We start from the raw sequence: 56,565 nt of genomic DNA on the forward strand, positions 1-56,565 counted from the left end.
AACACCTACTCGAACGGAGCCCCCCGGTGGACCTCGCCGTCCTCATCCCCGTCCTCCTCGTCGTCGCCCTTTCCTTCTTCTTCGACTTCACCAACGGCTTCCACGACACCGCCAACGCCATGGCGACCTCGGTCGCCACCGGCGCACTCAAGCCCAAGGTCGCCGTCCTCATCTCCGCCGTGCTCAACCTCGTCGGAGCATTCCTCTCCACCGCTGTGGCCAAGACCGTGTCCGAGGGCATCCTCGCCCAGGACGACCAGGGCATGCCCAACATCACCGTCCCGATGATCTTCGCGGGGCTCATGGGAGCGGTGCTGTGGAACCTCCTCACCTGGTGGCTCGGCCTGCCGTCCAGCTCGACGCACGCACTGTTCGGCGGGCTCATCGGTGCCGCCGTGATCGGCGCCGGCTTCACCGCCGTCGAATGGGGTGGGGTCCTCTCCAAGATCGTCCTGCCGACACTCCTGTCGCCGTTCATCGCCGGATCGGTCGCCCTCCTCGCCACCTACCTCGTCTACCGCGTCACGCGAATGGCCAGGGTCGCCGGTTCGACCACCGCCTTCCGGCACGGGCAGACGGTCTCCGCCTCGCTCGTTTCCCTCGCGCACGGGACGAACGACGCGCAGAAGACGATGGGCGTCATCACCCTGACGCTCATCGTCGCGGGATATCAGGAGACAGGGACCGCGCCCCCGTTCTGGGTCATCCTCGGCGCGGGTCTCGCGATCGCGCTCGGCACCTATCTCGGCGGGTGGCGGATCATGCGGACGGTCGGCAAGCGCATCACCGATGTGAAGCCCCCTCAAGGCTTCGCGGCCGAGACGAGTGCGGCATCCACCATTCTCATCTCCTCCACTCTGGGCTTCCCGCTCTCGACCACCCAGGTGACCTCCGGCGCCGTCGTCGGCTCGGGGCTCGGCAAGCGCCTCGCCTCCGTGCACTGGAACGTCGTCGCCCGGATCGCGTTCGCGTGGATCGTGACCCTCCCCGCCGCGGCCCTGGTCGGCGGACTCGCCGCGTGGGCGGCCGGCGCCGGCACACTCGGTCTCGTCGCGGTGCTGGTCCTGGGGCTCGGCGCGTGCGCGGGGCTCTTCCTGCTGGCCCGCCGCAAGCCGGTGTCGGCCGAGAACGTCAACGATGAGTCCTTGGATGCCGACGGCCCCGGCCGCTCGGATGAGAGCAAGCAGGAGGCACGCGCATGAACGGCATCCGACACGCGGCGTCGGCGTCCGGGGGATGGCTCGGCGTCGACTGGGGTTCGATCGGGCTCGTGTTCGTCGTCGGCCTCATCGCGACCCTGGTCATCGTGGGGCTCTACACCGCGGGCATTCGCCTGCTGGCGGTGGGGGCACCCGATATCCAAGTTGTGGCCGACGGCGACCCCGAGGGAGCCGACGCGGTCGTGACCGAGCGCACCCGCCCCCGCCCGGTGGCGGCGACGATCGGCGGATTCGCGTGCTTCGCCGGCTTCGCCGCCGCGGTGCTCTACGGCATCTACCTGGTCATCCCCGCATTCCACGGGCACTGACCGCCGGCGCGGGTCAGACCGGCCAGATGTACGGCAGGTCGTCGGGGATGTCCCCGAAACGGGGCCGGTAGAACTCGGCATCCTTTCGGACGAGGTTCGACCGGTGCGCGAGGTGAAACGCTTCGTCACCGAGCCACGGCGGCAGGTCCAGGGCGTCCTGGGCCTGACCGTCGACCTCGGGCGCGAAGGCGAGGATCTTCTGCCGCACGGTGTCGGCGCGCCCCTGCGCAATCCACGCGTCGGTCATGACGAGGCCGTACGAGACGAGCGCCGGCAGGTGTCCGTCCCACATCTTCGCCGCCGGGTGGTGGCGCCAGCCGTGATCCGGGACGGTGAGCGCTCGCAGCAGTTGGAACGTCTCGACGCGCTGCTTGCCGAGACGACGCCCGTCGAGAGCTTCCGCGGAATCGATGAACGACGGGTACGGCAGGAACGTCTGCACGGGGTCAGTCGGCGCTGGTGACCGACTGCACCTGCCCGTCGGAGGCGAGGTTCACCAGGAGAACGTCGTCGGTGGAGTCGGGATCGAGCGCGTACTCGAGGACGGCGAAAGGATCGCTGCCCCCGTGCTCGTCCGCCAGGATCGTCATGCTCATCAGCTGCAACGACTTGATGACGTCGATGTGGGTGTCACCGGAGGGATCGCTCAGCAGATCGTCGAGCTCCTCGCCGAGAGTCGCCTGCTGCTGGAGGATGTACTCCGTCACCTCACTGGTGCGGTCGTCGAGTTCGTTGACCATGGCGTTGCGCGCCGCGAGGTCGATCGTCTCCAGCGACGAGATCATCGCCGCGGCGACGTCGAGCGCGTCGATCGACACGTCGTCCTGGTCGGGAGCGGTCAGGTCGACGGTGACGCTCTGATCGCCGAACTCGACGTTCTCCGACCAGAAGATCGACCCGTCGGGTCCCGACTCGAGGAGTCCGAAGAAGTCGTGCTCGATCGCCATTCCCCCATGAAACCAGCCAGACCCGCCTCGCGAAAGGCGACCCGCCAGAAGGGCGAAGTGCGGTAAGGGGGTCAGTCGACGAGCGAAGCCGCGAACACATGGGGCGTGAAGCCGGTGAGGTCGTTGATCCCCTCGCCCTGTCCGAGCAGCTTGACCGGGATGCCGGTGCGTTCCTGCACCGCCAGGACGAAACCGCCCCTGGCCGAACCGTCGAGCTTCGTCAGCACGAGACCCGTCACACCCGCGCTGTCGAGGAAGGCTTGCGCCTGCATCAGGCCGTTCTGGCCGGTGGTGGCATCCAACACCAGGAGCACCTCGCTGATCGGTGCCTGCTTCTCGATGACGCGCTTGATCTTGCCGAGCTCGTCCATCAGGCCGCCCTTGGTGTGCAGACGCCCGGCGGTGTCGACCAGGACGATCTCGGTGCCCGTCTCCTTCGCGTGGGCGACAGTCTGGAAGGCGACGGATGCCGGATCCTGGCCCTCGTGCTGCGGTCGGACGATCGTGGCTCCCCCGCGCTCGGCCCACGTCGCGAGCTGATCGACGGCCGCGGCGCGAAAGGTGTCCGCCGCGCCGACGACGACAGTCCGGCCGTAGCGCTGGAGGAACTTGGCGAACTTGCCGATCGTCGTCGTCTTGCCCACGCCGTTGACGCCGACCACGAGAACGACGGCCGGACGCTCGGTCAAGCGCAGGGTGGTGTCGAACTTCGCGAAATGCTCTTCGAGGGTCTCGCGCAGCATGCGCTGGAGGTCGCGCGGATCCGTGGTCCGATAGCGATCGACCTTCTCCCGCAGCTCGTCGATCAGCCGCTCGGTGACGTCCGGACCGAAGTCGGCGGTCAGCAGAGCCGTCTCGAGGTCGTCCCACGTGGTCTCGTCGATGGTGGGTTTGACGAACAGTCCGCGCAGCGCGCGACCGAGCGACCAGGAGTTCTCAGCCATTCCTTCAGCTTACGGGGGCCGGTTCCGCCCCCGCGCGGGCGCGATCGCCGACCCGCTGTCCGACGACGGCTGACACACCGTCCTGACGCATCGACACGCCGTACAGCGCATCGGCGATCTCCATGGTGCGCTTCTGGTGGGTGATGACGATGAGCTGGCTGCTCTCGCGCAGCTTCTCGAAGACGCCCAGTAGCCGGCCGAGGTTCGCGTCGTCGAGGGCCGCTTCGACCTCATCGAGGATGTAGAAGGGGCTTGGACGAGCCGTGAAGATCGCGGTGAGGAACGCGACCGCCGCGAGCGACCGCTCGCCGCCCGACAGCAGCGAGAGCCGTTCGATCTTCTTCCCGACCGGGCGAACGGCGACCTCGATGCCCGTGGTCAGCGGGTTGTCCGGGTCGGTGAGAGAAATACTTCCCGCGCCGCCCGGGAAGAGGATCGGGAAGATCTCGCCGAACGCCGCGCGAGTGTCCTCGAAAGCGGCCGTGAAGATCGTCTGCATGCGCTCGCCGAGCTCGGCGATGATCGTCTGCAGATCCGCGCGGGTCTGCTGCAGGTCCGCGAGCTGCTCGGTCAGGAACGCATGGCGCTGTTCGAGCGCCGCGAACTCCTCGAGCGCGAGCGGATTCACCCGCCCCAGCTGACCCAGCTTCCGCTCGGCATCCTGCAGTCGGCGTTTCTGCGCGGCGCGGTCGAACACTTCGGCTTCCACGCCCTCGGCGGCAGGGATGAGCTGATCAGGACCATATTCCGAAACGAGAATGTCTTCGTTGAGCGACAGCTCGGACTGCACGCGTTCGAGCAGGCTCGTGACGTGGAGCCGCTTCTCGTGCATCTGCAGTTCGAGGACGTGGACGCTCTCGGTGAGGCGCGCGAGGCGCTCGCGAACCGCCGTCTCCTCACTGCGCGCCCGGGTCAGGTCGGCCGTCACCGCGGAGCGGGCCGATTCTGCGGAGGCAAGCTCGACGCGCGCCTGGCTGACCGACCGGTCGATCGAGTCGAGCAGCGGCGGAAGGGCTCCCGCCACCTCCGCGGCGATCTCGCGCTGTGCGCGGCGGATCACGGCGCGGCGCGCCGCGGCGTCCGCGGCGGCGCGCTCGCGTTCGCGCTGCTGCTCCAGTTGCACGATGCGGGCTTCCCCGGCCCGCACCCGTTCCCGCAGGGTCTCGATGTCGAGCCGCGCGCGCATCTCGCCCTCGCGGGCCGTCTCGAGATCGGCGAGCATCCCCTCACGGGCCGAGGCGTCGAGGAGCGGCCGAGGCACCTCGAGAGCCCGCGCGAGGGTCTCGTCGGCGACGCGCGCTTTCTCCTCCGCATCCGCGACCGCGGCCTGCGCCTGCGCGAGGCCGACCTCCACCCGCTCGCACTCCGCGACCGCCGCCTCGTGACGGACCGTGACGCGGTTGAGCTTCTCGGCGTGCGCGGCGAGGGCGGCGTCGTGGGCGCGGAGGGTCGTGAGCGCCTCCTTCGTGCGCGCGCGAGCCTCGGTGAGTCTTTGCTGCGCTTCGGACAGGGCCTCCCGCAGCGAGTCGGCGATGACGGTGACCTCGGCGAGCCGATCCGTCGCGGCATCCCGCTCGGCGGCCAGTTCGAGACGCGAGCGACCGCCCCCGGAGCCAGCACGCAGAGTACGGGCGGTCAGGACCGCCCCGTCCCGCGTGACCACGACGCTGCCCACCGGCGCCGCCTCCGGCGCCGGGCGCGCCGCCTCGGCGGCGGCGAGGTCGTCGACGATCACGACCCCCGACAGGATGCCGAGAACCCCCGCGGGAGCGGTGACGACGTCTACGGCACGCACGCCGGCGTCGACCTCGAAGCCGGCGGATCCGTCGGGGGCATCGGCGACCGCGATCTCGACCACGCCGAGGTCGCCGTCGCGCGCGGCGCGGGCCGCGGCGAACGCCGCGGCACCATCGTCGACGAGCAACCCTTCCGCGAGGGAACCGAGCGCCGCGGCGATGGCCGGCTCGTACCCCGCCGTGACCTTGACGGCGTCGCCGACGAGCCCGCGGATGCCGGCGGCTCCGCTCGCGGCGAGGTCCGCGGCGGCGTTGCGGACGTCGAGGGCGCGTCCGAGCGCGGTCGTCTGGGCCGTGAGGGCGTCCCTCTCGCGCTCGGCGGCGTGCAGCCGCTCGCGAAGACCCGTCACCTCGGTCTCGGTGTCGTTGGTCTCGCGTTGTGCCCGCTCGTAGGCGGACGCATGCTCCGCGGCCGACTCCTCCGGCGTCACGTCGGGGTCGAGCGCCGAGCGAGCCTCTTCGGCCTCCGCGAGTCGTTCGCGTGCGGCATCCAGAGCGCGCTGCTGACGGTCGACGGCACCGCGCACGGCGGCCAGGCCCGAAGCCGCCGCCTCCGCGGATCCGCGCAGCGCCGTGAGCTTCATGTCGTGCTCGGAGACGAGCGCGCTCTGCGCGGCGATGTCGGCGTCGAGCGCGTCGAGCTCCGCGCGCGCGCGAGTCACCGTCCGGGCCGCGTCGGCCGCGGCATCCTGAGCATCGCCGAGCCCGTCCGCGATGTCGTCGATCTCGGCGCGCACGTCGTCGATCATCGCCTGGGTGACGGTGGGAGCGGCCGCGGATGCCTCGCCGTCATCATCCGCGAGCAGCGTGAGTCGCTGACCGGCGAGGGAGTACAGCCCGCGCAGGCGCTCCTGCACCTGTTCGAGGGAGAACGTCACGCTCCGCGCGCGGTCGACGGCTTCGGAACGCTGCTCCTCCTCGAGTCGCTCGACCTTGGCACGGATGCCGTCCGCCTGGTCCTGAAGCATCAATCGTTCGGTGTGCCGCTCGCTCTCAGCCGCTGCCGCGTCAGCGAGTTCGCGTCGGAGCTGCACGAGTTCGTCGGCGAACAGGCGCGCTTTCGCGTCGCGGACGACGGCGGCGATCGTGGCCGCCTCCCGCGCGATCTCGGCCTGCTTGCCGAGCGGCTTCAACTGCCGGCGCAGCTCACCCGCGAGGTCGCTCAAGCGCGTGAGGTTGGTCTCCATCGCCTCGAGCTTGCGCACCGTCTTCTCTTTTCGGCGGCGGTGCTTGAGGATTCCGGCGGCTTCCTCGATGAAGCCGCGCCGCTCCTCGGCGGAGGCCTGCAGCACGGTGTCGAGGCGCCCCTGCCCGATGATCACGTGCATCTCCCGGCCGAGGCCGGAGTCGCTGAGCAGTTCCTGCACGTCGAGCAAACGGCAGGTCTGACCGTTGATCGCGTACTCGCTCGCCCCGTTGCGGAACAGCGTGCGACTGATCGTGACCTCGCTGTACTCGATCGGCAACGCCCCGTCGGCATTGTCGATCGTGAGTTGCACCTCCGCGCGACCGAGGGGTCCGCGCGTGGACGTGCCGGCGAAGATGACGTCTTCCATCTTGCCGCCGCGAAGAGTCTTCGCGCCCTGCTCCCCCATGACCCAGGCGAGCGCGTCCACGACGTTGGACTTGCCCGAGCCGTTCGGACCGACGATGCACGTGACCCCGGGCTCCAACGCGAACGTCGTCGACTGCGCGAAGGACTTGAATCCCTTCAGCGTGACGCTCTTGAGGTGCATGCGGATGCGCCTTCCCGACCCGGTGGACTTCCGCCTCACGCTACCCGACAGCCTGCGGAATTCCGCGGTGGCAGGCCGATGGAACCCCGGCTCGACGCGCCCGGCGGTCCGTCGTTTCTGGATCTCCGCTTGACATTTGCTGAACGCCTTCGCTAGCGTCGGGGGTCGCAACCGACGTCGAAAGGAGGTCACCCCATGATTCGCAACACCACCGGCTCTCTCGCCACCGGCTTCACCGCCGCCCCCGTGCTGTCTGCACCGCTGCGCGGAGTGACCACCGCCGTCGGCATGCCTGTCCGTCAGGCGTGACGTCGCCGCGTTGAGACGTTCGATCGTCTCCGCTCCCGCCTTGGCATCCGCTCATCGGATGCCATGCGCCCGGGTCTTCTGAGACCCCTCACCGCCTCCCGTCGGCCCTCGCCGACCGTGGCCTCTCTGCTCGTTCTTCCTCATCGGAGCCTCCGCATGAACTCATCGCTCACGCGCGCGCCGCAGCACACGGTATCCGCGCTCTCGCTCCCCGTCGTCGAGAGCTCGGCCCAGCGCCGTCTCGGTCCGATCGACCGACTCTCTCTCCGCCTCGGCCTCTGGTTGCTCGTGCGCGCCGCCGCGCGCGCCGATCAGGCCGTCCAGCGCGCAGCCCAAGCGGCCTCGGCAGCCGACCAGGCTCGCCGGAACGCCCATGAGCGGGCGCTCCGCGAGGCCGATTGGCAGCGCAAGGCGCTCCACCTGCGTCCGCCGCTGTGAACGGGCGGGGCCGCTCACCCCGGCCCCGCCCGCCTTCTCCCCCGACTCTCTCCCTCGAAAGATCCCTCATGACCACCCTTCCGGCCGGCCTCGAGCTGCGCCCCCTTCACATTCCAGCATCCATCGATGCCGCCGACGCCGCGGACTTCCTCGAGATGTCGCGCGTGCGGAACCTCGTGTACGCCGAGATCGCCGGCCACGACGATCACGCCATGCCCGCCGACGAACTGCTGCCCGTCTACCGTCCGACCGCTTCTCAGATCCGCCTCGTGTGGATCGCGGTCTGGAAGGGCGAGGTCGTCGGCCGCGTCGGCCTCGATCTCCCGCAGGAGGACGGCGCCCGCACCGGCTTCTGGCTCATCGAACTTCTCCGCCGCGCGTGGGGTCGGGGCATCGGCCGCGCGGCGCACGACCTCATCGAGCGGACCGCCCGCGAGCACGGCCGGACGATCCTGCAGTCGTGGGCAGAACACCCCGCGGCCGACGGTCCCCAGCTCGACGCGCCGACGGGCTTCGGTCGCATCCCCCTCGATCGCGCCGCGCGCTTCTACCTCGCGGCCGGGTACTCCCTGGAGCAGATCGTGCGACAGAGCCGGCTCGACCTCGAGGGTGCCGAGCCACACCTCACCCGTCTGCTGGCGGATGCGGAGGCCGCGGCATCCGGCTATCGCGTCATCCAGTGGACGCTCCCCACGCCGCCCGAGTTCGTCGACGGCTTCGCCTACATGAAGTCACGCATGATCACCGACGCGCCCTCGGCGGGCCTCGATCATGACGAAGAGGTGTGGGATGCCGCCCGCGTCGCGGACTGGGAACGGGTGTACACCGACTCCGACCGCCACTTGCTCGTCACCGTCGCGCAACACGTCGACTCGGGCGAGCTGGCCGCTTTCAACGAACTCGTCATCGGAAAGGACCGGACGGCGGTGACCAATCAGGAGGACACCCTCGTCGTCGCGGCCCATCGAGGGCACCGACTCGGAATGATCGTGAAGTGCGCCGGGCTGCTCGCCTGGCGCGCGGCCGTGCCCGAATCACCGCGCGTGATGACGTGGAATGCCGAGGAGAACCGGCCGATGCTGTCGATCAACGAGACGATCGGCTTCGTGCCGATGTCGTACGAAGGGGCGTGGCAGAAGATCCTCGACTGAGCCGGGGTGCCGGCGCCGGTCGCCGGCACCCCGGGACTTCGATCTCAGATCCCGTGGCCGAGCATTCCGCGCTCGCGCATGTCGTCGAGCGTCTCGATGATGGTGGTCTCGGCCGGACGTGGTGCGAAGCCGAGCTCCGCCTTCGCCCGCTCGTTGTGAATGACGAGAGGGGGCAGCTCGTCGCCGGGCACTTCCTCGGTCGGAGCCGCCGCGGCGAGCTCACCCAGGTGTGCACGCAGAAGGGATGCCACTCCCAGCCACGAGATCGTCGGTCCGTCGGCGAGCAGGAGGTACCGTTTGCCGGCGGCATCCGGGGTCGTCATCGCCGACAGGTGCGCCGCGGAGACGTCGCGGACGTCGGCGATGCCGAAACGCTGGCGCGGGGCGAGAGGCATTCGGCCGCCGAGCATCGCGAGGAATGCCTGCAACGATGACCGCGGGTCGGCGGTCAGCGTGGGTCCGGCGACCCAGGTCGGGTTGAGGACGACGAGCTCGAGTCCGTTCCCCTCCCGCTCGACGAACTCCCACGCGGCGCGCTCGGCGACGGCCTTCGAACGTGGGTACGCGGGGAGTTCGGGAGCCGCGGGATCCGTCCAGTCGCGCTCGTCGAACTCGCGGACGCCCTTGGCGTTCACGGGCTTGGGCGAGTAGCCGACGGCCGCGAACGACGAGGTCAGCACGACACGCTCGACGCCGGCGTCCCGTGCCGCGCGAAGGACACGCAACGCGCCGTCGCGGGCGGGAGTGACCACGAGGTCGGCGTCCTCGGTGGCGTGGGTCATCGGGGATGCGAGGTGGTAGACGCCCGCGACGCCCGAGACCGCGGCATCCCATCCGACGTCGTCGGTGAGGGAGGCGACGGTGAGGTCGAGGCCGGCGTCGTCGACCCCGGCCCGTCGTACGGCCTCGCGGAGCGCAGGTTCGGCGTCGAGGGAACGGACGGCGGCGCGAACGGTGGCGCCCTGACGGAGAAGATCGGCGACGACCCGGGTTCCGAGATAGCCGGAGGCCCCGGTGACCAGCACGGTGTGGTGAGAAGTGTTCATACCGAGAGTCGACCAGGCCTCAAGCGCATGAAGTCAAGCGCGGATGAGCATCTCCAGCTCGGGGTAGATCTCGTGAACGCGCACCTGCGCTTCGGCCTCCGCCTCGGCGTCCCCCCGATCGCGCGCGTCCCACAGCGCGGACTTGCGGCGCAGGTACTCCAGGTGCACGTTCAGCGTCGCGATCTCGAGCTCCACGCGTTCGGCGTGACGGAGAAGGATGTCGCGCTGCTGCGCGGCAGCGGCGTTGCCCCGCGCACGATTCGCCTGATACGTGCGCATGTCCTCGATCCCCACGCCCATCGCCCGGAGACACGCGAGCACCTGCAGGTCGTCGAGGTCCTTCTCCCCATACCGGCGGTGACCGCTGCTCGGGTCGCGGGAGATGGGGCCGATGAGCCCGACTTCTTCGTAGTACCGGAGGGTGGGTTCGCTGAGCCCGGTGCGGCGAGCGGCCTGCTGGATGGTGAGCGCTGACATACCCCCAGCTGAGCACACTTCCAGCGCTTGAGGTCAAGCACCCGCGGCTTCTCAAAACGCCGAGACGTCATTACGCCGACGTCTCCCTTGCAGCCTGCGGGCGGGTTGTCGGCGGGATGCCGTCTCGCCGCCAGGTCGCGAGGCCAGGTGGCGCGGCCACGTGGCGCGACCAGGCACGGTCAGCGCAGCCGCTGACACCTCGGGCAGAAGTGGCTCGAGCGGTTCATGAACGACACTCGCACGATCGGTCGGCCGCAGCGCGGACACGGCTGACCCGTGCGGCCGTAGGCGTTGAGCGAGTGCGCGAAGTACCCGGCCTGCCCGTTGACGTTGACGTACTGGGCGTCGAAGCTCGTGCCGCCCTCGGCGAGTGCCTTCTCCAGCACCGCGCGGACCTCGGCCAGCAGCCGGTTCACCGAACGGGTCGGAAGATCGGATGCCACGGTCTCGGGGTGGATGCGCGCAGCCCAGAGCGATTCGTCGGCGTAGATGTTGCCGATGCCGCTCGCCACGGTCTGGTCGAGGAGCACACGCTTGATGCCCGACGACGTGCGCGCCAGCCGAGCGCGGAACCGTGCGTCGTCGAACGCCGGGTCGAGCGGATCGCGGGCGATGTGTGCGACCTGGGTCGGAACGAGCGGCAGGGACGATCCGCGGCCGCCGGCCGCGCCATCCTGTGTGACCACGAGCTCGTCGAGCGCGAGCGAGCCGAACGTGCGCTGATCGGCGAACACGACCGACAGCGGACCGTGTACCGGATGCTCGAGCTCGATGCGGATCCGCTCGTGCCGCTCCTCCGGCGCGCCGGGCACGCGCAAGAGCATCTGCCCGCTCATGCCGAGATGCGTGACGATGGCCTCGTCCGCGCCCACCGGCATCCACAGGAACTTGCCGCGCCGCACCGCCGAATCGATCCGCCGGCCGGTGAGCTCGGCCTCGAAGTGCTCCGGCGTGCCGGAATGCCGGGTGAGCGCACGCGCATCGCGCACGTCCACCGAAGCGATCAGCGCGCCGGCGACCGCGGGTTCGAGGCCCGCTCGCACGACCTCGACCTCGGGCAGCTCAGGCACGGGCGTTGAGCTCCCGCCACGCGTCGAGTGCGGCGGCCATCTCGGCCTGCTTCTTGCTCGACCCGGTGCCGTGCGTGACGACGTCGCCGACGGTGACGGTCGCGGTGAAGCGCCGGTCGTGGTCGGGACCGGCGGCCTCGATCGCGTACACCGGTGCGGCGAGAGAGTGACGAGCGGCGATCTCCTGCAGGCTCGTCTTCGGATCCATCGCCGCCCCGTATCGATCAGGGTCGGTCAGCAGCGGCTCGACGAGACGCAGCACGAGGCCGGTGGCGGCATCCGGGCCGGCGGAGAGGTACGTCGCCCCGATCACGGCTTCCATGGTGTCGGCCAGGATCGAGTCCTTGTCACGCCCACCGGTGAGGATCTCGCCTCGACCGAGCCGCACGTGATCACCCAGACCGATTCTCCTCGCGACCTCGGCGAGGGCCACGGTCGACACCACGCTCGCGCGGCGCTTGGCGAGACTGCCCTCGTCGAGATCCGGATGCCGGGTGTAGAGGCGCACGGTGACCGCCTGGCCGAGCACCGAGTCGCCGAGGAACTCGAGCCGCTCGTTGTGCGGGATGGCGCCGTTCTCGTAGGCGAACGAGCGATGTGTCAGCGCAAGAGAAAGAAGCTCGGGGTCGATGTCGACCCCGAGCTTCTCGATGAGCGCAGCGTTACGCGTCACCGGACGTTGATCAGACGTCGGCGACCTTGCGGCCCTTGTACTCGAGGAAGAGCTCGGTGCCCTGCGAGTCGGTGACGACCTTCGCCTGGTGGGGGCGGCTGTAGACGACCTTGCCGTTCTCGATGGTCTTGACCAGCGCGGGGGCTTCGGCCTTCCACTGCGCGCGACGCGAGCGGGTGTTGGAGCGGGAGACCTTCCGCTTCGGGGGGTTACCTGCCATGGCTAGCTCTTCTCTGTCTTGGGGGCGGCGCGGAGCGCATCGCCGTCGTCTGGGGTGTAGTGCTGGAGCGCGGCCCACCGGGGATCGGCGGGCGTCTGCTCCGTGTCGCCGGCGCTCTCCGTCAGCTTCTCACCCGTGACCGGGTCGAGCCCGAGGCAATCCGGCTGACACACCGGCTGGAACGGAAGCGAGAGGACGATGGCATCCCGGACCAGATTTTCAAGATCCACGTGGTCGTCTTGAACTTCGAAGTCGTTCGCTTCATCCCCAGGATACGCGAAAAGTTCCTGGAACTCGACTTCGACAGGCTCGGTGATGTCGGTGAGGCAACGTCCGCACACGCCCGTGGCGGTGGTGTCGACCGTTCCCGAGACGAGGATGCCCTCGTGAACCGACTCCAGGCGGACGTCGATCTCGAGGATCTCGGCGGCGGCGATGGACACGAGACCCTCGCCCCATTTCTCCGGGGCGGGGATGTCGAGCTCGTGCTCGCGCATCTCGCCCGGGTGGCGCTCGATGTCGCGGACGGGGAGCTGGAAGGGTCCGGGGCGGTGGGTTCTCACGGTCGTCCATGCTACCCGGGTGCCCCTGGGCAGGGGCCGTGCGGCGCGAGACGTCAGAGGCCGCGCGCGCCGGTGTCGAGGAACCGCGCGACGGGCGCGGGAACGTAGGGCGAGACGTCGCCGCCGAGAGCGGCGACCTGACGAACGAGCGAGCTCGAGACGAGCGCGTGCGACGGGTCCGGAAGCAGGAACACCGTCTCGACGTGGGCGAGGTCGCGGTTCACGATCGCCATCGGGGTCTCGTACGCGACGTCGACCTGCGACCGGATGCCTTTGACCAGCACCTGCGCGCCCACATCGGTGGCGTAGTCGACGAGAAGACCCATACTCCACGCGGCGACGATGACGTCGCCCTCGATGCCCTCTTCCTGGATCGACTGCTCGAGCAACGCCTGGCGCTGGGCGATCGGGAGCATCGCCTCCTTGCCCGGGTTGTGGACGACGAGCACGTGGAGCTGGTCGAACAGACCGGCCGCGCGGCGGATCACGTCGAGGTGACCCCGCGTCGGCGGGTCGAAGGAACCGGGTACGACGGCGATCCGCGGACTCATTCCGCCAGCCTACCGATCACGACTTGGCCAGGGCTGCGCGCTCCTCGACACCGACGCGTCGCTCGAGAGCGGCGGCGAGTCCGGGATGGCGCACGAGCGCGGGGTCGTCGGCGAGCACCGTCTCGGCGGCGGCGCGGGCTTCGACGATGAGATCGGCGTCCGTGACCACCCGCAGAAGCCGCAGCGACGACCGCACGCCCGACTGTGCTCCCCCGAGCACGTCCCCCTCACCGCGGAGCTCGAGATCGACCTCGGCGAGCTCGAACCCGTCGAGCGTGCGAGCCACGGCCTCGACGCGAGAGCGTGACGACGTCCCCGGTGCGGCCTCGGTCACGAGCAGGCACAGGCCCGGAAGTCCGCCGCGGCCCACGCGACCGCGCAGCTGGTGGAGCTGCGAGACGCCGAATCGGTCGGCCTCGAGGATCACCATGGTCGAAGCGTTCGGGACGTCGACGCCCACCTCGATCACCGTCGTCGCCACGAGCACGTCGATGTCGCCGCGCGCGAACGCCTGCATCACGGCATCCTTCTCATCGGCGTGCATCTTGCCGTGCAGGATCTCGACGCGGATGTCGGCGAACGCCGGCAGCGTGTCGAGCAGAGCCCGCACCTGCACGACGCCCCACCGGGTGCGCGTGTCGGCTCCGTCGGCCGGTTCGTCACCGACCTCGTCGGAGGTCAGCTTCTCGGCGTCGATCGCGGCGCACACGACGAACACCTGGTGCGTCTTCGCCACCTCCTCGGCGACGCGGTCCCACACCCGAGCGAACCACCCCGGCTTCTCGGCGAGCGGCGCGACGAACGTCTGGATGCCGGCCCGCCCCGCGGGCATCGTGCGGATGGTCGAGACATCGAGGTCGCCGAACACCGTCATCGCGACGGTGCGAGGGATCGGCGTCGCGGTGAGGACCAGGGTGTGCGGCGACTCGCCCTTCGCGCGGAGCGCCTCGCGCTGGTCGACACCGAAGCGGTGCTGCTCGTCGACGACGACGAATCCGAGATCGGCGAACGTGGTGGTCGAGCTGAGCAGCGCATGCGTGCCGACGACGATCCGCGCCTGACCGGATGCCACGCGGAGCGCCGCGCGACGACGCTCGGCGGCCGGGAGCTGCCCGGTGAGCAGAGTCGGCATGAGCTCGGGCGCGAGCTGCGGGCCGAGCATCTTGGCGATCGACCGCACGTGCTGGGCGGCCAGCACCTCGGTTGGCGCGATCAGGGCGGACTGCCCGCCGGACTCGGCGACCTGGAGCATCGCGCGCAGCGCCACCAGCGTCTTCCCCGAACCCACCTCGCCCTGCACCAGACGGTTCATGGGCCAGTCGCCGACGAGATCATCGGCGATGCGGGCACCCACGCTCTCCTGATCGGGAGTCAGCGCGAACGGCAGGCCCGCGTCGAAACGCTCCAGGAGGCCGCCCGGGGCCGCGGGCCGCTTCGTCGCCGACAGCGCGCGGACGAACTGCCGCTGCTGCAACAGCGCCGTCTGCAGCACGAACGCCTCCTGCATGCGCAGGGTCGCCACCGCGGGAGGGATCTCGTCATCGTGGTACGGGCGGTGGATGTGCTCGAGCGCCATCCCGGCACCGACGAGTCCATGGCGTTCACGCAGCTCCTCGGGGAGCGGGTCGTCGATGGCACCGAGACCGTCGAGGACGAGGGCGATCGTCTTCTGCACGAGCGGGCTGGGCACGGTGCTCGTGGCCGGATAGATCGGGATGGGCCGCTTGGAGTTCACCTCGGCCTCGGCGCGGGCCTCTTCGAGATCGTCGAACAGCGAGTAGTCGGGGTGCGTCAACTGCGTCTGCCCCCGGTACTCCCCCACCTTGCCCGAGAAGATGCCGCGCCGACCCGGCGTGAGGTCTTTGAGCCGCCACGACTGGTTGAAGAACGTCAGGGACATCCGCCCGTCGCCATCGCTGATGATGACCTCGAGCAGTGATCCGCGACGGTTCTGCATCCGCCGCTCCGTCGCACTCACGACCTCGGCCACGATGGTGACCGGCTCGCCGATCGGCAGCGTCGAGATCGGGGTGAGCTCACCGCGCTTGGCATACCGGCGCGGGTAGTGCTCGAGCAACTCGCCGACGGTCTTCATGCCGAACGCGCGCTCGAAGGCGGTGGCGGTCTTCCCGCCGACGGCTCCGTCGAGTCGGGACGACAGCGTGAGACCGGGCATGCTCCGAGTCTAGGCACGGCCCCGGACACGCGGTTTGTAGGGTGAGACGGTGACACGCATCATCTCCGGCCGCGCCGGCGGCACGGTCCTCGACGTCCCCCCGAAGGGCACGCGTCCCACGAGCGACCGTGTGCGCGAATCGCTCTTCGGCGCCCTCGACTCCGCCGACCTCGTCGACGGGGCGCGCGTCCTCGACCTCTACGCAGGCTCGGGCGCGCTCGGGCTCGAGAGCCTCAGCCGCGGCGCCGTGTCCGCCGACCTCGTCGAGCTCTCCGCTCCGGCGGCGACCCTCATCCGCAAGAACGCGGAGCGGGTGCGCGCCGCCGGCGTCACGGGCACCGCCCGGGTGCACCGCGCGAACGCGGCGACGTACGTCGAGGCCTCCGTGGCCGAGTGGGACCTCGTGTTCCTCGATCCGCCCTACGACGTCTCGGATGACGAGGTCGCGCGGATCCTCGCCGGGCTCGCTCCCCGGCTCAGCCTGGATGCCACGATCATCGTCGAGCGGGCGAAGCGCTCCGCCGCGCCGGATTGGGCGGCCGCCGGGCTGGAGGCCGATCGGGACCGCACGTACGGCGACACGACGCTGTGGTGGGGCCGCCCGCTCGCCTGAGCGCCGCGGTCAGCCGCGACCCGCGTCCCAGTCCCGGTAGGGGTCCCAGCCCGTCCGTCCCGTCCACGGTCGACCATCCACCGTGATCGCGACCTCGCCGCGCTCGGCGACCGTGCCGACACGGCGACCGAGACCGACCGTCCCCCCGGGGAAGGTCACGAGAAAGCCGTGATCCTCTCCCCCGGCCAGCGTCGACACGGGGTCGTCGCCGAGAGCGTCGGAGTCGAAGGCGATCGTCACGCCGGACGCGTCGGCGAGGCGCTCGGCATCCAGGGCCAGTCCGTCCGAGACGTCCATCATCGCGGTGGCGCCCGCGTCAGCAGCGGCCAGCGCGGCGCCGATAGGGGGCCGCGGGCGCAACTGACGATCGAGGGCTTCCGCGTCCTCGCGACTCAGCGCCGCCCGTGCCTCCGGCGTCACCGGGATCGGCGCTCCCGCCGTGTCGACGAAGCGGGAGAAGAGAACGTCCAGACCGCGTGCCGCGACGCCGAGGTCGCCGATGACGTGCACCGCGTCCCCCGGCCGGGCACCCGAGCGCAGGACCGGATCGCGGCCGTCGAGGCTTCCCAGGGCCGTCACCGCGATCGTCAGCGTGTCCGAGACGGTGAGGTCGCCGCCCTCCACCGCACACCCCGGTGCCAGCTCGGCACAAGCCCGCGCGAGACCGTCGGCGAGACCGTGGACGAACGACAGCGGAGTGTCATCCGGCATCGCCAGCGCCACGAGGAGCGCGATGGGCCGGGCGCCCATGGCGGCGACATCGGAGAGGTTGACCGCGGCGGACTTGTACCCGAGATCGACCGCCGATGACCACGCGAGGCGGAAATCCGGGCCATGCACCAGCGTGTCCGTGGTGGCGACCACGCGTCCGTCGGGAACCGCGAGCACCGCCGCATCATCGCCCGGCCCTACCGGGGCGGAGGAAACGGGGAGTCGTTCCAGGATGCCGCGGAGCACCTGCCCCTCGGACAGCTCCCCCACGGTGGTCTCGGCGTCTGTCACCCTCCCACGCTATTAGCCTGGAGGGGTGCCCCGCTCCCGTCGTTCCCTCGCGCTGATCGCCGTCCTCGCTCTGCTGCCGGGTCTCGCGGCGTGCAGCACGACGGTGTCGATGGAGGCCGCCAAGGGCGCGAACGACCCCGCGTGCGCCCAGGTCGTCTCGCGCCTGCCCAAGACCATCTCGGGCCAGGAACGGCGATGGACCGACGCTCAGGCGACCGGCGCGTGGGGCGATCCGGCCGCCATCCTGCTCACCTGCGGGCTGGAAGCGCCCGGGCCCTCGACGCTCCCCTGCCGGCCGTTCGACGGCGTCGATTGGCTCGTCGACGAATCGCAGGCCGACCAGAATCGCTACACGCTGACGACGTTCGGGCGCCAGCCCGCCGTGCAGGTCTACCTCGACTACGCCGCGGCCAGCAGCGCCGACGTGGCCCAGGCCTTGGCGCCGCTGATCCGCGAGTACCTGCCCGCGACCGGTGCCGTCTGCTCGTCGCCGTCGGACGCGACCCCCGCGCTGACCCCGACGCCCTGACGACGCCCGCGCCCGCGCGACATCTCAGTCGCGCGCGAGCGCCGCGTCGAGGACGTCGCTGATCAGGTCGGGATACGACAGCCCGGAGGCGATCCAGCACGTCGGGAACATCGAGATCGGGGTGAACCCCGGCATCGTGTTCACCTCGTTCACGTAGAACTCGGTGCCCGTGTAGAAGAAGTCGACGCGCGCTAGGCCCTCGCCGCCGAGCGCCTCGAACGCCTGCGCCGCGATGCGCTGCATCTCGGCGAGCTCGCCGTCCTGCAACTCGGCGGGGCACACGAGGTCCACCCCGGGGACGTTCAGGTACTTGGCCTCGAAATCGTAGAACTCGCGACCGGTGACGACGATCTCACCGGCGACGCTCACCCGCACCGGACCGCCGTCGCGGCCGGGGAGGACGCCGCACTCCAGCTCACGTCCGACGATGGCCTGTTCGACCAGCACCAGACGATCCTCGGCGAAAGCCGTGTCGAGGGCGGCATCCAGGTCTTCCCAGCGGGAGACCTTCGTCACACCGACGCTCGATCCCGCCTCGTTGGGCTTGACGAACACGGGCAGGTCGAGGGATCGAATGCGTCGCTCCCACAGGGCTCGATCCCGCGCCAGGTCGGCGCGCGTCACGGCCACCCACGGCACGACGGGCACACCGGCCGAACGCAGCACGCGCTTCGTGACGTTCTTGTTCATACCGATCGCCGACATCAGGACGCCCCCACCGGCGTATGGGATACCCAGCAGCTCGAGGAGTCCCTGGATCGTGCCGTCCTCCCCGAACCGCCCGTGCAGGATCGGAAGCACGACATCGATGTCACCCAGAGACCGCTCACCGTCGGCATCCGTCACCGTCCACTCGCGCGAGAGGACAGAGTCGGGCAGTCGCACCCGCGTGCCGTTGTCGACCACCTCGGGCAGCGCCTCGGGACGCAGCGCGAACTTGTCGGGATCGTCCTCTTCGAGCACGAAAGCGCCGTCGCGGGTGATCCCGACCGGAATCACCCGGAACCGCTCACGGTCGATCGCCCGCAGCACCCCGCCCGCCGTGGCGGAACTGATCGAATGCTCGCTGGAGCGCCCGCCGAAGAGCACCACCACCGCCGGTTTGGTCATTCTGCGTCCTCTCGCCCTGCGGCTGGTCGTCGTCGGTCGTGAGATGGGGCGCGATGTCGCGCGGATTCATTGTGCCGTCGAGCACCATCTTCACCTGCCGCACGATCGGCATGTCGACGCCGACCTCGCGCGCCAGCTGCAGGACGGGGGCGACGGATGCCAAGCCCTCCGCGGTCTGCTGCATCTGCTTCACCACGTCCTGGTAGCTGTACCCCTGCCCGAGCAGGCGCCCCGCCGTGTTGTTGCGGCTGAGGGGCGACTGACACGTGGCGATGAGGTCGCCGAGACCGGCCAGACCCTGCAGCGTCTCGGGCTGGGCCCCCTGCGCGACGGCGAAGTCGGTCATCTCGACCAGACCGCGCGTGATGATCGACGCTTTCGTGTTCTCGCCGTAGCCGACCCCGTCGACGATGCCGATCGCCACCGCGATGAGATTCTTGAGCACGCCTCCGAACTCGGTGCCGATGACATCGGTGTTCACGAACGACCGGAAGTAGCGGTTGCGGGCGCGACGGGCGACCGCCTCGGCGGTCTCGGGGCTGAGCGAGCTGATGACGGCCGCGGTCGGTTGCTCTCGGGCGATTTCGAGAGCGAGATTGGGACCGGATGCCACGGCGATCCGCGCGGGGTCGCACGACAGCACCTGCTCGATGACCTGGCTCATGCGAAGCCCCGAGGCCTTTTCGACGCCCTTCATGAGCGACACGATCGGCGCATCGGTGTGGTCGACGAGAGGCTTGACCGCCGCGAGGTTGTCGCGCAGGGCTTGGCTCGGGATCGAGAGGTAGATCTGCTCGGCACCGTCGAGTGCCTCGGCGAGACTCGTCGTCGCGGTCATCGTGCGCGGCAGGTTGATACCCGAGAGGTACCGGCTGTTGCGCTTGGACTCGGTGATTTCGGCCGCGAGTTCGGGACGCCGAGCCCACATGACCACGGAGGCGCCGCCGTCGGCGAGGATCTTGCCGAACGTCGTGCCCCAGCTGCCGGCCCCGACGACGGCGACCTTCGGCGCGGGCGCCTCGCTCTTACGACTCAAGGCGGCCCGTCTCGTTCTGTCCGTGCTGCGACGGGTTCCAGCGCTCGGCCGGCGCGGGGAGACCCCGCAGGCCGGACAGCATCTCGGCGATCCGGGCCATGAGGGCGTCGGTCGCTCGCGTGAGAGTCGCCGGCTGGGTGGCGGTCGCGCGGTACTCGGCGACGTCCATCGCCGGGCCGAATTCCACAATCACGTGCGAGCGGCGCGGGAACCGGAGCTTGCCGTAGCGGGGAAGGATCTGCTGCACGCCCCACTGTGCCATCGGGATGAGCGGCAGATCGCCACCGAGCGCGAGACGAACCGCGCCCGACTTGCCGCGCATCGGCCACAGCTCGGGATCGCGGGTCAGCGTGCCCTCGGGGTACACGATGATGCCGCGGCCGTCGCGGGCGATGTCCTGCGCGGCCTTGATGGACTGGTTCGCGCTCGCGGACGTCCGGGGCACCGGCACCATGCCCGTCGCGCGGAGCGCCGAGCCCAGCACGGGAACCTTGAACAGACTCTCCTTCGCCAGGAAGCGCGGCGCGCGGCCGGCGCGCCAGACCGCCACGGCGACGATGAGCGGGTCGAACTCGGAGTTGTGGTTGGGCGCGAGGACGTAGGCGCCCTCGTGCGGCAGGTTCTCGACTCCGCGCAGCTCGATACGGGCGAACAGCCCCACGAGGGGGACGACGACGGCGGCGAGGGGCCAGAAGGCGCTCGGTCGGCTCTTCTCCGGGGACGCCGTCACGGCTCAGCCCACGACGTCGAAGTCGGCGTCGAGAGCGGTGAGCTTCTCGAGGAACTTCTCGTATCCGCGGCGGATGATGCCGATGTTGCGCACCGTCGACTCGCCCTCGGCCGCCAGCGCGGCGATCACGTAGCTGTATCCGCCCCGGAGGTCGGGCACCTCGACGTCGGCACCGTGCAACGGCGTCGGGCCGTTGATGACGGCGGCCTGCTCGAGATCGCGGCGCGGAACGCGGCGGTCAGGGCTCGCGATGCCCTGGGGGTGCACGACGATGTCGGCGCCCATCTTGTTCAGCGCCTGGGTAAAGCCGAGGCGGTTCTCGTAGACCGTCTCGTGCACGGTCGAGGTGCCGTGGGCCTGCGTCAGCGCCACGATCAGCGGCTGCTGCCAGTCGGTCATGAAGCCGGGGTGCACGTCGGTCTCGACCATGACGGGCTTGAGGTCGCCCCCGCGGCGGAAGAGGATGCCGTCCTCGCGGACGTCGAACCAGCCGCCGGCCTTGCGGAAGACGTTGAGGAACGTCAGCATGTCCTGCTGGCGGGCGCCCTTGGCGAAGATCTCACCGTCCGTGGCGAGGGCGGCGCACGCCCACGAAGCTGCCTCGTTGCGGTCGAAGATCGCGCGGTGGTCGTACCCGACCAGGCGGTCGACGCCCTCGATGAAGATCACGCGGTTGGGCTCGTACGAGATGATCGCGCCCATCTTCTGCAGCACCGCGATGAGGTCCATGATCTCGGGCTCGATCGCGGCGTTGCGGAGTTCCGTCACGCCCTTGGCGCGGACCGCGGTCAGCAGCACCTGCTCCGTCGCACCGACGCTCGGGTACGGCAGCGTGATGTTGGCGCCGTGCAGACCGTTCGGCGCCGTGATGCGGATGCCCTCGTAGCTCTTGTCGACCACCGCACCGAAGGCGCGCAGCGCGTCCATGTGGAAGTTGATCGGTCGATCACCGATGCGGCATCCACCGAGGTCGGGGATGAGCGCTTCGCCGAGCAGATGCAGCAGCGGACCGCAGAACAGGATCGGGATGCGCGACGCGCCGGCGTGCGCGTCGATCTCCTCGAAGTGCGCGGCCACCGCGCCCGAGGGGTCGAGGTGGAGCGTGCCCTCCTCGTCGCCTTCGGTGACGGTCACGCCGTGCACCTCGAGGAGCGAACGCACGACCTTGACGTCGCTGATGCTCGGCACGTCGCGGAGGGTGCTCGTGGTGTCGCCGAGGAGCGCCGCCACCATCGCCTTGGTCACGAGGTTCTTGGCCCCCTTGACCTCGACCGTGCCCCGCAAGGGACGCCCCCCGCGGATGGCGAGGGTTTCGGCCTGATCCCAGCCCGGCTGCGCGGTGACGGGGTCTCCGGAGTCGGTGACGAGTGTGCTCATAGGGGGGTAGACCTCACTTCGTGGACGAGGGGCGGCGGAACGGCCCGATCGGGCCGACCGGGCTTAGCGGACCGGGAGGGTCCGCGGCCGCCATGCCTCGCGGCGCGCCTCGAACTGCGCGATCTTGTCTTCGTTGCGCAGGCTGAGCCCGATGTCGTCGAGCCCTTCGAGAAGCCGCCACCTAGTGTAATCGTCGATGTCGAACGAGACTCGGAGGTCGCCGAGTGTGGCGGTTCGCGCCTCCAGATCGACGGTCATCTCGACGCCGGGCTGCGCCTCCACGGCCCGCCAGATGCGCTCGACGTCCTCTTCGCTGACGACCCCCGTGACCAGGCCCTGCTTGCCCGAGTTGCCGCGGAAGATGTCCGCGAACTTCGGGCTCAGAACCACGCGGAAGCCGTAGTCGCGCAGAGCCCAGACAGCGTGCTCGCGGCTCGAGCCGGTACCGAAATCCGGGCCCGCGACGAGGATGGATGCCGAGCGGAAGGCATCCTGGTTCAGGACGAACTCGGGGTCCTGCCGCCAGTTGGCGAACAGCGCATCTTCGAAGCCCGTCTTGGTGACGCGCTTGAGGTACACGGCGGGGATGATCTGGTCGGTGTCGACGGCCGAGCGCTTCAGCGGGGCCACCACACCGGTGTGGATCGAGAACTTCTCCATGTCAGGCCTCCGCCCCGGTCGTGACGGTCTCCGCGGGCAGCGGCTCCAGGTCGGCGGGGCTCGAGAGCGTGCCTCGAACCGCCGTTGCGGCGGCGACGAGCGGCGACACCAGGTGCGTGCGTCCGCCCTTGCCCTGGCGCCCCTCGAAGTTGCGGTTCGACGTCGAGGCGCAGCGCTCGCCGGGGGCGAGCTGGTCGGGGTTCATCCCGAGGCACATCGAGCAGCCCGCGAAACGCCACTCGGCACCGAACTCGGTGAAGACCTTGTCGAGCCCCTCGGCCTCGGCCTCCAGACGAACGCGCGCCGACCCGGGCACCACCATGACGCGCACGTTCTCGGCCTTCGAACGGCCGCGGATGACCGACGCGAAGGCACGGAGGTCTTCGATCCGACTGTTGGTGCACGAGCCCATGAAGACGGCATCCACGGGGATGTCCTTCATCGGCGTGCCGGCCTGCAGATCCATGTACTCCAGAGCCCGCTCGGCGGCCGCGCGCTCGTTCGGGTCGCTGATCTCGGCGGGCGTCGGCACCACGTCGGAGAGCGACACGCCCTGACCGGGGTTGGTCCCCCATGTGACGAACGGCTCGAGCTCGTTCGCATCGAGGAAGACCTCGGCGTCGTAGACGGCGCCCTCGTCGCTGGGGAGCGTGCGCCAGTAGGCGACGGCGTCGTCCCAGTCCTGTCCCTGGGGAGCGTGGGGCTTGTCCTTGACGTACGCGAAGGTCGTCTCGTCGGGGGCGATCATGCCCGCGCGGGCGCCGGCCTCGATGGACATGTTGCACATCGTCATGCGCCCCTCCATCGACAGAGAGCGGATCGCGCTGCCGCGGAACTCCAGCACGTAACCCTGGCCGCCGTTCGCACCGATCTTGGCGATGATCGCGAGGATGATGTCCTTCGCCGTGACGCCCGGCTTGAGGTCGCCCTCGACGGTAATGGCCATGGTCTTGAACGGCTTGAGCGGCAGCGTCTGCGTCGCCAGCACGTGCTCGACCTCGCTCGTGCCGATCCCGAACGCCATCGCGCCGAACGCGCCGTGCGTCGAGGTGTGGCTGTCGCCGCAGACGACGGTGATGCCCGGCATGGTGAGACCCAGTTGCGGTCCCACGACGTGGACGATCCCCTGCTCCTTGTCGCCCAATGAGTGGATGCGCACGCCGAACTCCTCGGCGTTGCGGCGCAACGTTTCGATCTGGGTGCGGCTGGTGAGATCGGCGATCGGCTTGTCGATGTCGAGCGTCGGGGTGTTGTGGTCCTCCGTCGCGATCGTCAGGTCGAGGCGGCGCACCGGGCGACCCTCGGCACGCAGACCGTCGAACGCCTGGGGGCTGGTGACCTCGTGAACGAGGTGGAGGTCGATGTAGATGAGGTCGGGCTGGCCGTTCTCGCCCTTGACCACCAGATGGTCGTCCCAGACCTTCTCGGCCAGGGTGCGCGGACGATCCGGAATGTGGATGCCGTCGATCGATGTCGTGCTCATGAGACTTGCGTTTCTCCTCGAATGGGATGTGAGGCCCCGCGACGAACTCCGCGACGAGAAAGGCCTAGAACAAGGTCTCGTCGCGGCCGCTAAGGAGGAGGCCGAAGATCCGCACCTCGTCACGATACCACCGGGCAAACGCGCGCTCTCCGCGTAACACGGCGCCGCACGTTTGGGCGCGGAGCGCCTCCGCGTGCGAGCCTGTCGCCACGCCGCAGGAAGGAGAGTGCCGAATGGGCACGCAGGATGACACCGGGTTCTCGACCCGTCAGGTGCACGTGGGGGCATCTGTCGCGCCGGCTTCGCCTCGAGCCACGCCGATCTACCTGACCGCGGGCTTCACGTTCTCCGACCTCGACGAATCCGCCGCGCACTTCGCCACCGGCAGCGGCTTCGGCTACACCCGGACCGGCAACCCCACCGTGCAGGCCGTCGAGGAGCGCATCGCCTCCCTCGAGGGCGGCGACCAGGCGATCCTCGTCTCGAGCGGCCAGGCCGCCGTCACCGTGGCACTCCTGGGACTCCTGGATGCCGGTGACCACATCGTCGTGTCCGAGCACATCTACGAGGGCACGCGCGGGCTGCTGCTCGACAACTTCTCGCGCCTCGGCATCCAACCGACGTTCGTCGACACCTCCGACCTCGATGCCTGGCGCGCAGCGATCACGCCGCGAACGAAGGCTCTGTTCTCCGAGACCCTCTCCAACGCCCGCAATGACGTGCTCGACGTCGCCGCCGTCGCGGCCATCGGTGCGGAGCACGGGATCCCGCTCGTCGTCGACAGCACGTTCACGACGCCCTACCTCCTCCGTCCGATCGAACACGGCGCCGCCATCGTCGTGCATTCGGCGAGCAAGTTCCTCGCTGGCCAGGGCGCCGTCCTGGGCGGGGTGATCGTCGATGACGGGCGCTTCGACGCCGCGGCATCCGGTCATCTGTTCCCTCACCTCGTCGGCACCGACCGGCTCGGCGGAGCGAGCTACGCCGAGAAGTACGGACGCCGTGCGCGAGGGCAGTACCTGCGCGAGAGCGTCGCTCCGCGTTTCGGCCCGTCGCCGTCGCCGCTGAACGCCTTCCTCATCGGTCAGGGCGTCGAGACGCTCAGCCTGCGCGTCGAGCGCCAGTCCGCGAACGCCCTCGCGGTCGCCCAGTGGCTCCAGGCCCAGCCCGAGGTCGAGCGAGTCGACTACGTCGGTCTCCCCTCCCACCCGCACCACGCGCTCGGGCGGCGTTACCTCACCCGCGGCAGCGGCTCGGTGTTCACCGTCACGCTGCGCGGGGGGCTCGAAGCCGCGCGGCATGTCGTCCAGTCGGTCCGCCTCATCACGCACATGACGCACCTCGGCGACGTGCGAACGCTCGTGCTGCACCCGCAGAGCACGAGCCACTCGGCGCGCACCGTCGCCGAACGCGAGCGCGCCGGGGTCTTCCCCGGCACGATCCGTCTCTCGATCGGCATCGAGGACATCGACGACATCATCGCCGACCTCGCCCAGGCGATCGAAGGCACGGCATCCCTCGCCCTCGACGAGGAACTGACGGATGCCGTCGATCAGCACGAGGTCGTCGTCCTGTGAGCCGGCTGCAGCACTTCGGCTGGTTCCTCGCGCGCGGGTTCGGCCCGCACGGCTGGGGGCACCCGTACCTGCGGTGGAACCACCGGTGGACCGAGCCGGGGCTCTACCAGGACTCCGCCCGCACGCTCGAGCAGGCGGGCTTCGACCTGCTCATCATCGAGGACGCCCCCTCGCTCGGAAGCGCCGAGACCATCGACCTGCGGGTGCGTCACGCCTTCGGTGGCCCCAAGCACGACCCGTTGCTTCTGGCGCCGTACCTCTTCGCCGCCACGCAGCACCTCGGCGTGGTTCCCACGGTGAATCCGGCGGCCTCCCTGCCGTACACCGCGGCGCGCCAGTTCGCGACGCTGCAGCACCTCAGCGGGCACCGGCTGGGTCTGAACGTCGTGACCGATACGGGCAGTGCCCGGCATTTCTCGACGGCACCCCAACTCGGCCACGATGCGGCCTACGACCGCGCGGAAGAGTGGATCGACGGGCTGCGCGACCTCTGGCGCAGCTGGGGCGACGGTGCCCTCGTCGAGGACGAGGCATCCGGCGTGTACGCCGACGGCACCCGACTGGCCCCCACCCGGCATCGCGGCGAATACTTCGGTTTCGACGGTCCTCTCAACGCCGTTCCGTTCACGGACGGCGAGCCCGCGATCGTCTCCCCCGGCGGCTCCGGCCGCGGACTCGCGTTCGCGGGGCGAAATTCCGACGTGCAGCTCGCCCTCGCCCCTCTCGACGAGCAGAGCATCCGCGCGTATCGGGCACGCATCCACGCCGCAGCCGAAGCGGCCGGCCGCGCCCCGAGCGACATCAAGATCCTCTTCGCGATCCAGCCCGTGCTCGTCTCCTCGGCGGAGGAGGCCGACCGCCTCGTCGCGGCATCCGCGCATCCGGACGCCGCCGCCCTGCTCGCCATCGCCCGCAAGCAGTCGAGCGATCTCGAGACCGACCTCACCGGTCTCGACCTCGACGCCCCACTGGACCGGGGCATCTTCGGCGAGCACGTCTCGGAGGGCAGCATCCGCCGACTCGTCGGGAAACACGCACCCGACGCACCGTTGCGCTCGATCCTGGCCGCGCACGCGCGCCTCGGGCGTCTGAACGACGGCTCGGGCTTCGTGGGCACAGCGGACGAGTTCGCCGACCGGATCGAAGAGCTCGGCGACTGGGGCAACGACGGCATCCTGCTGTGGGGCGACCTGCACCCGGTCACCGTGCACCGGTTGCTCGACGATCTCGTCCCGATCCTTCGGCGCCGCGGCATCCTGCGCGAGGAGTACGTGCGGGGTGGGCTGGGCGCCAACCTGCGCGCGTTCTGACCGGTCTCAGTCGCGGTCGGGCTGCTCCACCGTGGGAGGAGTGCCTTTCTCGTCGGCGACCCGCGCAGCGGCGTCGTGCGGTTCTGCTGCGGCGGGCTCGCGCCGCGACGCGATCAGGCTCGCGATCGTCGCTACCGCCATCGACAGCACGATCACCACGAGCGAAACCCACGTCGAGATCTCCGGCGCCCACTCGACCGACTCCCCGCCGTTGAGGAAGGGGAGCTCGTTCACGTGCAGCGCGTGGAGGATGAGCTTCACGCCGATGAACGCGAGGATGAACGCGATGCCGTAATGCAGGAATCGCAGACGCTCGAGCAGGTCGCCCAGGAGGAAGTACAGCTGCCGCAGGCCCATGAGCGCGAAGAGGTTGGCGGTGAACACGATGAACGGGCTCTGGGTGATGCCGAAGATCGCGGGGATCGAGTCGATCGCGAAGAGCAGGTCGGTCACGCCGATCGCGGCGAAGACGATGATCATCGGCGTGAACACGCGCTTGCCGTCGATGCGCGTGAAGATCTTCTTCCCGTCGTAGGCGTCGCTGATGGGCAGAACGCGACGCAGCATGCGGACGATCAGGTTCTCGCGCTGCGTGTCGTCCTCGTGATCGTCGCCGGGGAACGTCTGGCGGATCGCGGTGTAGATCAGGAACGCGCCGAACAGGTAGAAGATCGGGCTGAAGTTCTCGATGATCGTCGCGCCGACGAGGATGAACGCGCCGCGCAGGACGAGCGCGATGATGATGCCCACCATCAGGACTTCCTGCTGATACCGCCGCGGCACCGCGAACTGGCCCATGATCAGCACGAACACGAACAGGTTGTCGATCGACAGGCTGTACTCGGTGAGCCAGCCCGCCACGAACTGCCCAGCGACCTCTCCCCCGGCCACGATCGCCAGCACACCCGAGAACGCCAGCGCCAGCACCACGTAGAACACGACCCACAGCGTCGATTCCCTCGGCGAAGGGATGTGCGGACGCGCCAGGATGATGAGCAGGTCCGCGGCGAGGATCAGGACGAGCACCACGAGTGTGACCGTCTGGAACACCGGGTCCAGCTGCAACTCCATGACGGGCCTTTCGTTCGGGGAAACGCTGAAGTCTATCGAGCCGCTATGCCGCGCGGCATCCCGACCGAGTCTTCCTGAGACGATCGCGCGCGAGCGGACACCTCTGAGTGAGAGAGTGCTCGCACGGGTGCCGGATCGAGGGAACGGATGCCATGACCGACGACGTCATCGACGACAGGGCGCTCGTCGCGCGCGCCGCCGGCGGGTCGGAGGACGCCTTCCGGTCGCTGTACCGCGCCTACGTGCGGCCGGTGTATTGGATCGCGTTCGGACTCGTCCACGACGAGAGCGACGCGGAAGACGTCGTCCAGGAGACGTTCGTCGTCGCCTGGCGGAAGATCCCCCAGCTGCGGTTGGAGGGCGCATCCCTGTTGCCGTGGCTCGCGACAGTGTGCCGTCTTCAGGCGCAGAACCGCCTCCGGTCGCGCCGGCGGCACGGCGAGAACGCCGAGCTCGACGAACGGATCCCCGCCCTCGTCGACGTCGAGAAGCAGGTCGTCGAAGCCGAGACGGTGACGGCGATTCTCGCGGCCGTCGAGCGCCTCGGCGATCTCGACCGCGAGATCTTCCGACTGTGCGCCGCCGAGGGCTACGGCTACCAGGCCGCCGCGGAGTCGCTCGGCGTCTCGCACGGCACCGTGCGCAACCGCCTCTCCCGCATCCGTTCCCGGGTGCGCGCCACCGCGATGGAGACGGAGACCCCATGACCACGCCCACTCTTCCCCCGCTCCGCTCCGACCGTGTGGATGCCATGGAGTCCGTCGTATTCGCCCGGATCGCCGACGAGCGCGCCGCACGTCGACGACGGCGTCGCAACGTCTGGACGGGCGTCGGGGCCGCGGCTGCCGTCGTCATCGTCGCCGCGGTCGTCGGACCCGCGCTCACCACCTCGGCCGGCACCTCGGGCTCGTCCATCTCGGGTGTGAGCGAAGCCGGCGGCGCCGTGGATCCCGGCCTGGGGATCGTCGACGGCTCGACCAACGAGGGGGCACGAGGCGAGAGCGCGCCGCTGGCTCCCGGTGACACCGCGGGAGGCGCCGTGAGCGACGCCGCAGCATCCGCGGGTTCGACGGCGGATGCCGGCCGCGACATCGTCGCCACCGGTTCCAGCACCGTCGAGGTCGACGATGTTCGCGCCGCCATCGCGCAGATCACGGACGCCGCGGCCGCCGCGGGCGGGTACGTGGAGTCGTCCCAGGTGGGCAGCGGCGGGATGCCGATCATCCCACTGGAGGGGAACGTCTCGCAGCCCGCGGCGTCGTCGGGCTGGATCACGGTCCGCATCCCGGCCGAGGCGCTGTCGTCCGTGATGGACGGGCTGTCCGCCGTCGGCGACGTGACGGCGAACAGCGTCAACCGCTCCGACGTGACCGAGCAGACGGTGGACCTTCGGGCGCGCGTCGCCGCCGGAGAGGCATCCGTTGCACGTCTGACCGAACTGATGGCGCAGGCCGCGTCGGTGTCCGACCTCATCGCCGCCGAGTCGGCGCTGTCCGAGCGCCAGGCGCAGCTCGACTCCGACCGGGCGGTGCTGAAATCGATCGAGTCGCAGGTGGCGATGTCGTCGCTCAGCGTCCAGCTGAACGAACGCACGACCACCGTGACCGCCGATCCCGCGGGCTTCGGCGACGGCCTGGTCGCCGGCTGGAACGGCCTCGTCGCCACGCTCAACGGCGTCGTGATCGGCCTCGGGTTCCTGCTCCCCTGGATCGCGGTGGCCGCGGTGGCCGTTCTGATCGTGTGGGGCGTCCGGCGCATCGTGCGGAAGCGTCGGGGGTCGCACGAGGCGTAGGCGAGCCCGGCCCCGGCTCCGCGCGAGCCGGGGCCTCCGGGCGGTCGGGCACATGGGCTCGTCGTCCAGCTCCGGCACGAAAAAAATGCCCCGACCATTCGGTCGAGGCATTTTTCGTTGGTGACCCCAGCGGGATTCGAACCCGCGTTACCGCCGTGAGAGGGCGGCGTACTAGGCCGCTATACGATGGGGCCGTTTTCGCAACCGTTCAAGTATGCACTACGCATGCCGCGCACGACAAATCGCCCCGCGGACGACTCGCATCCCGGGCGTGTCCGGCCCACGGTACCGCGCGAGCGGTTCCGGGGGAAGGGCGCGGACGGATCCGATGCGCGACGTTCACCCTGTGGCATCCCGATGGCTCACCGTCCAGCGGTTGCAGGCTCCCGCGCCGGAGAGTTGACTCGAACGCATGCAGGTCACCAAACACGAACACGCCGCTCTCGTTCTCACCGAGGCCGGCCACACCCTCGTCATCGACCCCGGCGTCTTCACGTCGCCGCTCGAAGACCTCACCGGGCTCGTCGGAGTCGTCATCACGCACGAACATCCCGACCACTGGACCCCCGAGCACCTCACACGGCTGCAGAAGGCCCACCCGGGCGTGCCGATCTACGGCCCCGAAGGCGTGCAGAAGGCGGCGGCGGGGTTCGACGTCATCCCCGTCCACCCCGGCGACACACTCGACCTCGGCCCGTTCCACCTCGAGTTCTTCGGCGGGAAGCACGCGGAGATCCACTCGTCGTTGCCGATCGTCGACAACGTCGGTGTCTTGGTGAACGACGCGTTCTACTACCCAGGTGACTCGTACACGGTGCCGAAGGGGGCGCACGTCCAGCTGCTCGCCGCCCCGGTGGGCGCACCGTGGCTGAAGATCGCGGAGGCCATCGACTACGTGCTCGCCGTCAAGCCGGCGCGTGCCTTCGCCACCCACGACATGACCCTCTCCGTGGCGGGGAAGCAGATGGGCGACGCCCGCCTCACCTGGGCCGTCGAGCAGAACGGCGGCACGTTCGTCGACCTCGGACCCGGGGATTCGACCGAGATCTGAGCGACTCACCGGGCCGAACTCCGGAGTTTTTGCGGCATCGCCCTGTCGGGCCACTCGTGGCAGACCGGCACCCGCATTTTCTCCGGAGTTCGGCACCTGCACACAACTGCACACCGAAACGCCGGATGCCACGAGCCCTGGGGCCCGTGGCATCCGGCGTTCTGTGACGCGAGTTCTTACTGCGCGTCGAGGTCGGTCTCGAGGAGCGCGACGAGCTCGTCGAGCGCCTGCTCGGCACCCTCGCCCTCGGCCTTCAGCGTCACGACGGTGCCGTGGCCGGCACCGAGCCCCATGAGAGAGAGGATGCTGCCCGCGTTGAGGTCTGGTCCGCCGGCGGCCGAGATGGTGACGGGCACCTTCTTCTCCTGCACGGCCTGCACGAAGAGCTTCGCGGGGCGGGCGTGGAGACCCGAGCTGCTGGCGATGGTGGCCTGACGTTCTGCCATGGTGATTCCTTTCGAACCGACGGGGTCTTAGGCGGCGACGGAGGCAGCAGGAGCGGCCTCGGTGACGGCGGCGTCCTTGGTGCTGCGACCGATGCCCTTGAGGGCGACGACGATCAGCGCCGTCACGACGGTACCTGCCGCAATCGCGAGGGCAAAACCCCAGAAGGGGTTGATGGCGAAGAAGACGAAGATGCCACCGTGCGGAGCGAACGACTGCACGCTCAGCCACATGCTGAGGCCACCCGTGATGGCACCACCCACCATCGAGGCCGGGATGACGCGCAGCGGGTCGGCCGCGGCGAACGGGATCGCCCCCTCCGAGATGAACGATGCACCCAGGAGCCAGGCGGCGGCGCCGTTCTCGCGCTCGACGGGGGTGAACCGCGGGCGGGCGAGGACGGTGGATGCCAACGCCATCGCGAGCGGGGGGACCATGCCGGCGGCCATGACCGCCGCCATGATCAGGTACGGCGTGGTGTTCGTCTGCGTCGCGGCTGCGAGGCCCGTGGTGGCGAAGACGTAGGCGACCTTGTTGACGGGTCCACCGAGGTCGAAGCACATCATGAGGCCGAGGATGACACCCAGGAGGATGGCACCGGCGCCGCTCGCGGCGAGGGAGGTGAGGCCCTCGGTCAGCCGCTCCATGAGCCACGCGATGGGGCGCCCGAGGAACAGGATCATCAGGCCCGAGGCGAAGATCGACCCGAGGAACGGCACGATCACCACCGGCATGAGGCCGCGGAGCCAACGCGGCGCGTCGAACCGGCCGAGCCACCAGGCGATGAATCCGGCGAGCAGACCGCCGATGATTCCGCCGATGAAGCCGGCGTTCATGAGCACCGCCACAGCGCCGGCGACGAAGCCGGGGGCGATGCCGGGACGGTCGGCGATCGCGTACGCGATGAAGCCGGCGAGCACGGCGACGATGAAGCCCATCGAGGTCGCGCCGATCATGAAGGCGACCGAGCCGAGGTACTGGCCCACCGGCCCGAGCGGCGAGGTGATGCCGTCGGTCGGGAGGTCCCACAGCGAGTTCTGGATGATGACGTTGGCCGCGTTCTGCGTGACCTGATAGCCCCCGAGCAGGAAGCCCAGCGCGATCAGGAGGCCGCCACCCGCGACGAACGGGATCATGTAGCTGACACCGGTCAGCAGCCACCGTTGGATACGGCGGCCCACCGACTGCTGACCCGCAGGGGCGCTGGCGGAAGCACCGGCCGCCGATCCCGCGACGCGCGGCGCATCGGGGTTGTCGACCGCGGCGACGGCTTCGGCGATGAGCTGCTTCGGCTGCTCGATGCCTCGCTTGACGCCGGCGCGGATGACTGGCTTGCCGGCGAAACGCTGCGGCTCGCGGACGTCGACATCGACGGCGAAGATCACGGCGTCGGCGTCGTCGATGACGCTCTGCGGAAGGGCCTTGTAGCCGCTGGACCCCTGGGGCTCGACGACGAGCTCGACTCCGTCGGTCTCCAGACCGGCGGTGGTCAGTGCGTCTGCCGCCATGAACGTGTGGGCGATTCCCGTCGCGCAGGCGGTCACGGCGACGATCTTCGTGGTCTTCGTGGCGGTGGCGGTGCGAGCCTCGGCGCGGGTCGTCGCGGGCGCGGCGGCAGCGGGGGCTTCGGCGGGGACGGATGCCGGGGTGATGGCATCCGTGATGATGCGCACGGCGTCGGCCGGGCTCGCCGCGTCCCGGAGACCGCCGGTGAAGTCGGGCTTCATAAGGCTGCGGGCGAGCTGTGACAGCACCGCGAGGTGCGCCTCGTCCGCACCCTCGGGAGCAGCGATGAGGAAGACGATGTCGGCGGGTCCGTCGGGCGCGCCGAAGTCGACACCGGGGGTCAGCCGAGCGAACGCCAGCGTCGGCTCGGTGACGGAGGCGCTGCGGGCGTGCGGGATGCCGATCCCGCCGGGGAGGCCGGTCTCGTCCTTCTGTTCCCGCGCCCATGCGTCGTCGAAGAGTTCCTGCGCGCTCGTTGCGCGGCCCTGCGCGACGACGCGCTCGGCCAGAGCACGGATGACCGACTGCTTGTCGGCTCCCAGGGGCGCGTCGAGGCTGACGAGCTCCGGTGTGATGATGTCGGACATTGTCTGGTGACCTTTCGTGGTCAGGATTCTGCGGTGAGGGTGGAGAAAACGGTCACGGCGATCGGCCCCGCGGGCAGATCGGCCGGCGTCGGGGCCTGCGTCCCCGGCAGGGTCGCCGCAGCTGCGCCGTACGCGATGCTGCGGGCGAGTCGGTCGGGAGCCGGAGCCCCCTCGAGGTCGGCGAGCAGGTAGCCGGCGAGCGAACTGTCGCCCGCCCCGACCGTGCTCGCGACGCGGATCTTGGGGGCGCGACCGCGCCACGCGCCGTCGGCGGTGAACAGCAGCGCTCCGTCCGCCCCGAGGGTCACGAGGGCGGATGCCACGCGCCCGGGAACAAGCGCGGCCGCGCGCCGCGCCGCCTCCACGACCACGTCGCCGTCGTCCGAGGCATCCTCGCCGACGAGCTCCGCGAGCTCCTCGTGGTTGGGCTTGATGAGGTCGGGGCGTGCCGACTCGACGACGGCGCCCAGAGCGGCGCCCGAGGCGTCGACCGCGATGCGGGGAGCACGCGCGCCCCAGCGACGCCGAACGGCGGCGATGATGTCGGCGTAGAAGGTCGGGGGCACACCGGGCGGCAGCGAGCCCGCGAGGACGAGCCATGTCGCATTCTCGGCCGCCGCGACCACACCTTCGGTGAGGGCTGCGGCCTCGGCGGCGGAGAGCTCGGCGCCGGGCAGGTTCAGCTTCGTCGTCTCTCCGCGCGGGTCGGTGATCGTGAGGTTGGCGCGCACGCGCCCCGCGACGGGCACGATCGCGAGGGCGACCCCCGCGTCGTCGAGGAGCAGCCGGTAGGGATCGTGGTCGTTCACCGGCACCACCGCGCGGGCCGCGGCACCGGCCGCCGACACGACTCGGGCGACGTTGACGCCCTTGCCCCCGGCATCCTCGCGTGAGGACTCGGCACGCTGCACTTCGCCGGGGAGCAGCGGACCGGCCAGCTGCACGGCACGGTCGGCCGACGGGTTGGCGGTGAGGGTGACGATCATGCGACACGCACCTCGGCGTCGGCGTCGGCGAGAGCCTGCGCCAGGGCATCGGGCGGGGTGGCGTCGGTGACGAGCACGTCGATCTCGTCGAGGCGGGCGAAGCGCACCAGCAGCTCCTCACCGAACTTCGCGGTGTCGGCGACGACGACGACTCGGCGCGCGGCCCGGATGATCGCGCTCTTCACCGCCGCCTCTTCGGGGTCGGGAGTGCTGAGACCGAATCCCGCGCTGAGGCCGTTGGTACCCACGAAGGCGATGTCGGGGCGCAGCTCCCCGATCGAGCGCACGGTGTGCGCGCCCACCGCAGCTGCGGTCACACCTCGGACTCTGCCGCCGATCGTCGTCAGCGCGATGCGTTCGTCTCCCGCGAGCAGGTGTGCGGCCTCCAGCGAGTGCGTGACGATCTCGACCTCGTGCGAGCTCTCCCCCAGGACGCCGGGCAGCTCGGCAGCGACAGCCGCGGGAGTCGTTCCCGCGTCGATGAAGATCGACCCTCGGAATCCGGGTGCGAGAAGACGCGCCGCCTCCGCGCCGATCGCCCGCTTGGCGTCACCCCGACGCAGGCGACGCTCGGACAGCGAGACCTCGGTGGTGCTCGCGCGATCAATGCCGACGGCACCGCCGTGGACGCGGCGAAGAGAACCGGTGCGTTCGAGGCGATCCAGGTCTCGTCGAACGGTCTCGGTGGTGACGTCGAAACGACGGGCGAGGTCGACGACGCTGACGCGTCCGATTTCGCGCAATTCGCGTTCGATGAGCTGCTGGCGCTCCATTGCGTACACGGGATCCCCTTCGAAGATTCCCACACACTACAACATGAAACAACACGAAGCAACGGTCAATGGAGCGCGAGCGCCGACGACGCACAGGCCTTCCCACACCGCGAGAGCGCGCAGACCGCGGCACGAGACGAGCTCGCACTGCGGTCTGCGGGAAATCGAGGCGGGTCAGGGAAGCGCGATCGAGGGATCCAGGAATCGGCTCGTGGCCAGCTGCTCCGCCGACAGCCCGTCGCGGATGGTCACGCCCTTCGCCGTCAGGATCGGCGTCACGATCGCCTGCACCTTCGCCACGCGCTCGGCGTCGAACGAGCCGAACGTGCCGTCGGCACCGTTGGCCGCGAGATCAAGCTCACGCTGCTGCACGGTCGAGTTCTCCGCCTCCTCGAGGGGGTAGACCCACCCGTTGTCGTACTCCTCCACCGCCTCCGCGATCATCGTGTTGGCCCGCGTCGGGTCCGCGAAGTAGTCGACGCTCGCCTGCTGGACCACGGGAACGAGCTTCGCGAGGCAGTCCGCCTGCCCCTCGATGTCGGCGCTCCTCGCCGCGAGGGCGACCGCGTAGATCGGGTAGCCGGTGTCCGCGACGAGCTGGTAGTCCAGGGGGCGACCCCACTCGGGGATGGCGTTCTCGTACACCCACGGCTCCACGGTCGCGAAGCCCTGCTGGGCCGCCGTGCCGTTCGCGGCCACGAAGGCCGCCGGCGTGCCGTCATACGACCCGTCGAGTTGATCGGTGCGCAGCAGGCCGGAACCGGTGAGGTAGTCCATGTACGTCGTGCCGTCGAAGTAGCGCACGGTCGCCGACGTCCGACCGAGGTCGGCGATGGAGTGCACGTCGGGGTAGGTCTCCGGGTCCCACATGATGGCCCACGGCGCCTTCTCGAACGTCGACATGACAGCGGTCGTCGGCAGGGCGTCGGATGCCGCGATCGCATCGTCGGTGTTCACCCAACCGAGAAGGATGTCGGGATCGGTGTACATCTGGGCAGGTACCCCCGAGAAGCCGATCGCGGGGCCGCCGGCGCGGATCTCGACGTCGACACCGGTCCACTCCCCCTGAGACATCAAGGGGCCGGAGACGCTCTTCTTCCCCGCGTCGATGCGCGCATCCGAGCCGAGGAGGGTGAACAGCCCACCCTGCTCCGCCTGCGGGTTCCAATCGGTCTGGATCACGACGGTCGCCGGACATACCGAGGAGAGATCGACGCCTCCGATCGGCATGTCGGAGGCGGATGTCGCAGTCGACGCACCACCGGAGGCGGCGCAGCCTGTGAGGGCGACGGCGATGACGGCGCCGGCGGAAAGGGCGGACAAGGGACGAGGGAGCCGGGTCATGAGAGTTCTCCTTGGATCGGGTGGGGCTCAGAGCGAATCGATGTCGGTGACAGGGTCACCGGTCAGGGTGAAGCGGTCGGTCGTGGTGGTGTAGAAGCTCGCGCCGAAGCGGGCGACGGGGGCGTAGTCCGTCAGTCGCACCCGCATCCGTGATCGGTCGACGAGACCGGGACGAGTGCGCAGGCGTTGAACGCGTCCGAAGTAGATCTCTCGGCTCGGGATCTCCATGCGCGACCACAGCACGCACTCGAGGGCGACCGGGGCTTCGGCGATCACCGGTGGAGAGACGGATGCCGCGGGCACGGTCACGATGCCCCGGTGGGCGAGCTCGTCGACGCCGGGCGGGTGCCGCACGCTCGTGGCATCCATCGCCTCCGTCAGCGGGCGGTCGACCAGATGGACGATGAACTCCCCCGTCGCGTCGATATTCACCGCCGTGTCCTTGCGTTCACCTCCGGGCAGTCGGTCGATGCTGACCATGAGCAGCGGCGGGTCCTCGCCGACCATCGCGAACATCGAGAACGGTGCGGCGTTGGGGACGCCGGTCGGCCCGAGGGTCGTGACCCAGGCGATGGGTCGCGGGACGATGAGCGACGCCATGAGCTTGTACCGCTCGTACGGGGTGAGCATGTCGAGATCGTCGACCTCATGCATGGCTCTGCACCCACCAGCTGAGGAGGATGTCGCGCAGCGCCGCCTCATCGTCGTCGCCGTACAAATCGCGGCGAGCGTGGGTCCTCAGGAGCGCTGCGTCGGAGTCGGAGAGATCGATCTCGATGTCTTCGACGGTGACCGGCGTCCGCGGGAACCGCGGTTCGTATGCAAGGTCGCGCTCGAGGCGCCGCTCCGTGCGGATCCGGGGCTGGGCGAAGTCGGCCGGCGTGCGCTGCGAACGGTGCACCCACAGGGGTGGGACGCGAGCCAGGTCATCCGCGGCGGCGTCGGAGACGGTCACGTCCAGGGGTCGTAGCGAGTAGTTGCTCGTGCGGAAGATGTCGTTCCCGCAGACGTTCGGAACCGCGAGAACGTCCATCAGGGCGAGGATCTCCACGAACGCCCCAGACGGCGTGTGCTGGTGGACCACCTCGATGGAGCCGTCCTCGTTCACGCGTGTCGCCATGAACAGGTTGAACGAGTCGTGCACGTCGTCGGGGGTCAGTCCGTATTCGCGCTGCGCTTCGGCCTGCATGTCGGCGCAGTTCGTGTGGTCCTCGAAGCCGAACAGGGACTCGTACATCGCCGCACTGCACCGCGGGAACAAGGTGTCGTTCAGCCCCGCCGGGTCGGAGAGGAGGAACATCATGGCCCGCTCACGGGGCGGTGCCGACCACAGGAACGCGCCCTCGCCCGGGTGGATGCCGTGCAGGGTGCGCGTGCGTCCGACGTGCATCGCTTCGCGGTAGTCGTGCAGGGCGAACACGTTGAGGTCCGCGCATTGGTCGCCATCGACCTGCGACACGCGCAGGATCTGTCCGGCGCGGACCTCGAAGGCCTTTCCCGTCCCCGGCAGCAGGCGATGCTCCTGCCGCAGCACTCGCTCATCCCCCGGTGTGAAAGCCAGTTCGTCGCGCCAGGCGCGTTCGGCGGGCGCTGGTCCGGGCAGGGGGCGGGAGATGACGAAGCCGGCTGTCTCGCGCAGGGCAAGACGCACGAGGTCAGGGACATCCCGCGCCTCACCGGCGAGAATGGATCGATCGAGCAACTCCCGTTGCTGCGAGGTGAGGGTGACGTACATCGCCTCCGCCTTTCTGTATACAAAATCAGTTGTATTCCGTATACGGGTCGCGGACATTTCGCGGACGGGTCGATCACGTTTCACAGTGCATGGTGGATGAACACGCACAGCGATCGACGCCTCGTATACAGTTGCGGCATGACTGTGGAGACAGGATCCGCCTCCGAATTACCCGCTGATCGTGCGGAACGCGCCTACTCCTCGCTCCGGGCCGCCATCATCGAGGGCGCTCTCACTCCGGGCACGAAGCTCGGCGAAGAGACACTGGCCGCTCACTACGGCGTCAGCCGGACCCTCGTGCGTACGGTGCTCGCGCGCCTCGTGCGCGACGGGCTGGTCGCCTCTCCCCACGGGCGATCGGCGGAGGTGGCGCATCCCACCCTCGACGAGGCCCGTGATGCGTTCGTCGTGCGGCGTGCGCTGGAACGCGAAGCCGTGCTCCGCGTCGGCGCGCGATGGGACGACGGCATCCATGATCGACTCCGTGTCCACGTTCAGGCGGAACGTGAGGCTTGGGCCGACCGACGCAGCGCTGCGTCCGCGCGATTCGGTGGAGAGTTCCACATCCTGCTGGCGCGCGAGAGCGGCAACGGGCTGCTCGAGCGCTACATGTCCGAGGTGATCTCGCGAACCGCTCTGATCCTGAGGATCTACGGTCGCGACATCGACCAGGGAGCCTCGATCGACGAGCATGACGAACTCATCGCGCTCCTCGCCGCGGGGCACGTCGACCGTGCCGCCGACCACGTGACCCACCACCTGGACGAGGTCGAGCGCAAGACCCTGCGCGCCGACCCGCCGGCAGGCGACCCGCTGCTCGCCGTTCTGTCGCGCTACTGAGAGATACGGGCGCCTCTGCCGCCCGGGTCGCTCACGGAGCGACGACCGAAAGCGTGAACGCGATCTCCCGGCCGTCCGGACCGGTGAGCTTTGCCTGCGTCGAGCCGATCTTGCGCGCCTCGAACCCGGGGCGGAAGGTCGCGCCTTCGTCGGAGCCTCCCGCCGAGAACTCCGCGATCGCCGGGTCCGTCGTCGTTCCGGTCCACTGGTCCTCGGTGCCGTCATCGACCGCGATCACGAGCGCGGTGCCGACGACGACGGCCACATCGGTGCCGTCGAGCTCGCCGGGTGACACGATCGTGGGCGGCAACGCCTGCAAGCCTCCCGCGGTACTCGGGGTGGGCGACGATGACACACCCGCGGGCTGAGCCCCGTCGCCGGAGGCCGTGCAGCCGGCGGTGGCCAGCACAACCGCGACGAGCGCTGCCAGGGCGAGGGACGAGCGAGCCACGGGGACCTTCTCTCGGGTCAAGGCAAGAGGCGGATGCCGATTCGGATGCTATCGCGCACCATTCTCCCGCGCCGTCAGGCGCGGCCGCGAGATGCCGCACGGCACCCTGTGCCCTATTGACGCGTCCCGGTCGCGGGACCCCTCGCATCCCGGATGCCGATGACCTCCCGTTGCAGCCGGAGTGCGCGCGACGACTCGGGTCGGCGAACATGGTGCGGTGACGCGAACACAGCAGAGCAGCGCCCATTGGGGCACGTTCGAGGTCGAGGTGTCGGATGACGGGCGTACCGTCCTGGACACGCGACCCTACGCAGACGACCCGGATGCCGCGCCCGCGATCCGCGGAGTCGCGGAGGGGCTCCGTCACCCGTCGCGAGTCACCCGGCCGGCGATTCGTCGCCGGTGGCTCGAGAACGGCCCCGGCCCGGATCCTCGCCGCGGCGACCCCGACGACGAGTACGTCGAGGTGGAGTGGGACGAGGCTCTCGACCTCCTCGCCGCAGAGCTGGGGCGGGTGCGATCGACGCACGGCAACCGTGCCATCTTCGGGGGCTCCTACGGATGGGGAAGCGCGGGACGCCTCCATCACGCGCAGAGCCAGTTGCACCGGTTCCTCAACGCCATCGGCGGATACACCCGATCGATCAACGACTACAGCCGGGGCGCCAGCCTCGTGCTGCTCCCCCACCTCATCGGGCCGATCGGCATGCGCGAACTGCGCAACCGGCCGCCGTCCTGGGGGCACATCGCCGAGCACACCGACCTCCTGCTCGCTTTCGGAGGTCTTCGGCAGTCGAACACGTGGGTGGTGCCGGGCGGCCACGATCGCCACGTGGCCTCCCGGCTGGCACGCTCCGCCGCGGCTGACACGCGAATCGTCACCGTCTCGGCCCAGCGCGACGACGCCCTCGCCGAACTCGGCGCCGAGTGGGTCGGCATCCGCCCGGGAGCCGACACCGCTCTGCTGCTCGCCCTGACGCACACGCTGGTGGCAGAGGGACTCGCGGATGACGCGTTCCTCGCGACCCACACCGTGGGCGCCGATCGCGTGCGGGCCTACCTCAGCGGCGAGACGGACGGCGTCGAGAAGACGCCGGAATGGGCCGAGGACCTCAGCGGCGTGCCCGCCCCGACGATCCGCGATCTCGCTCGGCGGGCGGCCGCGGGACGCACGCTCGTCAACGTGACGTATTCCCTGCAGCGAGCCGAACACGGCGAGCAAGCGGTGTTCGCCGCACTGACGTTCGCGGCTTTCCTCGGGCAGATCGGCCTTCCCGGGGGCGGATTCACGCACGGGTACGGCTCGATGGGCGACTACGGGGTCGGAGTCGCTCCGGTGCCGCTGCCCACCTTCTCTCAGGGCACCAATGCCGTTCCCGACTTCATCCCGTGCGCGCGTATCAGCGACCTCCTGCTGCGGCCGAACGCGACGATCCCGTACGACGGGGGGACGCTGGCGTTGCCGGACATCCGGCTCGTCTACTGGGCGGGCGGCAACCCCTTCCACCACCACCAAGACCTGCGGCGTCTGCGCCGGGCCGTGGCGAGCGTCGACACGCTCGTCGTCAACGAATTCCACTGGACGCCAACCGCTCGCCACGCCGACATCGTCCTGCCCGCCGCCACCGGACTCGAGCGCGACGACCTGGCGGCCGGCGCGGGCGACACGCGCCTTCGTGCGATGCCGCGTGCGGTCGGACCCGTCGGCGAGGCACGCGAAGAGTTCTGGATCTACGACGAGCTCGCGAAGCGCCTGGATGCCGACTACGCCGAAGGCCTCGACAGCCGCGAGTGGCTGGAGAGGATCTACGACGAGTGGCGGCAACGCCCCGATACCCCGGACGCTCCCCCGTTCGCCGAATTCTGGCGCGACGGCGGCACGCCTCTCCCCCAGCACCACTACCGCGATGGCGCCTTCACCGACTTCCGCGCCGATCCCGTCGCGAACCCGCTCGATACCCCCAGCGGACGCATCGAGCTGTTCTCCGACACCCTCGACGGTTTCGGGCTCGCCGACACCGCGGGGCACGCGGTCTGGATCGACACCGCGGAAGAGCCCGGCTCGCCCTACGACCTGCAGCTGCTCTGTACTCAGCCGTCGCACCGCCTCCACAGCCAGCTCGACATGGCCTCCCCCAGCCGTTCGACGAAGGTCGCCGGTCGCGAGCCGATCCGACTGCACCCCTCGGATGCCACGGCACGCGGCCTGACCGACGGTGACATCGCGATCGTGCGCAGCGCCCAGGGCAGCCTGCTCGCGGGCGTCGTGACCACCGACACCCTCCTGCCCGGCGTCGCGAGAATGCACACGGGAGCCTGGTACGACCCCAGCGCGCCGGAGACCGCCGACTGCATCAACGGCAACGTCAACGTGCTGACGAAGGACATCGGCACCTCGCAGCTCACACAGGCGTCGAGCGGGGCTCGGGTAGCGGTGTCGATCATGCGGTACGACGGGGAGGTTCCGCCGGTGCGCGCGTACGACGGGCCGCGGCTGGCATCCCGCTAGTTGTCACTCGGATTCCACCGAGCTCGTGTGGTGCGGCGTGCCCACGGGCTTGGATTCGCTGGATCCGCGTTGACGGAGATATATCGAGAACGCAATCATCGCGCCCACCGCGAGGAATTCCGACTGCCAGTTCTGCAGCGTGCGATTCCAGAACTCCGGGGATGCCACGTACTGCAGCCACGTCTCGGGTGGCATCCCGTGCAGCGCGTTCTGCTCGTTCGCCACGGTCGTCCCGCCGAGGGATTGCGCGAACCAGGACAGCAGGAATATCGCGCCCATCACGAGGAGGAGCGAGTTCGAGTACACCCAACCCGCAGCGCCACCCACGCGGGCCCAACTCGGTGAGTCGGGTCGCGCGTGCGAACCGACCAACTGCTCCGCATCGGTCCCCACGCCTTCGTCTCCCGGATTCTTGGATTCCGGCGATCCTCGCTGCACGAGCCAGATCGTGGCGAGGATGAAGAGGAAGAACTGGAGGAACTCCGATTGCCAGTTCTCCGCGACGTCGACGAGGAAGTCCGACGACGTCACGAAGTCCCAGTAGCCGATCGGAGCGAGGTTGTGGAGCTGGAGTTCCTCGTTGTTGTTGGCGAAGCCTGCGAAGGATTGGCCGATGAGCGCGGCCAGGAAGATTGCCAGGAAGACGATGCTCAATCCCTGATCGCGAAGGAAGCGGCCCACGGTCACCGCCCCGCCAGCGGGAGCACGATCATCACAGCGAGCCCGACGATGACGATACCCATCCACGCCCAGAACATCGCGCGCATTCCGGCGGTTCCCGACGCGCCCTGTCGTGCATTCATTGCCGTTCCGCTACCTCTCCGCTCGCCCTCGCCGCGGCCCGCGAAGCGCAGGCGGAACACACGAGGACGGCACGCCCGCCACGATGCACCGAGCCCGGCAGTGGCGCATCCCCCTTGCCCGCCCGGCGACGGCATGGCAGAGAACGTCACCTCCCCGCCCGGCTCACGGACACGCACCCGCGGTCGAACGGCGATGCGGCGAGCAACGCACCGTATTCGCGGGTCAGGTAGCCGAAGGGACCGACAGGAGGCGTTTGCGCAGAACACGTACCGCGTCGCGTCCGGCGCGATTGGCGCCGACCGTGGACTGAGACGGGCCGAATCCGATGAGGTGCACACGCGGCTCATCGGCGACCTGCGTTCCGACCATGCGGATCCCACCACGCTCGTTGCGCAGACCGAGGGGATCCAGATGGCGTAGGTCGGCCCGGAACCCGGTCGCCCACAGAATCGCATCCACGGGGGTGAAGGAGCCGTCCGCTTCCCGCACCCCCTCGGGCTCGATGGCCGTGAACATCGGGCGACGGGCGAGCGCACCGCGTTCCTTCGCGGCGACGGCGTACGGCAGCCACGCGAGCTGCGTGTAGGACACGACGCTGCCGGTAGGGTTGCCCGCCTCGACGTCCGCGACGACCCGCGCGATGGTCTCCCGCCCCTCGACCTCCTGGGTGAAGCCGCTGTCGCGGAACACCGGCTCGCGGCGGGTGTACCAGAACACCGTGGCGACGCGGGAGATCTCCTCCAGCTGCTGCAGAGCCGAGATCCCGCCCCCGACGACCGCGACACGCTCACCCGCGAACTCGCCGAGAGCCACATAGTCGCGGGTGTGCAGCTGGCGACCCCGGAACGTCTCCTGCCCCGGATAGTGCGGCAGCACCGGGTTGTTCCACGTTCCCGTGGCGTTGATGACCGCCCGGGTACGCCACACCCCGGCGCTGGACTCTACGAGCAGATCGCCGTCCGGGTCGGCGTTGGCGTAGCGCACCGTGGATACGGTGACCGGTCGCAGGATCGGCGGCTGCAGCGCCGATTCATATGCCGCGAAGTACGCCGGAACCGCCTCGCGGCTCGGCGTCGAGTCGTCCACCACAGGCTTCGGCTGGCCGGGCAGGTCGAAGATGCCATTGACCGTGGCCATGGTCAACGTTGCCCACCGATGCCGCCACGCCCCGCCCGGCCCGGATTCGGCATCCAGGACCACGAACGTTGGTGCCGTCGGGTCGTGCGGGGTTCCGAGAGCGCTGACGAAGCCGACCCGGGCGGGGTGGTAGGCGGCCGACAGCCCGGCCTGGCCCCCACCGATCACGACGACCGTCGCGGGACGCTCCTCAACGACATGTTCCATGCGGCATCCCATCTCGGGGGTTCTCGGAAAGTAGCGACCCGAGGTCAGCCACGGGACTCCAGGCCGAGGTGCTCACGCAGCCGCGCCGTGAGGACGTCGATTCGCGCGAGGTCGTCGGTGTCGAACGCATCGATGAACACCTCGCGCACGGCGCGAAGGTGGGGCACCGATCCCGCGCGGAAGGCGCTCGCCCCCGCGTCGGTGAGCGAGACGACCGCGCCGCGGCTGTCGTCCGCGAACGCGTCACGGCGGATGAGTCCGCGCTTCTCCATCCGGCCGAGGTGGTGCGAGAGCCGGCTGCGCTCCCACCCCATGTGTTCGGCCAGCTCGGACGAACGCAGGTGACGACCGCGAGCTTCGCTGAGGGCGAGCATCACCGAGTAGTCGCCGGAGGACAGCCCCGACTCGGACTGCATCCGACCGCCGAGCAACGATCGCAGCGCGTCCGCCGTCTCGACGTAGTCGCGCCAGATGCGCAACTCCTCCTTGGTCGGCAAGGCGCGATGTGCCGTTCGGGTCACCTCTGCACCTCCTTTTATTGACGCATCAATCATACCGGGGCATGATTGACGCGTCAATCATCACCCGATTCCCGCCGGTCCGCACGGGAATACCCCGACCGCGACGGCGTTCACTATTGACATATCAATCACTTTGATGGGGAGAAATGCATGGCTGCCGCCGATCCCGCCCGACTCCAGTTGGGGCTGAACTCGTTCGGAGAGGTCGCGACCGACGCCGAGCGCGTCCTGTCCGACGGTGAGACGCTGCGTTTGCTCATCGAGGAGGCGCAGCTCGCCGAATCCGTCGGGCTCGACATCTTCAGCGTGGGTGAGCACTACCGTGAGGGACAGGTTGACTCCGCGACCCCGGTTCTGCTCGCGGCCGCCGCGCAGGCGACAACCACCATCCGCCTCGGCTCGTCCGTCACGGTGCTCTCGACGCAGGACCCCGTGCGGCTGTACCAGCAGTTCGCGACCGTCGATGGCATCGCGGGCGGTCGGACGGAGATCGTGCTGGGGCGGGCCTCAGCGATCGAGTCCTTCGCGCTGTTCGGATACGAGATCGCGGATTACGAGGGGATCTTCGAGGAGAAGCTCGAACTCTTCGTCCGCCTTCTTCGCCAGGATCGCGTCACCTGGTCGGGCAGGTACCGTCCCGCGCTGAACGACGTCCGACTCCATCCCCGGATGCCGGACGGGGGTATTCCGACCTGGGTGGGAATCGGCGGGAGCCCGGACTCGGTCGTGCGGGCCGCACGGCACGGGCTTCCTCTCATGATGGCGATCATCGGCGGGCGGCCCGAGCGATTCGCCGGGCACGCGGAGCTGTACCTGCGCGCGCTGGAGAAGTACGGCCATCCCGAACTGCCCATCGCGCAGCACTCCCTCGGCCTCCTCGCCGACACTGATGACGAAGCGAAAGAGCTGTACTGGACGTACTGGGAGCCGGTCGTGACCGCGATGAGCAAGGAGCGCGGCTTCTACCCGCCCACGCGCGAACGCTACGCGGAGGAGATTGCGACGGGAGCCCTCTACGTGGGCTCGGCCGACACCGTTGCGCGCAAGATCGCGGCCGTCGTCCGTGCCAACCACCTCTCCCGGTTCGACCTGAAGTACGACCTGCTGCACATGCCGCGCGACGTCCGCGCGCACAGCATCCGCCTCTTCGGCGAGCAGGTCGCGCCGCGCGTACGGCAGATACTCGCCGCCGACCCCGGCGACTGGAAGCCCACCGGCCGTGCCCCGGCCGAGATCGTCAAGGGGGGCAAGGCCGTCCACGCCTGAGTCCCGACCTCACGAACCACACAAGGAGAAACCCCTATGTCCGACTTCTCGAAGCTCGAGTTCGGCATCGACACGTTCGGCGACGTGCCGATCGACGACGCCGGCAACCGCGTGACCTACGGCGAGGCCATTCGGGCCACCCTCCGTGAGGCGATCCTCGCCGACGAACTGGGCATCGACGTGATCGCGCTTGGCGAGCACCACCGTCCCGAGTACGCCATCAGCACGCCCGAGACCGTCCTCGCCGGAATTGCGACCGCGACCGACAGGATTCGGCTGGCCTCCGGTGTCACGGTGTTGTCCTCCGACGATCCTGTACGCGTGTTCCAGCGCTTCGCCACCGTCGACGCTCTGTCCGACGGGCGCGCGGAGGTCATTCTGGGCCGCGGCTCCTTCACCGAATCCTTCCCGCTGTTCGGTTACGACCTCAGCGACTACGAGGTGCTCTTCGAGGAGAAGATCGACCTCTTCCACAAGTTGTTGGATGAGAAGCCCGTCACGTGGGAGGGCACGACGCGTGCCGCACTGACGGATGCCGATGTGTTCCCCAAGACCGACTCCGGCCGTCTGAAGACGTGGGTCGGTGTCGGCGGGTCGCCGCAGTCCGTCATCCGTACCGCGCACTACGGCTTCCGGCTCATGCTCGCCATCATTGGCGGAGCGCCCGAACGCTTCGCCCCATACGTCGACCTCTACCGGCGCGCGACCGACCAATTCGGAACCACCGCGTATCCGGTCGGGATGCACTCCCCCGGCTTCATCGCCGAAACGGACGAGGAAGCGCGGCGGCAGTTCTACCCCGGGTACAAGGAGATCCGCGACCGGATCGGAGGCCTCCGCGGATGGCCGCCTCTGGAGCGCGCGGAGTTCGACGCCGACATCGAACACGGCTCCCTGTACGTCGGCTCACCCGAGACCGTGGCCCGCAAGATGGCGGACGCGATCCGGACGCTCGACGTCGGCCGCTTCGATCTCGTCTACACCGCCGGCGGCGCGATGCCGATGAGCGCACGCCTGCGGGCCGTTGAGCTCTACGCGAAGCGCGTCATCCCGCGCGTGCGCGAGCTCCTCGCCGAGACACCGGCACCCGCCGGCGCGGCGTTCCGTCGATGAGCGCGACCGATTCCGGCACGCGGCCGACACTTGGCATTCTCGGCGCCGGGAAAGTCGGAACGGTCCTCGCGCGCCTCGCCGTCGCCGCCGGATACCGTGTGCTCGTCGCGGGCTCCGGCGACCCGGAGCAGATCGCCCTCACGATCGAGGTCCTGGTTCCGGGTGCCACCGCCGTCAGCCCCGAGGATGCCGCCCGTGAGGCGGACGTGATCATCCTCGCGCTTCCGCTGCGGAAGTACCGCAGCATCCCGGTCGCCTCGCTGCGCGGAAAGCTCGTCATCGACGCCATGAATCACTGGTGGGAGGTCGACGGCGCGCGGGACGACTTCCTCGATCCGGACATCTCCTCCAGCGAAGCCGTCGCCGAGTTCCTCGCCGGCGCTCACGTCGTGAAGGCCTTCAACCACATGGGATACCACGACCTCGAGGAGCAGGCCCGCCCCGCCGCAGCGCCCGGCCGAAAGGCGATCGCCATCGCCGGCGACGATCCGGTCGACACGGGCGCGGCGGCGAAGCTGGTCGATGCACTGGGGTTCGACCCCGTCATCCTCGAGAACCTCGACGCGGGCCGCCGCCTCGAGCCGGGCACGCCCGCCTTCGGGGCGAACATGACGCGCGAGAAGCTCCTCGGGCTCGTGAAACCGGACGGCGCTTGACAGCTGCACGGGGGGCGGTCGTCCACGGGTGGACTCGAGGCATCGACCGTGAAAAGGAAGGAACCCCCCGCGTCCATGTGTGAGGATCTCAGAACTTCTCCCGACTGACGTGTTCCACGCGGTCGATCCGGCGGGAATGGGGCATACTCCCGGCCGACTCGAGATCCTCACTACCCGCGTCGACGACGATTCACCACCGCCACCGCGGCCCCGGATGCCGCCACGAGCGCGCCCCCGACCGCCACCAGCAGCCAGAGACCGCCGTCCATGCCGGTCCGCGCAAGGTCGGGGCCGACCACTGCCGGGACCGCCGTCCAGGTCTGGGTCGGCGTGGGGGTCGCGCTCGGAACCGGCGTGGCCGTCGGCGTCGGGGTCGTGGTAGGTGTCGGGGTGGGCGTCGGCGTCGGGGTGGGCGTCGGGGTGGGCGTCGGGGTGGGCGTCGGCGTCGGGGCCGCCTGAACCCGAACGGTCGCCTGCAGCACACGAGCGGAGCCGGCACCCTCCGCGCGCACGGTCGTCGCCCCGAGTGTCGCGTCCGCGGCGACGCTCGTCTCGATCACGGCGGTGCCGTCGGTATCCGCGATCGCCAGGGGAAGGGTCGTGTCGCCGAGCATGGCGAGCACGCCCTCTCCTGCCCGGAACCCGGTGGCGGTCAGCTTCAGCGATCCGCCGCGGGTGGGCTCGTCCGTCGAGACGTCGAGATCTCCCGGGGTGCGCGATGCCGCCAGCTCGGCGCACACGTCGCCCTGGACCCCGAACGGCGGCGCCGGCTGATCGTCGCCCGCCACGCCGTCGTCCTCGCGGACCAGGATGCCGGAGAAGTCGTCCGCTCCGGAAACGGCGGCTTCACTCGTGGTGACCGCCGTGCCGGCGACCGACACGGCCGCACCGGACGGGTCCTGATTTCCCACGATCAGCACCGGAACCGACAGGCAGGTCTGACCGGGCGCGAACGTGACCCGCTCCGCCCCCAGACCGGCCGGAGGTGCGTCGCCGCCCGGCCCGGGGCCGATCCCCACGTACGCGCTCACCGGCTCGTCCGCCGGGTGGTCGAGCCAGACGGCGACCCCTGCGGTCCACGGCTCCGCCTGCTCCTCGACCCGTGTCTCAGCCATGTTGACCGCCGAGCGTGTCACCATGGCAGGGGTTCCCGCGGAGGGCGAGTCGAACGAGAGGTCAGACAGATAGAGCTCGCCCCACGGAACGCCGTCGACACCCACCTGCGGTTCCAGGCGCACTTCGCGGAGATCGCCGAGGTCGACGCCGACGACATCCTCGAGCGGCCAGGTGACCTGCTGCAGGACCACCTTGTCGAGCGGGGGCGCACCCGCCGGCATCCGTTCGACGGCTCGGAGGTTCAGGGACGAGACCACCGTCGAGTACTCGAATCCGGAACCGTCGACGAGCGTGATCGCGAGGTCTGTCCCGACCTCGACGCGGTCGCCCGGTGCCATCTTGAGCGTCAGCGACGAGCGGTCGCGGACATCCCGCTGCCCTTCCGGAAGCGGGACGCGCAGCGAGGCGGCCCCGGCGAACTCCCATTCGAACCGTGTCACGGGGAACAGAGGCACGTAGGGCGCGAGGAACGACGGGTTCCAGTGCGGGACCTGAGCGTCGCGACGCTCGGAACAGGACGGGCGGGATGCCATGATCATGGCGCCCTCGCACACCTCGGCGGTCGCTTCCCCATCGACCAGGACCGCGGCCCCGCCGCCGGCGAAGTCGGTGACGAGATCGCCGGCCGAGCGTGGCTGGGTCGCGATGACACGAACGTCCGCGAAGGGGGTGAGGTTCGTCGATGGAGCGACGGTCCCGTCGACGATGCCCTGGTAGGCGAGTTCCCCGCCCAGCGTCAGGCGGAAGAAGCCCGTCATGAGTGTCGCGCCGACCTGGTACTGCTCCGCGGCGGTCAGGCGCGTCGGGTCGGTCGTCGCGCACGCGGAGGTCGTGTCATCCGCATCCCAGTCGTCGGAACCGCCGACGGGATACTCCCCCGGCGTCCACACCGAGCTGAAGAAGTTGTGGTTGGCCCCCATCACCCACACGGCCGAGCGGAGAACGTCGTCGCCGAACGCTCGTCGCGAGTCGTCGACGTACTTCTGTCCCTGCTGGTCGGCGACGTCGCCGTCGCAGTAGGGCAGCACCGCCATCGTCGTCACGTCGGAGAGCGTGCGTCGGGCGAAGTCGGTCGGCGCGAGCGGGAGTACCGACCGGATGCCGAACGGCTTCGCCGCGGCCGCGTTGAGCTGCGCGGCGGTTACGACACCCTCACCGCCGCGCGAGTGGCCCATGAGACCGACCCGCGAGAGATCGAAACGGCCCTCCAGGTCCTCGGATGCCAGTCCTGACGGTGCGGCGGGCTGGTCGGCGCGTTCGGTCGCTCGGGCGAGCGCGTCGTCGAACGTCCGGGTGACGGGATCGCCGCCGTCCGGTTGGTCCTCGAACGTCACGGTGGCTCCTCGATCCAGACGGTCGAGCATCTGGAGCGTGTCGAGAACAAGCCGGCCACGAGCCTGAGCCCCCTGATCGAGGGTGAGTTCGGCATCCGTTGCGTTGATGGCGTTCGCGGAGATCGAGATCACGTTGTAGCCGTTCGAGGCGAGCGAACGCGCCGTCGTCTCGTAGCCGAGGTAGGACCGGATGACCATCTCGTCGTCCGCACAGGGCCAGGCAAGTCCGGACTCTCCGGAGGTCGCGTCGCCGCACGTGGAGTGGCGACCGTGTTCCAGCAGCACGACCGGGCGAGCGCCGACCGCCGTCGTGAGGTACAGCTTCCCGGCGACCTCGCCGCGCATGTCGGTGTAGCCGGCGAGGGCGACGCTCCGATCGCCGAAGTCGTACTCCGCCTCGCGGACGGCGTACGGACCGGTCTGCGACGGATCGGCGACCGGGATCGTCGGCACGAGCGTGTCGCGCTGCTCCGGCTCGTCGCGGCGCGGGCTCGGCGCTCGCCGTTCTCCGTCGCCGACGCCGTCCTCGCCCGCCTTGGGACCGGAGCCGGAGGCCCACCCCTTCACGACCTCACGCGCGGAGACCACGCGATCGTCGGGCGTCGTGATCGTCAGTGTGCGGCCGCCGTCGGAAGTCCGGGCGATACCGAGCGGCTCACCGTCGACGACGATGGTCGGGGCGTCGCTGACCACCGGCAGCGGCTTCGACAGACGAAGCGTGACCGTGTACCCGGCCGGCGCCCGCTCCACCGTCCAGCCCTCGCCCGAGGCCACCACGATGTCGTCCGGCGTGCGCGCGGACGCCGGGACGGCAACGGAGCCGGTCAGAAGCAGGGCGAGGATCGAGACGGCGGCCAGGTGGCGACGCCGGGGGCGCGTTGACATCGGGGTGGCTCCGGGGCGTAAGGGCGAACAACCCGGAGGACACGACGATGCCCCCAGGTCACGTGATTCCCCGCAGTAAACCAGATCGTCGCGGGTCGCGGCGAGAAGAATTCGTCGCCACACGCCTCAGCGACGAACGGAAAGCCCGGAAAACGACGAAAGCCCGGCGATCGTGCCGGGCCATTCTGTCTTGCTGGGGTACCTGGACTCGAACCAAGAACAACGGAACCAGAAACCGCCGTGTTGCCAATTACACCATACCCCAAGGCGCTGAACCGAAGTTCGTGCCGAGGATCAAGCTTACGTGACCGGGGCCGGAGCGCCAAACCGGGGCCCGCCCGCGCGCGTCGCGGGCTCGGCGCACGGCGGGGTCCCGGCGCTCAGCCCAGGTGCTTCACCAGCGCGTCGAGACGGTGGAGGGTCGCGGCCTTGCCGAGCAGCTCCATGGACTCGAACAGCGGCGGCGACACGCGGCGGCCCGTGAGGGCGACGCGCGGCGGACCGTAGGCCACACGGGGCTTGAGGCCCAGTTCGTCGACGAGCGCGACGGACAGCGCCTCCTGCACCGCCGCCGCGGTGAACTCCGTCTCGGGAACCAGCTCGAGCGCGCCCACGGATGCCACCAGCACCTCGGCCGCGTTGGCGGGCAGGCCCTTCATCGCATCCTCGGCGTATGACACCTCGTCGACGAAGAGGAAGCCCAGCATCCCGGGCACCTCGCCGAGGAGCTGCACGCGCTCCTGCACGAGCGGTGCGGCCGCGGCGATGATCGCGCGGTGCTCGGCGGACGGTTCCTCGGCCACATACCCGGCGGCAGCGAGGTACGGCACGATGCGGGCCGCGAAGTCGTCGGCATCCAACATCCGGATGTGGTCGCCGTTGATCGCCTCGGCCTTCTTCTGGTCGAAGCGCGCCGGGTTGGGATTCACGTCGGCGATGTCGAACGCCGCGATCATCTCGTCGAGCGAGAACACGTCGCGGTCGCTCGACAGCGACCAGCCGAGCAGCGAGAGGTAGTTCAGCAGGCCCTCGTGGATGAAGCCCTTCTCGCGCTGCAGGAACAGATCGGCCTGCGGGTCGCGCTTCGACAGCTTCTTGTTGCCCGTCTCGCCCAGCACCAGCGGCATGTGACCGAAGCGCGGGATGAACGTGGTGACACCGGCATCCACCAGAGCCGAATACAGCGCGAGCTGTCGTGCGGTGGAGGGCATGAGGTCTTCGCCCCGGATGACATGGGTGATACCCATGAGCGCGTCATCGACGGGATTCACGAACGGATAAAGCGGCACTCCTCCGGCGCGCACGAGCACGAAGTCGGGGAACGAGCCGGCGGGGAAGGTGACCTCGCCACGGATGAGGTCGACGTAGCTCAGGTCGTGATCGGGCACGCGCAGACGCCACGCGGGCTGACGCCCCTCGGCCCGGAACGCGGCCTTCTGCTCGTCGGTGAGGTCGCGGTCGAAGTTGTCGTAGCCGAGCTGCTTGGCACGGCCGTTGGCCTCGTTGCGCGCGTCGATCTCCTCTGCGGTCGAGTAGCTCTCGTACACGGCACCGGCGGCGATGAGCTTGTCAAGCACCTCGCGGTAGATCTCGTGCCGCTGCGACTGCCGGTACGGGGCGTGCGGTCCCCCGACCTCGACGCCCTCGTCCCAGTCGATGTTCATCCAGCGCAGCGCCTCGAGGAGCTGCTGATAGCTCTCCTCGCTGTCGCGCGCGGCATCCGTGTCTTCGATGCGGAAGACGAGCTTTCCGCCGTTGTGACGGGCGTAGGCCCAGTTGAACAGGACCGTGCGTATCAGACCGACGTGCGGCAGCCCCGTCGGAGACGGGCAGAACCGAACGCGAACGTCGGCGCCGGTGGCGGTCGTGGTGCGGGGATCGGGCTTGGCAGACATCCCCTCGATCCTACTCGGCGCCCGGCCGGGGTGTCCGGTCGCGGTCCGGGCATGGTCGGCAAGCACCTCATCGACGATGCGGAGCGCCGCACCGACGGCGGGCACCCGGTGGGCGCCGCGCGCGGTGACCACGTGGAGTGTGCGCGCCTCGGCGGCGGGCAGGCGCGGGACCGCGATCCCGGCGACGAGCGGGAGGGATGCCACGGCCATACCGGGCAGGATCGCGACCCCGACGCCCTGGGCGACGAGGTTCTCGACGGCGACGTAATTGTCAGTCTCGAACGCGATGTCGGGGGTGAACCCCGCACGGCCGCACGCCTCCAGGAGGTGTCCGCGGCACTGGGGACAGCCGGCGATCCACCGCTCGCCCGCAAGGAGCGACAGGTCGATGGGGTCGTCGCCGGCGGCGGGGTGGTCGGCGGGGACCACCACGACCGTGTCGTCGCCGCCGACGTCACGCACCGACAGTCCCGTGGCCGACGACTCCAACCGCTCCCGCCGATCGCCGGGGAAGCTGTAGATGAGGGCGATGTCGGCGCGATCCTCGCGGACGGCGGCGATCGCCTCGGGCGGCTCCGCCTCGACGAAGCTCAGCGCGACCCCCGGCCGGCGCGCGGACAGCGCCGCGATCACCCGAGGGACGACCGTCGAAGATGCCGAGGGGAACGCTGCGATGCGCACGCGACCGGCGCGCATCCCCCGCAGTTCCGCGAGATCGCCCGCTGCCGCGTCGAGAGCCGTCGTCACCGTCGCCGCGTGCCGCGCAAGAACCCAGCCGGCCTCGGTCAGGCGCACGCCTCGACCCACCCTCTCGACGATCGGCAACCCCGCCCGCCGCTCGAGCCGCCTCAGCTGCTGGCTCACCGCCGGCTGGCTGTAGCCGAGGGCCCTCGCGGCCGCGGTGATCGACCCGGTGTCGGCGATCGCCTTCACGACGCGCAATGCGTGGGCGTCGAGCGCGTCGTCGAGTGGAGCGTCTGCCATACGCACACATAATCAGAACGCATGTTTCTCATGCAATACCTGCCGTAGTGGAATGCGTGGGTGCGTCGGCATCCTGGGTCCATGACCCTCGCCCCGCACTTCTCCGGAGGTCGCGACTACCTCGCGGCCTGCACGGTCGGCCTGCCACCGCGCGCCACGGTCGCCGCGCTCACGGCGGACCTGGCGGCAGCGGCGTCCGGTCGTCCCGACGTCGCCGCAGCGACGCGTGCGGTCGAGGACGCCCGGCGCTCGTACGCCGGCCTCGTCAACACACCCGTGTCGAACGTCGCGATCGCTGCGCAGACCTCGGTCGCGGTCGCGCTGATCGCGGCAGCCGTGCCCGACGGAGCCGAGGTGCTGTGCGCGGAGGGGGATTTCGCCTCGCTCGTCGCGCCGTTCGCGCACGTCGGCCGCGGCGTTCGACTGCGATCCGTTCCGCTGGACCGCCTCGCCGACGAGGTGACGGTGGACACCTGGCTGGTGGCCTTCTCCCTCGTCCAGTCGGCGACCGGTGATGTCGCCGACGCCGCCGGCATCGCCGCAGCGGCAGCCCGCACCGGTGCCCGCACGCTTTGCGATCTCACCCAGGCGGCGGGGTGGCTCCCGGTGGATGCCACCCTGTTCGACGCCACGATCTGTCACGCGTACAAGTGGCTGTGCGCCCCGCGGGGCGTCGCCTTCCTCACCGTCTCCCCCGCCCTCGCGCGGGAGGTTCGTCCCGTGCAGGCCGGCTGGTACTCCGGCGACGATCCGTGGGCGTCGTGCTACGGCATCGGTGCGCCGCTCGCCCCGGACGCGCGGCGATTCGACGTCTCCCCCGCATGGCAGGCGTTCGTAGGCGCCGCGCCGGCACTCGCGTTGTTCGCTTCGGCTGACCCGGCCGCCGTTCACGCCCACACGACCGGGCTGGCGAACCGCTTCCGTATCGGGATGGATCTTCCCGAACTCGACCGCCCCTCGTCGATCGTCACGTGGCCGGATGCCGACGGCTGCGCACTCGCCCGGCTCACGGCATCCGGAATCATCGCCTCCGGACGCGCCGGACGAGCCCGCGTCGCGTTCCATGTCTTCAACGACGAGGACGATGTCGACCGCGCCCTGTCGGCCCTGCGGGAAGAACGGGCGGCCCCGCTCAGCCTCGCACTCTGACCCAGACGGCGCCGAGGCACACCGCGACGACAGGCACCAGGGCCCACAGGGCCAGCCCGCCGTAGCCGGCGCCGCCGAGGATGAGTCCCGCGACGATCGACCCGACGGCCGCGCACGCCGTCATGAGCGTGTCGCTGCGACCCTGTCGCCTCGGGCGGGCGTCGACCGGCGTCGCCTCGGTCAACAGCGCCGAGCCGGCGACCGTCGCCGCACTCCATCCGAGACCGAGCAAAACGAGGGCGACGAGCACCCCCGCCTGCGACCAGGACAGTGCCGCAGCCACCGCTAGCGCGGCAGCGAGGAGCACTTGGCCGAGCAGCACGACCGGGATGCGACCGACACGGTCGGCCAGGATGCCGAATACCGGCGACAGCCCGTACATGCCGAACACGTGCAACGCGATCGTCACGCCGACCGCAAAGGTCACGGCATCCGGAGCGACGATGTGCGAGAGGTGCACGGGCGTCATCGCCATCACGGATGCCATGGTGACGTGCGACGCGGCGACCGCGAACATCGCGTACCGGGCCAGGAGCGGGCGGTCGGTCACGGTGTCACTGACCGCGCCCGCGGTGGCGGCGCGCGCCCGTCGCTGAGCCAGGAGCAGCGGATCGGGGCGCAGCACCAAGACGTACAACGCGAGAGCGCAGGCCTGCGCGGCGAACGAGAACAGGTACGCCCCGGTGAGGCGCGGCATCCCGATTCCTGCGCCGAGCACCTCGCCCGGGGCCAGGAGCAGTGGCCCGACGACCCCGCCGACCGTCGTGGCCCAGACCACCGTCGCGAGATCTCGACCGCGTCGGCTCGTGCTCGCGAGATCGGTGGCGGCGAACCGTGCCTGCAGCGTGCCGGCGTTGCCCGCGCCGATGAGCGCGATACCGACGAGCAACATCGGGAAAGCCCGCGTCGCGGCGGCGAGGATCACCACGGCGATGCCCACGAGCGCGGCGACGTTGCCCGTGCTGAGGGCGAACCGACGGCCACGCCGCGCGGCGAGGCGCGCGAGCGGGATCGCCGTGAGCGCTGCACCGAGGGTCACCGCCGCGGTCGCGAACCCCGACAGCGCCTCCTGCCCCGACAGGTCGGCTGCCAGAAGGGCGCCCAGCGACAGCGTCGAGCCGAATGCGACGCCCGTGAGCACCTGCCCCGCGGCCAACACGCGCACGGTGCGGCGCTGGACGAGCGCGACGTCGCTCGTCGCGCTCGCGCCCGCCGCGACGTCAGGCATCGCGCACGGTGTTGCGCAGCACTCCGATTCCGCTCACTTCCACCTCGACGGTGTCGCCCGCCTCGAACGGACCGATACCGGCCGGTGTCCCGGTGAGGATCAGATCACCGGGCAGCAGCGTGAACACGG

General features: G+C 69.8%; 52 protein-coding genes and 2 tRNA genes (1 of these 54 cut by a window edge). 17 read left to right on the plus strand and 37 right to left on the minus strand.

All coding sequences use genetic code 11. The features are described from left to right. Window positions 1-26 precede the first annotated feature (26 nt). Window positions 27-1,202: an inorganic phosphate transporter gene (locus AC3WLZ_RS09295; RefSeq protein ID WP_492469831.1), complete on the plus strand. Its 1,176-nt coding sequence runs from the start codon at window positions 27-29 to the stop codon at window positions 1,200-1,202. Continuing rightward, entirely contained in the window at window positions 1,199-1,528 is a 330-nt protein-coding gene (locus AC3WLZ_RS09300) for a hypothetical protein (RefSeq protein ID WP_492469832.1), read from the plus strand. The genes AC3WLZ_RS09295 and AC3WLZ_RS09300 overlap by 4 nt, the downstream gene beginning before the upstream one ends. 13 nt (window positions 1,529-1,541) lie before the next feature. Here AC3WLZ_RS09300 and AC3WLZ_RS09305 read toward each other — a convergent pair whose 3' ends face one another. From AC3WLZ_RS09305 to smc, 4 genes are all read right to left on the minus strand, one after another. After that, window positions 1,542-1,970: an MSMEG_6728 family protein gene (locus AC3WLZ_RS09305; protein ID WP_412924694.1), complete on the minus strand. Its 429-nt coding sequence runs from the start codon at window positions 1,968-1,970 to the stop codon at window positions 1,542-1,544. 4 nt (window positions 1,971-1,974) lie between these two features. After that, on the minus strand, window positions 1,975-2,475 hold the full coding sequence (locus AC3WLZ_RS09310; RefSeq protein ID WP_412924695.1) for a DUF2004 domain-containing protein: 501 nt from the start codon (window positions 2,473-2,475) through the stop codon (window positions 1,975-1,977). Between the two features lie 71 nt (window positions 2,476-2,546). Then, window positions 2,547-3,419 carry a signal recognition particle-docking protein FtsY gene (ftsY, locus tag AC3WLZ_RS09315; RefSeq protein WP_492469833.1) on the minus strand — a complete coding sequence of 291 codons (873 nt, stop codon included), beginning with the start codon at window positions 3,417-3,419 and terminating at the stop codon, window positions 2,547-2,549. 4 nt (window positions 3,420-3,423) lie between these two features. Next, window positions 3,424-6,951: a chromosome segregation protein SMC gene (gene smc, locus AC3WLZ_RS09320; protein WP_492469834.1), complete on the minus strand. Its 3,528-nt coding sequence runs from the start codon at window positions 6,949-6,951 to the stop codon at window positions 3,424-3,426. A 465-nt stretch (window positions 6,952-7,416) separates the two neighbouring features. On the opposite strand from smc, the gene AC3WLZ_RS09325 reads away from it, so the two are divergent. Further along, a complete protein-coding gene (locus tag AC3WLZ_RS09325) occupies window positions 7,417-7,698 on the plus strand; it encodes a hypothetical protein (protein WP_492469835.1) in 282 nt (93 codons plus the stop codon). 68 nt (window positions 7,699-7,766) lie between these two features. Then, window positions 7,767-8,849, plus strand: coding sequence for a GNAT family N-acetyltransferase (locus AC3WLZ_RS09330; RefSeq protein WP_492469836.1), 1,083 nt, complete (start codon window positions 7,767-7,769; stop codon window positions 8,847-8,849). A 44-nt stretch (window positions 8,850-8,893) separates the two neighbouring features. Here AC3WLZ_RS09330 and AC3WLZ_RS09335 read toward each other — a convergent pair whose 3' ends face one another. From AC3WLZ_RS09335 to AC3WLZ_RS09370, 8 genes are all read right to left on the minus strand, one after another. Beyond that, window positions 8,894-9,895, minus strand: coding sequence for an NAD-dependent epimerase/dehydratase family protein (locus tag AC3WLZ_RS09335; protein WP_492469837.1), 1,002 nt, complete (start codon window positions 9,893-9,895; stop codon window positions 8,894-8,896). A 33-nt stretch (window positions 9,896-9,928) separates the two neighbouring features. After that, window positions 9,929-10,372: a MerR family transcriptional regulator gene (locus tag AC3WLZ_RS09340; RefSeq protein WP_492469838.1), complete on the minus strand. Its 444-nt coding sequence runs from the start codon at window positions 10,370-10,372 to the stop codon at window positions 9,929-9,931. A 179-nt stretch (window positions 10,373-10,551) separates the two neighbouring features. Next, complete coding sequence (gene mutM / locus AC3WLZ_RS09345) at window positions 10,552-11,442, minus strand: bifunctional DNA-formamidopyrimidine glycosylase/DNA-(apurinic or apyrimidinic site) lyase (RefSeq protein ID WP_492469839.1); 891 nt, start codon at window positions 11,440-11,442, stop codon at window positions 10,552-10,554. Further along, window positions 11,435-12,115 (minus strand): ribonuclease III, encoded by a 681-nt coding sequence (rnc, locus tag AC3WLZ_RS09350; RefSeq protein ID WP_492469840.1) that lies wholly within the window; start codon window positions 12,113-12,115, stop codon window positions 11,435-11,437. The genes mutM and rnc overlap by 8 nt, the downstream gene beginning before the upstream one ends. A gap of 10 nt (window positions 12,116-12,125) precedes the next feature. After that, the gene (rpmF, locus tag AC3WLZ_RS09355) at window positions 12,126-12,335 is read right to left on the minus strand and encodes a 50S ribosomal protein L32 (protein WP_013586329.1); all 210 of its coding nucleotides are present in this window, start codon (window positions 12,333-12,335) and stop codon (window positions 12,126-12,128) included. Window positions 12,336-12,337: 2 nt separating this feature from the next. Further along, complete coding sequence (locus AC3WLZ_RS09360; RefSeq protein ID WP_492470962.1) at window positions 12,338-12,832, minus strand: YceD family protein; 495 nt, start codon at window positions 12,830-12,832, stop codon at window positions 12,338-12,340. A 119-nt stretch (window positions 12,833-12,951) separates the two neighbouring features. Then, window positions 12,952-13,449: a pantetheine-phosphate adenylyltransferase gene (gene coaD / locus AC3WLZ_RS09365; RefSeq protein WP_412924703.1), complete on the minus strand. Its 498-nt coding sequence runs from the start codon at window positions 13,447-13,449 to the stop codon at window positions 12,952-12,954. 16 nt (window positions 13,450-13,465) lie between these two features. Further along, window positions 13,466-15,625 (minus strand): ATP-dependent DNA helicase RecG, encoded by a 2,160-nt coding sequence (locus AC3WLZ_RS09370; protein ID WP_492469841.1) that lies wholly within the window; start codon window positions 15,623-15,625, stop codon window positions 13,466-13,468. A gap of 49 nt (window positions 15,626-15,674) precedes the next feature. Here AC3WLZ_RS09370 and rsmD point away from each other — a divergent pair, with 49 nt between their 5' ends. After that, window positions 15,675-16,238, plus strand: coding sequence for a 16S rRNA (guanine(966)-N(2))-methyltransferase RsmD (rsmD, locus tag AC3WLZ_RS09375; protein WP_492469842.1), 564 nt, complete (start codon window positions 15,675-15,677; stop codon window positions 16,236-16,238). A 9-nt stretch (window positions 16,239-16,247) separates the two neighbouring features. Here the strand turns inward: rsmD and thiL are convergent, their stop codons facing one another. After that, window positions 16,248-17,240, minus strand: a complete 993-nt coding sequence (thiL, locus tag AC3WLZ_RS09380) for a thiamine-phosphate kinase (RefSeq protein ID WP_412924706.1) — start codon at window positions 17,238-17,240, stop codon at window positions 16,248-16,250. 25 nt (window positions 17,241-17,265) lie between these two features. On the opposite strand from thiL, the gene AC3WLZ_RS09385 reads away from it, so the two are divergent. Continuing rightward, entirely contained in the window at window positions 17,266-17,769 is a 504-nt protein-coding gene (locus AC3WLZ_RS09385) for a DUF3515 family protein (RefSeq protein WP_492469843.1), read from the plus strand. A gap of 24 nt (window positions 17,770-17,793) precedes the next feature. On the opposite strand, the gene AC3WLZ_RS09390 is transcribed toward AC3WLZ_RS09385, so the two are convergent. The 6 genes from AC3WLZ_RS09390 to leuC form a co-directional block, all read right to left on the minus strand. Continuing rightward, window positions 17,794-18,879: a D-alanine--D-alanine ligase family protein gene (locus AC3WLZ_RS09390; RefSeq protein WP_412924708.1), complete on the minus strand. Its 1,086-nt coding sequence runs from the start codon at window positions 18,877-18,879 to the stop codon at window positions 17,794-17,796. Then, window positions 18,779-19,915, minus strand: coding sequence for an NAD(P)H-dependent glycerol-3-phosphate dehydrogenase (locus tag AC3WLZ_RS09395; protein ID WP_412924709.1), 1,137 nt, complete (start codon window positions 19,913-19,915; stop codon window positions 18,779-18,781). Before AC3WLZ_RS09395 ends, AC3WLZ_RS09390 begins: the two co-directional genes overlap by 101 nt. Continuing rightward, complete coding sequence (locus AC3WLZ_RS09400; protein ID WP_492469844.1) at window positions 19,905-20,645, minus strand: lysophospholipid acyltransferase family protein; 741 nt, start codon at window positions 20,643-20,645, stop codon at window positions 19,905-19,907. Before AC3WLZ_RS09400 ends, AC3WLZ_RS09395 begins: the two co-directional genes overlap by 11 nt. A 3-nt stretch (window positions 20,646-20,648) precedes the next feature. Then, window positions 20,649-22,022 (minus strand): UDP-N-acetylglucosamine 1-carboxyvinyltransferase, encoded by a 1,374-nt coding sequence (gene murA, locus AC3WLZ_RS09405; RefSeq protein WP_492469845.1) that lies wholly within the window; start codon window positions 22,020-22,022, stop codon window positions 20,649-20,651. 63 nt (window positions 22,023-22,085) lie between these two features. Next, entirely contained in the window at window positions 22,086-22,682 is a 597-nt protein-coding gene (leuD, locus tag AC3WLZ_RS09410; RefSeq protein WP_492469846.1) for a 3-isopropylmalate dehydratase small subunit, read from the minus strand. A gap of 1 nt (window position 22,683) precedes the next feature. After that, window positions 22,684-24,165 carry a 3-isopropylmalate dehydratase large subunit gene (leuC, locus tag AC3WLZ_RS09415; RefSeq protein ID WP_412924713.1) on the minus strand — a complete coding sequence of 494 codons (1,482 nt, stop codon included), beginning with the start codon at window positions 24,163-24,165 and terminating at the stop codon, window positions 22,684-22,686. 233 nt (window positions 24,166-24,398) lie between these two features. Between leuC and AC3WLZ_RS09420 the strand changes: the two genes are divergently transcribed. Together AC3WLZ_RS09420 and AC3WLZ_RS09425 are read left to right on the plus strand one after the other, a co-directional pair. Further along, on the plus strand, window positions 24,399-25,742 hold the full coding sequence (locus tag AC3WLZ_RS09420) for an O-acetylhomoserine aminocarboxypropyltransferase/cysteine synthase family protein (protein WP_492469847.1): 1,344 nt from the start codon (window positions 24,399-24,401) through the stop codon (window positions 25,740-25,742). After that, window positions 25,739-27,052, plus strand: coding sequence for an LLM class flavin-dependent oxidoreductase (locus AC3WLZ_RS09425; protein ID WP_492469848.1), 1,314 nt, complete (start codon window positions 25,739-25,741; stop codon window positions 27,050-27,052). Before AC3WLZ_RS09420 ends, AC3WLZ_RS09425 begins: the two co-directional genes overlap by 4 nt. A gap of 6 nt (window positions 27,053-27,058) precedes the next feature. Here the strand turns inward: AC3WLZ_RS09425 and AC3WLZ_RS09430 are convergent, their stop codons facing one another. Next, the gene (locus AC3WLZ_RS09430; protein WP_492469849.1) at window positions 27,059-28,123 is read right to left on the minus strand and encodes a TerC family protein; all 1,065 of its coding nucleotides are present in this window, start codon (window positions 28,121-28,123) and stop codon (window positions 27,059-27,061) included. Between the two features lie 152 nt (window positions 28,124-28,275). On the opposite strand from AC3WLZ_RS09430, the gene AC3WLZ_RS09435 reads away from it, so the two are divergent. Together AC3WLZ_RS09435 and AC3WLZ_RS09440 are read left to right on the plus strand one after the other, a co-directional pair. Beyond that, window positions 28,276-28,830 carry an RNA polymerase sigma factor gene (locus AC3WLZ_RS09435; protein WP_412924717.1) on the plus strand — a complete coding sequence of 185 codons (555 nt, stop codon included), beginning with the start codon at window positions 28,276-28,278 and terminating at the stop codon, window positions 28,828-28,830. Further along, window positions 28,827-29,915 (plus strand): DUF4349 domain-containing protein, encoded by a 1,089-nt coding sequence (locus tag AC3WLZ_RS09440; RefSeq protein WP_492469850.1) that lies wholly within the window; start codon window positions 28,827-28,829, stop codon window positions 29,913-29,915. Before AC3WLZ_RS09435 ends, AC3WLZ_RS09440 begins: the two co-directional genes overlap by 4 nt. A gap of 118 nt (window positions 29,916-30,033) precedes the next feature. On the opposite strand, the gene AC3WLZ_RS09445 is transcribed toward AC3WLZ_RS09440, so the two are convergent. After that, a tRNA-Glu gene (locus AC3WLZ_RS09445) sits at window positions 30,034-30,109 on the minus strand. A 218-nt stretch (window positions 30,110-30,327) separates the two neighbouring features. Between AC3WLZ_RS09445 and AC3WLZ_RS09450 the strand changes: the two genes are divergently transcribed. Then, window positions 30,328-30,966 (plus strand): MBL fold metallo-hydrolase, encoded by a 639-nt coding sequence (locus AC3WLZ_RS09450; protein ID WP_412924719.1) that lies wholly within the window; start codon window positions 30,328-30,330, stop codon window positions 30,964-30,966. Between the two features lie 176 nt (window positions 30,967-31,142). Here the strand turns inward: AC3WLZ_RS09450 and AC3WLZ_RS09455 are convergent, their stop codons facing one another. From AC3WLZ_RS09455 to AC3WLZ_RS09485, 7 genes are all read right to left on the minus strand, one after another. After that, window positions 31,143-31,412 (minus strand): HPr family phosphocarrier protein, encoded by a 270-nt coding sequence (locus AC3WLZ_RS09455; RefSeq protein ID WP_063257512.1) that lies wholly within the window; start codon window positions 31,410-31,412, stop codon window positions 31,143-31,145. Window positions 31,413-31,439: 27 nt separating this feature from the next. Then, window positions 31,440-33,503: a PTS fructose transporter subunit IIABC gene (locus AC3WLZ_RS09460; protein WP_492469851.1), complete on the minus strand. Its 2,064-nt coding sequence runs from the start codon at window positions 33,501-33,503 to the stop codon at window positions 31,440-31,442. Between the two features lie 20 nt (window positions 33,504-33,523). Then, the gene (locus AC3WLZ_RS09465) at window positions 33,524-34,489 is read right to left on the minus strand and encodes a 1-phosphofructokinase family hexose kinase (RefSeq protein ID WP_412924721.1); all 966 of its coding nucleotides are present in this window, start codon (window positions 34,487-34,489) and stop codon (window positions 33,524-33,526) included. Then, window positions 34,486-35,271 carry a DeoR/GlpR family DNA-binding transcription regulator gene (locus tag AC3WLZ_RS09470; protein WP_412924722.1) on the minus strand — a complete coding sequence of 262 codons (786 nt, stop codon included), beginning with the start codon at window positions 35,269-35,271 and terminating at the stop codon, window positions 34,486-34,488. The genes AC3WLZ_RS09465 and AC3WLZ_RS09470 overlap by 4 nt, the downstream gene beginning before the upstream one ends. A gap of 165 nt (window positions 35,272-35,436) precedes the next feature. Continuing rightward, window positions 35,437-36,606, minus strand: coding sequence for a substrate-binding domain-containing protein (locus AC3WLZ_RS09475; RefSeq protein ID WP_492469852.1), 1,170 nt, complete (start codon window positions 36,604-36,606; stop codon window positions 35,437-35,439). Window positions 36,607-36,633: 27 nt separating this feature from the next. Beyond that, on the minus strand, window positions 36,634-37,260 hold the full coding sequence (locus AC3WLZ_RS09480) for a flavin reductase family protein (RefSeq protein ID WP_412924724.1): 627 nt from the start codon (window positions 37,258-37,260) through the stop codon (window positions 36,634-36,636). Further along, window positions 37,253-38,341, minus strand: a complete 1,089-nt coding sequence (locus AC3WLZ_RS09485) for a DUF1989 domain-containing protein (RefSeq protein WP_492469853.1) — start codon at window positions 38,339-38,341, stop codon at window positions 37,253-37,255. Before AC3WLZ_RS09485 ends, AC3WLZ_RS09480 begins: the two co-directional genes overlap by 8 nt. Window positions 38,342-38,479: 138 nt before the next feature. Here AC3WLZ_RS09485 and AC3WLZ_RS09490 point away from each other — a divergent pair, with 138 nt between their 5' ends. Continuing rightward, window positions 38,480-39,181: a GntR family transcriptional regulator gene (locus AC3WLZ_RS09490; RefSeq protein ID WP_412924726.1), complete on the plus strand. Its 702-nt coding sequence runs from the start codon at window positions 38,480-38,482 to the stop codon at window positions 39,179-39,181. A 31-nt stretch (window positions 39,182-39,212) separates the two neighbouring features. Here AC3WLZ_RS09490 and AC3WLZ_RS09495 read toward each other — a convergent pair whose 3' ends face one another. Continuing rightward, a complete protein-coding gene (locus AC3WLZ_RS09495) occupies window positions 39,213-39,632 on the minus strand; it encodes a hypothetical protein (RefSeq protein WP_412924727.1) in 420 nt (139 codons plus the stop codon). Window positions 39,633-39,849: 217 nt separating this feature from the next. Between AC3WLZ_RS09495 and AC3WLZ_RS09500 the strand changes: the two genes are divergently transcribed. Next, window positions 39,850-42,141 carry a molybdopterin-dependent oxidoreductase gene (locus AC3WLZ_RS09500; RefSeq protein ID WP_492469854.1) on the plus strand — a complete coding sequence of 764 codons (2,292 nt, stop codon included), beginning with the start codon at window positions 39,850-39,852 and terminating at the stop codon, window positions 42,139-42,141. A gap of 3 nt (window positions 42,142-42,144) precedes the next feature. Here the strand turns inward: AC3WLZ_RS09500 and AC3WLZ_RS09505 are convergent, their stop codons facing one another. The 3 genes from AC3WLZ_RS09505 to AC3WLZ_RS09515 form a co-directional block, all read right to left on the minus strand. Then, a complete protein-coding gene (locus AC3WLZ_RS09505; RefSeq protein ID WP_492469855.1) occupies window positions 42,145-42,822 on the minus strand; it encodes a DUF6766 family protein in 678 nt (225 codons plus the stop codon). A 345-nt stretch (window positions 42,823-43,167) separates the two neighbouring features. Continuing rightward, the gene (locus AC3WLZ_RS09510) at window positions 43,168-44,289 is read right to left on the minus strand and encodes an NAD(P)-binding domain-containing protein (protein ID WP_492469856.1); all 1,122 of its coding nucleotides are present in this window, start codon (window positions 44,287-44,289) and stop codon (window positions 43,168-43,170) included. Between the two features lie 44 nt (window positions 44,290-44,333). Next, entirely contained in the window at window positions 44,334-44,810 is a 477-nt protein-coding gene (locus AC3WLZ_RS09515; RefSeq protein ID WP_412924731.1) for a MarR family winged helix-turn-helix transcriptional regulator, read from the minus strand. A gap of 150 nt (window positions 44,811-44,960) precedes the next feature. On the opposite strand from AC3WLZ_RS09515, the gene AC3WLZ_RS09520 reads away from it, so the two are divergent. Genes AC3WLZ_RS09520 through AC3WLZ_RS09530 form a run of 3 tightly spaced genes read left to right on the plus strand, consistent with a single transcriptional unit; the run spans window position 44,961 to window position 47,845 of the window. Beyond that, a complete protein-coding gene (locus tag AC3WLZ_RS09520) occupies window positions 44,961-46,076 on the plus strand; it encodes an LLM class flavin-dependent oxidoreductase (RefSeq protein WP_412924732.1) in 1,116 nt (371 codons plus the stop codon). A gap of 36 nt (window positions 46,077-46,112) precedes the next feature. Beyond that, complete coding sequence (locus tag AC3WLZ_RS09525) at window positions 46,113-47,189, plus strand: LLM class flavin-dependent oxidoreductase (protein WP_492469857.1); 1,077 nt, start codon at window positions 46,113-46,115, stop codon at window positions 47,187-47,189. Next, window positions 47,186-47,845: an NADPH-dependent F420 reductase gene (locus AC3WLZ_RS09530; protein WP_412924734.1), complete on the plus strand. Its 660-nt coding sequence runs from the start codon at window positions 47,186-47,188 to the stop codon at window positions 47,843-47,845. The genes AC3WLZ_RS09525 and AC3WLZ_RS09530 overlap by 4 nt, the downstream gene beginning before the upstream one ends. A 170-nt stretch (window positions 47,846-48,015) precedes the next feature. On the opposite strand, the gene AC3WLZ_RS09535 is transcribed toward AC3WLZ_RS09530, so the two are convergent. From AC3WLZ_RS09535 to gltX, 3 genes are all read right to left on the minus strand, one after another. Next, window positions 48,016-51,180, minus strand: coding sequence for an alpha/beta hydrolase (locus AC3WLZ_RS09535; protein ID WP_492469858.1), 3,165 nt, complete (start codon window positions 51,178-51,180; stop codon window positions 48,016-48,018). A 193-nt stretch (window positions 51,181-51,373) separates the two neighbouring features. Next, window positions 51,374-51,445, minus strand: a tRNA-Gln gene (locus tag AC3WLZ_RS09540). A gap of 115 nt (window positions 51,446-51,560) precedes the next feature. Next, complete coding sequence (gltX, locus tag AC3WLZ_RS09545) at window positions 51,561-54,059, minus strand: glutamate--tRNA ligase (RefSeq protein WP_492469859.1); 2,499 nt, start codon at window positions 54,057-54,059, stop codon at window positions 51,561-51,563. 81 nt (window positions 54,060-54,140) lie between these two features. Here gltX and AC3WLZ_RS09550 point away from each other — a divergent pair, with 81 nt between their 5' ends. Further along, a complete protein-coding gene (locus AC3WLZ_RS09550; RefSeq protein ID WP_492469860.1) occupies window positions 54,141-55,208 on the plus strand; it encodes an aminotransferase class V-fold PLP-dependent enzyme in 1,068 nt (355 codons plus the stop codon). Here the strand turns inward: AC3WLZ_RS09550 and AC3WLZ_RS09555 are convergent. After that, on the minus strand, window positions 55,192-56,436 hold the full coding sequence (locus AC3WLZ_RS09555; RefSeq protein WP_492469861.1) for an MFS transporter: 1,245 nt from the start codon (window positions 56,434-56,436) through the stop codon (window positions 55,192-55,194). The two genes, AC3WLZ_RS09550 and AC3WLZ_RS09555, sit on opposite strands and share 17 nt — an antisense overlap. Continuing rightward, window positions 56,429-56,565, minus strand: partial view of a fumarylacetoacetate hydrolase family protein gene (locus AC3WLZ_RS09560; protein WP_412924740.1) — the 3' end only. Its footprint extends 631 nt past the window's final position; the window shows 137 of its 768 coding nt (coding positions 632-768); its start codon lies beyond the right edge, outside the window — the gene reads right to left on this strand; its stop codon occupies window positions 56,429-56,431. The genes AC3WLZ_RS09555 and AC3WLZ_RS09560 overlap by 8 nt, the downstream gene beginning before the upstream one ends.

This window comes from Microbacterium sp. FW305-3-2-15-F-LB2, assembly GCF_058787255.1.

Bases quoted from the DNA above. Each gene is read 5' to 3' on its own strand.
- ftsY (WP_492469833.1), bottom strand. From the start codon at position 3,419: ATGGCTGAGAACTCCTGGTCGCTCGGTCGCGCGCTGCGCGGACTGTTC.
- gltX (WP_492469859.1), bottom strand. From the start codon at position 54,059: ATGGCAGACGCTCCACTCGACGACGCGCTCGACGCCCACGCATTGCGC.
- AC3WLZ_RS09370 (WP_492469841.1), bottom strand. From the start codon at position 15,625: ATGCCCGGTCTCACGCTGTCGTCCCGACTCGACGGAGCCGTCGGCGGG.
- rpmF (WP_013586329.1), bottom strand. From the start codon at position 12,335: ATGGCAGGTAACCCCCCGAAGCGGAAGGTCTCCCGCTCCAACACCCGC.
- AC3WLZ_RS09420 (WP_492469847.1), top strand. From the start codon at position 24,399: ATGGGCACGCAGGATGACACCGGGTTCTCGACCCGTCAGGTGCACGTG.
- smc (WP_492469834.1), bottom strand. From the start codon at position 6,951: ATGCACCTCAAGAGCGTCACGCTGAAGGGATTCAAGTCCTTCGCGCAG.
- AC3WLZ_RS09390 (WP_412924708.1), bottom strand. From the start codon at position 18,879: ATGACCAAACCGGCGGTGGTGGTGCTCTTCGGCGGGCGCTCCAGCGAG.
- AC3WLZ_RS09555 (WP_492469861.1), bottom strand. From the start codon at position 56,436: ATGCCTGACGTCGCGGCGGGCGCGAGCGCGACGAGCGACGTCGCGCTC.
- AC3WLZ_RS09520 (WP_412924732.1), top strand. From the start codon at position 44,961: ATGGCTGCCGCCGATCCCGCCCGACTCCAGTTGGGGCTGAACTCGTTC.
- AC3WLZ_RS09490 (WP_412924726.1), top strand. From the start codon at position 38,480: ATGACTGTGGAGACAGGATCCGCCTCCGAATTACCCGCTGATCGTGCG.
- AC3WLZ_RS09360 (WP_492470962.1), bottom strand. From the start codon at position 12,832: ATGCGCGAGCACGAGCTCGACATCCCCGCCCCGGAGAAATGGGGCGAG.
- coaD (WP_412924703.1), bottom strand. From the start codon at position 13,449: ATGAGTCCGCGGATCGCCGTCGTACCCGGTTCCTTCGACCCGCCGACG.
- AC3WLZ_RS09450 (WP_412924719.1), top strand. From the start codon at position 30,328: ATGCAGGTCACCAAACACGAACACGCCGCTCTCGTTCTCACCGAGGCC.
- AC3WLZ_RS09330 (WP_492469836.1), top strand. From the start codon at position 7,767: ATGACCACCCTTCCGGCCGGCCTCGAGCTGCGCCCCCTTCACATTCCA.
- AC3WLZ_RS09535 (WP_492469858.1), bottom strand. From the start codon at position 51,180: ATGTCAACGCGCCCCCGGCGTCGCCACCTGGCCGCCGTCTCGATCCTC.
- AC3WLZ_RS09455 (WP_063257512.1), bottom strand. From the start codon at position 31,412: ATGGCAGAACGTCAGGCCACCATCGCCAGCAGCTCGGGTCTCCACGCC.
- AC3WLZ_RS09310 (WP_412924695.1), bottom strand. From the start codon at position 2,475: ATGGCGATCGAGCACGACTTCTTCGGACTCCTCGAGTCGGGACCCGAC.
- AC3WLZ_RS09480 (WP_412924724.1), bottom strand. From the start codon at position 37,260: ATGCATGAGGTCGACGATCTCGACATGCTCACCCCGTACGAGCGGTAC.
- AC3WLZ_RS09510 (WP_492469856.1), bottom strand. From the start codon at position 44,289: ATGGAACATGTCGTTGAGGAGCGTCCCGCGACGGTCGTCGTGATCGGT.
- AC3WLZ_RS09440 (WP_492469850.1), top strand. From the start codon at position 28,827: ATGACCACGCCCACTCTTCCCCCGCTCCGCTCCGACCGTGTGGATGCC.
- AC3WLZ_RS09485 (WP_492469853.1), bottom strand. From the start codon at position 38,341: ATGTACGTCACCCTCACCTCGCAGCAACGGGAGTTGCTCGATCGATCC.
- AC3WLZ_RS09335 (WP_492469837.1), bottom strand. From the start codon at position 9,895: ATGAACACTTCTCACCACACCGTGCTGGTCACCGGGGCCTCCGGCTAT.
- AC3WLZ_RS09430 (WP_492469849.1), bottom strand. From the start codon at position 28,123: ATGGAGTTGCAGCTGGACCCGGTGTTCCAGACGGTCACACTCGTGGTG.
- AC3WLZ_RS09340 (WP_492469838.1), bottom strand. From the start codon at position 10,372: ATGTCAGCGCTCACCATCCAGCAGGCCGCTCGCCGCACCGGGCTCAGC.
- AC3WLZ_RS09300 (WP_492469832.1), top strand. From the start codon at position 1,199: ATGAACGGCATCCGACACGCGGCGTCGGCGTCCGGGGGATGGCTCGGC.
- AC3WLZ_RS09530 (WP_412924734.1), top strand. From the start codon at position 47,186: ATGAGCGCGACCGATTCCGGCACGCGGCCGACACTTGGCATTCTCGGC.
- AC3WLZ_RS09325 (WP_492469835.1), top strand. From the start codon at position 7,417: ATGAACTCATCGCTCACGCGCGCGCCGCAGCACACGGTATCCGCGCTC.
- AC3WLZ_RS09550 (WP_492469860.1), top strand. From the start codon at position 54,141: ATGACCCTCGCCCCGCACTTCTCCGGAGGTCGCGACTACCTCGCGGCC.
- AC3WLZ_RS09465 (WP_412924721.1), bottom strand. From the start codon at position 34,489: ATGATCGTCACCCTCACCGCCAACCCGTCGGCCGACCGTGCCGTGCAG.
- leuC (WP_412924713.1), bottom strand. From the start codon at position 24,165: ATGAGCACGACATCGATCGACGGCATCCACATTCCGGATCGTCCGCGC.
- AC3WLZ_RS09525 (WP_492469857.1), top strand. From the start codon at position 46,113: ATGTCCGACTTCTCGAAGCTCGAGTTCGGCATCGACACGTTCGGCGAC.
- AC3WLZ_RS09460 (WP_492469851.1), bottom strand. From the start codon at position 33,503: ATGTCCGACATCATCACACCGGAGCTCGTCAGCCTCGACGCGCCCCTG.
- murA (WP_492469845.1), bottom strand. From the start codon at position 22,022: ATGAGCACACTCGTCACCGACTCCGGAGACCCCGTCACCGCGCAGCCG.
- leuD (WP_492469846.1), bottom strand. From the start codon at position 22,682: ATGGAGAAGTTCTCGATCCACACCGGTGTGGTGGCCCCGCTGAAGCGC.
- AC3WLZ_RS09435 (WP_412924717.1), top strand. From the start codon at position 28,276: ATGACCGACGACGTCATCGACGACAGGGCGCTCGTCGCGCGCGCCGCC.
- AC3WLZ_RS09475 (WP_492469852.1), bottom strand. From the start codon at position 36,606: ATGACCCGGCTCCCTCGTCCCTTGTCCGCCCTTTCCGCCGGCGCCGTC.